The sequence below is a fragment of the Neorhizobium tunisiense genome (genome assembly GCF_039631515.1).
Lineage (GTDB): Bacteria > Pseudomonadota > Alphaproteobacteria > Rhizobiales > Rhizobiaceae > Neorhizobium.
The window spans coordinates 285,465-343,135 of record NZ_JBDIUU010000003.1 but is presented as its reverse complement, the minus strand read 5'-3'; the positions used below and the strand labels follow the sequence as shown (position 1 = coordinate 343,135).

46 protein-coding genes (2 of these 46 cut by a window edge) are annotated in these 57,671 nt (G+C 62.6%); 10 read left to right on the top strand and 36 right to left on the bottom strand.

The genetic code is table 11. From position 1 onward, the window contains the following. Positions 1 to 480 carry the 5' end (the start) of an FAD-dependent oxidoreductase gene (locus ABCW43_RS15730; RefSeq protein WP_345926047.1) on the bottom strand. It extends 750 nt beyond the left edge of the window, so only the first 480 of its 1,230 coding nucleotides appear in the window; it begins with the start codon at positions 478 to 480; the stop codon falls past the left edge of the window. 121 nt (positions 481 to 601) lie between these two features. Between ABCW43_RS15730 and dxr the strand changes: the two genes are divergently transcribed. Continuing rightward, positions 602 to 1,801, top strand: a complete 1,200-nt coding sequence (dxr, locus tag ABCW43_RS15725) for a 1-deoxy-D-xylulose-5-phosphate reductoisomerase (protein WP_345926045.1) — start codon at positions 602 to 604, stop codon at positions 1,799 to 1,801. Positions 1,802 to 1,866: 65 nt separating this feature from the next. Here the strand turns inward: dxr and hemA are convergent, their stop codons facing one another. The 4 genes from hemA to ABCW43_RS15705 all read right to left on the bottom strand — a co-directional run bounded on the left by hemA (position 1,867) and on the right by ABCW43_RS15705 (position 7,076). Further along, positions 1,867 to 3,081: a 5-aminolevulinate synthase gene (gene hemA / locus ABCW43_RS15720; protein ID WP_345926043.1), complete on the bottom strand. Its 1,215-nt coding sequence runs from the start codon at positions 3,079 to 3,081 to the stop codon at positions 1,867 to 1,869. A 224-nt stretch (positions 3,082 to 3,305) separates the two neighbouring features. Then, a complete protein-coding gene (locus tag ABCW43_RS15715) occupies positions 3,306 to 4,103 on the bottom strand; it encodes an FAD binding domain-containing protein (protein WP_345926041.1) in 798 nt (265 codons plus the stop codon). 11 nt (positions 4,104 to 4,114) lie between these two features. After that, positions 4,115 to 6,460 carry a xanthine dehydrogenase family protein molybdopterin-binding subunit gene (locus ABCW43_RS15710; RefSeq protein WP_345926039.1) on the bottom strand — a complete coding sequence of 782 codons (2,346 nt, stop codon included), beginning with the start codon at positions 6,458 to 6,460 and terminating at the stop codon, positions 4,115 to 4,117. A 127-nt stretch (positions 6,461 to 6,587) separates the two neighbouring features. After that, positions 6,588 to 7,076: a (2Fe-2S)-binding protein gene (locus ABCW43_RS15705; protein WP_345926037.1), complete on the bottom strand. Its 489-nt coding sequence runs from the start codon at positions 7,074 to 7,076 to the stop codon at positions 6,588 to 6,590. A gap of 315 nt (positions 7,077 to 7,391) precedes the next feature. Between ABCW43_RS15705 and ABCW43_RS15700 the strand changes: the two genes are divergently transcribed. From ABCW43_RS15700 to ABCW43_RS15675, 6 genes are all read left to right on the top strand, one after another. Beyond that, positions 7,392 to 7,655, top strand: coding sequence for a YMGG-like glycine zipper-containing protein (locus ABCW43_RS15700; RefSeq protein WP_046633911.1), 264 nt, complete (start codon positions 7,392 to 7,394; stop codon positions 7,653 to 7,655). Between the two features lie 168 nt (positions 7,656 to 7,823). After that, on the top strand, positions 7,824 to 9,749 hold the full coding sequence (locus ABCW43_RS15695) for an autotransporter assembly complex protein TamA (protein WP_445738951.1): 1,926 nt from the start codon (positions 7,824 to 7,826) through the stop codon (positions 9,747 to 9,749). A 28-nt stretch (positions 9,750 to 9,777) separates the two neighbouring features. Beyond that, complete coding sequence (locus tag ABCW43_RS15690; protein ID WP_345926032.1) at positions 9,778 to 14,274, top strand: translocation/assembly module TamB domain-containing protein; 4,497 nt, start codon at positions 9,778 to 9,780, stop codon at positions 14,272 to 14,274. Between the two features lie 44 nt (positions 14,275 to 14,318). Then, complete coding sequence (gene rocF / locus ABCW43_RS15685; protein WP_345926030.1) at positions 14,319 to 15,248, top strand: arginase; 930 nt, start codon at positions 14,319 to 14,321, stop codon at positions 15,246 to 15,248. A 302-nt stretch (positions 15,249 to 15,550) separates the two neighbouring features. Next, complete coding sequence (locus ABCW43_RS15680; RefSeq protein WP_345926028.1) at positions 15,551 to 17,338, top strand: methyl-accepting chemotaxis protein; 1,788 nt, start codon at positions 15,551 to 15,553, stop codon at positions 17,336 to 17,338. Next, a complete protein-coding gene (locus ABCW43_RS15675; protein ID WP_038546443.1) occupies positions 17,338 to 17,817 on the top strand; it encodes a chemotaxis protein CheW in 480 nt (159 codons plus the stop codon). The genes ABCW43_RS15680 and ABCW43_RS15675 overlap by 1 nt, the downstream gene beginning before the upstream one ends. A gap of 132 nt (positions 17,818 to 17,949) precedes the next feature. Here ABCW43_RS15675 and ABCW43_RS15670 read toward each other — a convergent pair whose 3' ends face one another. The 17 genes from ABCW43_RS15670 to ABCW43_RS15590 form a co-directional block, all read right to left on the bottom strand. After that, entirely contained in the window at positions 17,950 to 18,999 is a 1,050-nt protein-coding gene (locus ABCW43_RS15670; RefSeq protein ID WP_345926024.1) for an aldo/keto reductase, read from the bottom strand. Between the two features lie 240 nt (positions 19,000 to 19,239). After that, entirely contained in the window at positions 19,240 to 20,898 is a 1,659-nt protein-coding gene (locus ABCW43_RS15665) for an OFA family MFS transporter (protein ID WP_345926022.1), read from the bottom strand. 74 nt (positions 20,899 to 20,972) lie between these two features. After that, the gene (locus ABCW43_RS15660; RefSeq protein WP_345926020.1) at positions 20,973 to 21,332 is read right to left on the bottom strand and encodes a formate dehydrogenase subunit delta; all 360 of its coding nucleotides are present in this window, start codon (positions 21,330 to 21,332) and stop codon (positions 20,973 to 20,975) included. Further along, positions 21,322 to 22,149 carry a formate dehydrogenase accessory sulfurtransferase FdhD gene (gene fdhD / locus ABCW43_RS15655; protein WP_345926018.1) on the bottom strand — a complete coding sequence of 276 codons (828 nt, stop codon included), beginning with the start codon at positions 22,147 to 22,149 and terminating at the stop codon, positions 21,322 to 21,324. Before fdhD ends, ABCW43_RS15660 begins: the two co-directional genes overlap by 11 nt. Before the next feature lie 295 nt (positions 22,150 to 22,444). Continuing rightward, on the bottom strand, positions 22,445 to 25,324 hold the full coding sequence (gene fdhF / locus ABCW43_RS15650) for a formate dehydrogenase subunit alpha (protein ID WP_345926016.1): 2,880 nt from the start codon (positions 25,322 to 25,324) through the stop codon (positions 22,445 to 22,447). A gap of 249 nt (positions 25,325 to 25,573) precedes the next feature. Then, positions 25,574 to 27,130, bottom strand: a complete 1,557-nt coding sequence (locus tag ABCW43_RS15645) for a formate dehydrogenase beta subunit (protein WP_345926014.1) — start codon at positions 27,128 to 27,130, stop codon at positions 25,574 to 25,576. Next, positions 27,127 to 27,606 (bottom strand): formate dehydrogenase subunit gamma, encoded by a 480-nt coding sequence (locus ABCW43_RS15640; RefSeq protein WP_345926012.1) that lies wholly within the window; start codon positions 27,604 to 27,606, stop codon positions 27,127 to 27,129. Before ABCW43_RS15640 ends, ABCW43_RS15645 begins: the two co-directional genes overlap by 4 nt. A 183-nt stretch (positions 27,607 to 27,789) precedes the next feature. After that, the gene (locus tag ABCW43_RS15635) at positions 27,790 to 28,683 is read right to left on the bottom strand and encodes a LysR family transcriptional regulator (protein ID WP_345926010.1); all 894 of its coding nucleotides are present in this window, start codon (positions 28,681 to 28,683) and stop codon (positions 27,790 to 27,792) included. Between the two features lie 168 nt (positions 28,684 to 28,851). Further along, positions 28,852 to 29,259, bottom strand: a complete 408-nt coding sequence (locus tag ABCW43_RS15630; protein WP_345926008.1) for a F0F1 ATP synthase subunit epsilon — start codon at positions 29,257 to 29,259, stop codon at positions 28,852 to 28,854. A 76-nt stretch (positions 29,260 to 29,335) separates the two neighbouring features. After that, the gene (gene atpD, locus ABCW43_RS15625; RefSeq protein ID WP_345926006.1) at positions 29,336 to 30,766 is read right to left on the bottom strand and encodes a F0F1 ATP synthase subunit beta; all 1,431 of its coding nucleotides are present in this window, start codon (positions 30,764 to 30,766) and stop codon (positions 29,336 to 29,338) included. A 23-nt stretch (positions 30,767 to 30,789) separates the two neighbouring features. Next, a complete protein-coding gene (locus ABCW43_RS15620) occupies positions 30,790 to 31,668 on the bottom strand; it encodes a F0F1 ATP synthase subunit gamma (protein WP_345926004.1) in 879 nt (292 codons plus the stop codon). A 30-nt stretch (positions 31,669 to 31,698) separates the two neighbouring features. Continuing rightward, the gene (atpA, locus tag ABCW43_RS15615) at positions 31,699 to 33,228 is read right to left on the bottom strand and encodes a F0F1 ATP synthase subunit alpha (RefSeq protein ID WP_345926002.1); all 1,530 of its coding nucleotides are present in this window, start codon (positions 33,226 to 33,228) and stop codon (positions 31,699 to 31,701) included. Next, a complete protein-coding gene (locus tag ABCW43_RS15610; protein ID WP_080954199.1) occupies positions 33,228 to 33,794 on the bottom strand; it encodes a F0F1 ATP synthase subunit delta in 567 nt (188 codons plus the stop codon). Before ABCW43_RS15610 ends, atpA begins: the two co-directional genes overlap by 1 nt. A 261-nt stretch (positions 33,795 to 34,055) precedes the next feature. Further along, positions 34,056 to 34,439 carry an AGROH133_08824 family phage infection protein gene (locus ABCW43_RS15605; RefSeq protein WP_046640113.1) on the bottom strand — a complete coding sequence of 128 codons (384 nt, stop codon included), beginning with the start codon at positions 34,437 to 34,439 and terminating at the stop codon, positions 34,056 to 34,058. 67 nt (positions 34,440 to 34,506) lie between these two features. Further along, positions 34,507 to 36,729 (bottom strand): primosomal protein N', encoded by a 2,223-nt coding sequence (locus ABCW43_RS15600; RefSeq protein ID WP_345925998.1) that lies wholly within the window; start codon positions 36,727 to 36,729, stop codon positions 34,507 to 34,509. Between the two features lie 49 nt (positions 36,730 to 36,778). Then, on the bottom strand, positions 36,779 to 37,921 hold the full coding sequence (locus ABCW43_RS15595) for an AAA family ATPase (RefSeq protein ID WP_345925996.1): 1,143 nt from the start codon (positions 37,919 to 37,921) through the stop codon (positions 36,779 to 36,781). A gap of 53 nt (positions 37,922 to 37,974) precedes the next feature. Continuing rightward, entirely contained in the window at positions 37,975 to 38,904 is a 930-nt protein-coding gene (locus tag ABCW43_RS15590) for a lysophospholipid acyltransferase family protein (protein ID WP_345925994.1), read from the bottom strand. Between the two features lie 152 nt (positions 38,905 to 39,056). Between ABCW43_RS15590 and ABCW43_RS15585 the strand changes: the two genes are divergently transcribed. Together ABCW43_RS15585 and ABCW43_RS15580 are read left to right on the top strand one after the other, a co-directional pair. Further along, a complete protein-coding gene (locus ABCW43_RS15585; RefSeq protein ID WP_345925992.1) occupies positions 39,057 to 39,992 on the top strand; it encodes a tyrosine recombinase XerC in 936 nt (311 codons plus the stop codon). Positions 39,993 to 40,089: 97 nt separating this feature from the next. Beyond that, the gene (locus ABCW43_RS15580; RefSeq protein WP_345926247.1) at positions 40,090 to 41,169 is read left to right on the top strand and encodes a TraB/GumN family protein; all 1,080 of its coding nucleotides are present in this window, start codon (positions 40,090 to 40,092) and stop codon (positions 41,167 to 41,169) included. 16 nt (positions 41,170 to 41,185) lie between these two features. Here ABCW43_RS15580 and ABCW43_RS15575 read toward each other — a convergent pair whose 3' ends face one another. Then, positions 41,186 to 41,674 carry a cytochrome b gene (locus ABCW43_RS15575; RefSeq protein WP_345925990.1) on the bottom strand — a complete coding sequence of 163 codons (489 nt, stop codon included), beginning with the start codon at positions 41,672 to 41,674 and terminating at the stop codon, positions 41,186 to 41,188. A 235-nt stretch (positions 41,675 to 41,909) separates the two neighbouring features. Here ABCW43_RS15575 and ABCW43_RS15570 point away from each other — a divergent pair, with 235 nt between their 5' ends. Then, positions 41,910 to 42,302, top strand: coding sequence for a GFA family protein (locus ABCW43_RS15570; protein ID WP_345925988.1), 393 nt, complete (start codon positions 41,910 to 41,912; stop codon positions 42,300 to 42,302). Between the two features lie 105 nt (positions 42,303 to 42,407). On the opposite strand, the gene lpdA is transcribed toward ABCW43_RS15570, so the two are convergent. From lpdA to sdhA, 13 genes are all read right to left on the bottom strand, one after another. Continuing rightward, positions 42,408 to 43,814: a dihydrolipoyl dehydrogenase gene (gene lpdA / locus ABCW43_RS15565; protein WP_345925986.1), complete on the bottom strand. Its 1,407-nt coding sequence runs from the start codon at positions 43,812 to 43,814 to the stop codon at positions 42,408 to 42,410. A gap of 81 nt (positions 43,815 to 43,895) precedes the next feature. Continuing rightward, positions 43,896 to 44,648, bottom strand: coding sequence for an SDR family oxidoreductase (locus ABCW43_RS15560; RefSeq protein ID WP_345925984.1), 753 nt, complete (start codon positions 44,646 to 44,648; stop codon positions 43,896 to 43,898). Next, positions 44,645 to 45,145: a hypothetical protein gene (locus ABCW43_RS15555; protein WP_345925982.1), complete on the bottom strand. Its 501-nt coding sequence runs from the start codon at positions 45,143 to 45,145 to the stop codon at positions 44,645 to 44,647. The genes ABCW43_RS15560 and ABCW43_RS15555 overlap by 4 nt, the downstream gene beginning before the upstream one ends. Positions 45,146 to 45,149: 4 nt before the next feature. Beyond that, a complete protein-coding gene (locus ABCW43_RS15550) occupies positions 45,150 to 45,566 on the bottom strand; it encodes an MAPEG family protein (RefSeq protein ID WP_345925980.1) in 417 nt (138 codons plus the stop codon). 15 nt (positions 45,567 to 45,581) lie between these two features. Continuing rightward, a complete protein-coding gene (odhB, locus tag ABCW43_RS15545; RefSeq protein ID WP_345925978.1) occupies positions 45,582 to 46,829 on the bottom strand; it encodes a 2-oxoglutarate dehydrogenase complex dihydrolipoyllysine-residue succinyltransferase in 1,248 nt (415 codons plus the stop codon). Positions 46,830 to 46,886: 57 nt separating this feature from the next. Further along, a complete protein-coding gene (locus tag ABCW43_RS15540) occupies positions 46,887 to 49,883 on the bottom strand; it encodes a 2-oxoglutarate dehydrogenase E1 component (RefSeq protein ID WP_345925976.1) in 2,997 nt (998 codons plus the stop codon). A 238-nt stretch (positions 49,884 to 50,121) separates the two neighbouring features. Next, positions 50,122 to 51,027 carry a succinate--CoA ligase subunit alpha gene (gene sucD / locus ABCW43_RS15535; protein ID WP_046626703.1) on the bottom strand — a complete coding sequence of 302 codons (906 nt, stop codon included), beginning with the start codon at positions 51,025 to 51,027 and terminating at the stop codon, positions 50,122 to 50,124. 19 nt (positions 51,028 to 51,046) lie between these two features. After that, the gene (gene sucC / locus ABCW43_RS15530; protein ID WP_345925972.1) at positions 51,047 to 52,240 is read right to left on the bottom strand and encodes an ADP-forming succinate--CoA ligase subunit beta; all 1,194 of its coding nucleotides are present in this window, start codon (positions 52,238 to 52,240) and stop codon (positions 51,047 to 51,049) included. A gap of 36 nt (positions 52,241 to 52,276) precedes the next feature. After that, positions 52,277 to 53,239 carry a malate dehydrogenase gene (gene mdh, locus ABCW43_RS15525; RefSeq protein WP_007757753.1) on the bottom strand — a complete coding sequence of 321 codons (963 nt, stop codon included), beginning with the start codon at positions 53,237 to 53,239 and terminating at the stop codon, positions 52,277 to 52,279. Between the two features lie 176 nt (positions 53,240 to 53,415). Beyond that, a complete protein-coding gene (zapE, locus tag ABCW43_RS15520; RefSeq protein ID WP_345925969.1) occupies positions 53,416 to 54,579 on the bottom strand; it encodes a cell division protein ZapE in 1,164 nt (387 codons plus the stop codon). 31 nt (positions 54,580 to 54,610) lie between these two features. Then, complete coding sequence (locus tag ABCW43_RS15515) at positions 54,611 to 55,150, bottom strand: protease inhibitor Inh/omp19 family protein (RefSeq protein WP_345926245.1); 540 nt, start codon at positions 55,148 to 55,150, stop codon at positions 54,611 to 54,613. Between the two features lie 187 nt (positions 55,151 to 55,337). Then, entirely contained in the window at positions 55,338 to 56,117 is a 780-nt protein-coding gene (locus tag ABCW43_RS15510; RefSeq protein ID WP_037081594.1) for a succinate dehydrogenase iron-sulfur subunit, read from the bottom strand. A 17-nt stretch (positions 56,118 to 56,134) separates the two neighbouring features. Beyond that, positions 56,135 to 57,671 carry the 3' portion of a succinate dehydrogenase flavoprotein subunit gene (gene sdhA, locus ABCW43_RS15505; protein WP_345925965.1) on the bottom strand. 308 nt of this gene lie beyond the right edge of the window, so 1,537 of the gene's 1,845 nt are visible here — the last part of the coding sequence; the start codon falls outside the window, past its right edge; it ends in the stop codon at positions 56,135 to 56,137.

Genomic DNA, 57,671 nt, shown 5'->3' with positions numbered 1-57,671 from the left:
CGAGCGGATGGTAAGCTCTCCTTCCGGCGTCTCCAGGACGAGGCCCGAGATTGCGCCCTGATCCTCCAGCACGTCCAACACCTTCGCCCGCATGATCAGCCGGAAGTTCGGATAACCCTGCGCCTTTTCAGCGAGAAAGCTCAGAAAATCCCATTGCGGCATGAAGGCTATGAAGCGGTTCCTGACCGGCAACCGCGAAAAATCCGCGATAGTGATCGTCTTGCCGCCCATTTCGGCCGAAAGCTTCGGCGCACGCGTGTGGGGCAGCCGTAAAAGTTCGTCGATCAGGCCGAGCTCGTGCATCACCTCAAGCGTCGAGGGATGGATCGTATCGCCGCGGAAATCGCGCAGAAAATCCGCGTGCTTTTCGACGACCACGACATCGACGCCGGCGCGCGCCAGCAGGAGGCCGAGCATCAGGCCAGCCGGACCGGCGCCGGCGATCACGCAAGTCGTCTGGATTTCAAGGTGTTCGCTCATCATCCCACTTCGCGCCAAGAACATCCGTTGTGCAAGCTGCACTTGGTCGCAGGCGGGCCGAATTCAAGCCCGCTCTTGTGAGCCGTGGCTTTCGCTTGTAGACCGAAGGGAGCTTTAGGAAATGGAAGACAGCATGGCCGACACCGGCAAGCGCCGCATCAGCATCCTCGGTTCCACCGGCTCGATCGGCGTCAATACATTGGATGTGGTGAACCAACTCGGCGGCCGCGAGGCCTTCGAGGTCGTCGCCATCACAGGCAACAGCAATATTGCGCTTCTGGCAGACCAGGCGAAGGCATGCGGTGCAAGACTGGCCGTCACCGCCGACGACCGACAGTATTCAACCCTGAAAGATGCACTCGCTGGAAGCGGTATCGAGGTCGCCGCCGGCCGCGAGGCGCTGATCGAGGCGGGCGCGCGCCCGTCCGACTGGGTAATGGCGGCGATCGTCGGCACCGCCGGCCTGGCGCCGACGCTGGCCGCCGCAGAGCGCGGCGCCGATATCGCGCTCGCCAACAAGGAATGCCTGGTCTCCGCCGGCGAACTCTTCGTCAAGGCGGTCGCGGAAGGCGGCGGGCGACTGATCCCGGTCGACAGCGAACACAGCGCCATCTTCCAGTCGCTCGAGGACGACCAGCACCACGCGGTCGAGCGCATCGTGCTCACCGCCTCCGGCGGCCCCTTCCGCACCTGGACCCGCGAGCAGATGGCAGGCGTCACCGCGGATATCGCCCGCGCTCACCCCAACTGGTCGATGGGCCTGAAAATCTCGATCGGCAGCGCCTCGATGTTCAACAAGGCGCTGGAGATGATCGAGGCGAAACACCTCTTTAATCTGCGGCCAGACCAGATCGAGGTGATCGTCCATCCGCAGTCGGTCATCCATTCCATGGTCGGTTATCGCGACGGATCGGTGCTGGCCCAGCTCGGCTGTCCCGACATGCGCACCGCGATCGGTTATGCGCTCGCCTATCCGAACCGTCCGAAGCTCGATGTCGAGCGGCTGGATTTCGCCAAGCTCGCAAGGCTGGATTTCGAGGCGCCGGACGAGGTTCGTTTCCCGGCGCTCCGGCTGGCCCGCACCGCTCTGGAACGCGGCGGCGTGCAGGGCGCGGTGATGAACGCCGCCGAAGAGATCGCCTTCCACGCCTTCTGCGCCGGCCGCATCGGTTTTCTCAACATGGCGGATGTCGCCGAGCAGGTGATGGACGAGATGGTGGGATTTGCGGCCGCAACGACGATGGACGAGGTATTTGCGGCCGATGCCGAGGCCCGGCGCCGTGCAGGCACGATTATCGCGCAGAAGGAAATGGCTGCTTAGGTGATCCTAAGTTCCTCCCTCATTCCTGTGACGAGCACGGGGATGAGGGTGGAGTTAGCGGCTAATCAAGCCACATGCCGCGCCAGCGCGCAGCGCGACCAGAGCTGGTGCAGCGAACTGACGAGATGCTCGATATCCGCATCGCTATGCAGCGGCGTCGGGGTGATGCGCAGGCGTTCGGTCTTGCGCGGCACGGTCGGATAGTTGATCGGCTGCACATAGACGTTGCAGGTGTCGAGCAGGATATCCGAGATCCACTTGCACTTGGCCGCATCGCCGACCATGACCGGCACGATGTGGCTCGGGTTGTGCATGTGCGGAATGCCTTGGCTGTCGAGCATGGTGCGCAGCTTCTTCACGCGGTCCTGATGACGGACGCGCTCGAACGGGCTTGCCTTCAGATGCCGGATCGAGGCGATCGCCCCGGCTGCCAGCGCCGGCGGCAGCGCCGTGGTGAAGATGAAGCCCGAGGCGAAGGAGCGGATGAAGTCGCAGAGCGCGGTGGAGGCAGCGATATAACCGCCCATCACGCCAAAAGCCTTGCCGAGCGTGCCTTCGATGACCGTCAGGCGGTCCATCAGGCCTTCGCGTTCGGCAATACCGCCGCCGCGCAGGCCGTACATGCCGACCGCATGCACTTCATCGAGATAGGTCATCGCGCCGTATTTGTCGGCGAGGTCGCAGATTTCCTTGATCGGCGAAATGTCGCCGTCCATCGAATAGATGCTTTCGAAGGCGATCAGCTTCGGCGCATTCGGATCGGCGGCCGCGAGCTTGGCTTCGAGATCGTTGAGATCGTTGTGCTTCCAGATCACCCGCTCGCACTTGGCATAACGGATACCCTCGATCATCGACGCGTGGTTCAGCGCATCGGAGAAGATGATCAGCCCGGGGATCTTCTGGCCGAGCGTGCCGAGCGTCGCCCAGTTCGACATGTAGCCGGAATTGAAGATCAGGCCGGCTTCCTTGCCGTGCAGGTCGGCGAGTTCCTGCTCCAGCATGACGTGGTAGTGCGTGGTGCCAGAAATATTCCGGGTGCCTCCCGCACCCGCGCCACAGTGATCGATGGCTTCCTTCATCGCCTCGATCACGGCGGGGTGCTGGCCCATGCCGAGATAGTCGTTCGAACACCAGACAGTCACTTCCTTCGGGCCATCGGGAGTATGGCGCGTGGCGCGGGGAAAATTGCCGCGGTGCCTCTCCAGATCGGCGAACACACGGTAGCGGCCTTCCCCGTGAAGTCCGTCCAGTTCGCTCTTGAAAAATGCCTCGAAGTCCATGCTCACACTCCAGAACCTGCCTCGGTTTTGGTTTCAGCCGCGCTTTTCGTCAACCCCGGACCGCGCGAATAGAACCAACCTGCGGCAAAAGGCCCGCTTTTTTTGAATTATTCCAATAAAAAGTAAGCGATTTCGAAAATGTGAGAATTGATCCACGTCAAGCAACAAGGAGAAGAGCGGTGCACCCGCTCTTCCAGGCCTTTTACCGCTGCTCTCGATTCGCCTCAACCGGCAGACGCCACCGCCCTTTTTGCCATGACCTTGACGAGATTGGCACGGTATTCCGCGTTCGCGTGCATGTCCGACATCAGGTTCGAGGTGTCGACTGCGACATTGCTCAACGCATCCGCCGACCAGTTGGAGGCCAGCGCCTGTTCGAAGCCCGGATGACGGAAGACGCCGGATGAGCCGGCACCGGTCACCGCAACGCGCACGCCGCCGGCGGTTTTCGCCGCGAACACGCCCGTCATCGCAAAACGCGAGGCCGGATTGTTGAACTTCGCGTAACCCGCCTTTTCCGGCGCGTCAAAAGTGACCGACGTCACCATCTCGCCCTCCTCCAGCGCGGTCTCGAAAAGACCGGTGAAGAAATCGTCGGCCGAAATCGAACGTCGGTCGGTGACGATGGTCGCGCCAAGCCCGAGCAAGCCGGCGGGATAATCCGCAGCTGGGTCGTTGTTGGCGATCGAACCGCCGATCGTGCCCATGTGACGCACATGCGGATCGCCGATATGACCGGCAAGCTTGCAGATCGCCGGACAGATGGCGGCAAGCTCGCGCGAAGCGGCCACGTCCGCATGCGGCGTGGCGGCACCGATCGTCACCTTGCGGCCTTCGATCCGGATGCCCCGGATCGCCGGAATGTGGCGAAGATCGATCAGGTCGCTCGGTGCAGCGAGCCGCTGTTTCATGGTCGCGATCAAGGTCATGCCGCCGGAAAGGTATCTCCCTTCCTCGTTGGCCGACTTGAGCTTGACAGCATCTTCCACCGAGGATGCACGATGGTAGCTGGTAGCATACATGTCTGTTCTCCTCAGTGAGCCGCGTGCAATGCCTGCCAGACCTTCATCGGGGTCGCCGGCATGGTGAGCTTGTTATGGCCGATCGCGTCGGTGATGGCGTTGATGAGTGCCGGCGGCGAGCCGATCGCACCCGCCTCGCCGCAGCCCTTGATGCCGAGCGGATTGCCCGGGCAAGGCGTGTTCTGGTGCGACAGCGTGAACGACGGCAGGTCGTCGGCGCGCGGCATGGCATAATCCATGTAGCTTGCCGTCAGAAGCTGGCCGTTGGCGTCATACTGGACGTTTTCGAGCAGCGCCTGGCCGATGCCCTGGGCAATGCCGCCATGCACCTGGCCCTCGACGATCATCGGGTTGATGATATTGCCGAAATCGTCGGCCGCGACGAACTGGACGATATCCGTCTCGCCGGTATCCGGATCGATCTCCACCTCGGCAATGTAGCAGCCGGCCGGGAAGGTGAAGTTGGAAGGGTCGTAAAAGGCGGTTTCCTTCAAGCCCGGTTCCATGCCCGAAGGCAGGTTATGGGCGGTATAGGAGGCGAGCGCCACCTGGAACCACGGCACCGACTTGTCAGTGCCTGCGACCTTCAGCTCGCCGTTCTCGATGACGATATCCTCCTCGGACGCCTCCATCAGATGTGCGGCGATCTTCTTCGCCTTGGCTTCGACCTTGTCGAGCGCCTTGACGATTGCGGACATGCCGACCGCGCCGGAGCGAGAGCCATAGGTGCCCATGCCCATCTGCACCTTGTCGGTATCGCCATGCACGATGTTGATGCTCTCGATCGGCACGCCAAGACGGCCGGCGACAAGCTGCGCGAAGGTCGTCTCGTGGCCCTGGCCATGGCTGTGGGACCCGGTCAGCACCTCGATCGTGCCGACCGCATTGACCCGCACTTCGGCGGATTCCCACAGGCCAACACCCGCGCCGAGCGAACCGACCGCCGCCGACGGCGCGATGCCGCAGGCCTCGATATAGCAGCTCATGCCGATGCCGCGCTTCTTGCCTTTGGCTTCGGATTGTGTGCGGCGGGCGGCAAAACCTGCCCAGTCGGCTGCCTGCATCGCGGCATTCAGCGAAGCTTCGTAGTCGCCCGCGTCGTAGTTCATGATGACGGGCGTCTGGTATGGGAAGGAGCGGATGAAGTTGATCTTGCGCAGCTCCGCCGGCGAGATGCCGAGTTCGCGGGCCGCTGTCTCCATCGTGCGTTCCAGCAGGTAGGTCGCTTCCGGGCGGCCGGCGCCGCGATAGGCATCAACCGGCACCGTATTGGTATAGACGGTGCGGACATTGGCGTGGATCGCCGGTATCGCATACTGGCCGGACAGCAGCGTCGCATAGAGATAGGTCGGCACGGCCGACGAAAACAGCGACATATAGGCGCCGAGATTGGCGATCGTATCGACCTTCAGCGCCGTGATCCGGTTGTTCGCGTCGAAAGCCATCTTCACTTTCGAGACGTGGTCGCGGCCATGCGCGTCGGTCAGGAAGGCTTCGGTGCGGTCCGAGGTCCATTTCACCGGCACGCCGGTCTTCTTCGAGGCCCAGAGACAGATGATCTCTTCCGGGTAGATATAGATTTTCGAGCCGAAACCGCCGCCGACATCCGGCGCGATGACGCGCAGCTTGTTTTCGGGCGCGACGTTATAGAAGGCGCTCATCACCAGCCGCGCCACATGCGGGTTCTGGCTGGTCGTATAGCAGGTATAGTGATCTTCCGCCGTGTCGTAGATGCCGAGCGTGGCGCGCGGCTCCATCGGGTTCGGCGAAAGGCGATTGTTGAGAATCTCGATTTCGGTGACATGCGCAGCGGCCGCGATCGCCTTGTCCACCGCATCCGGCTCGCCGATCTGCCAGTCGAAGATCAGGTTGCCCGGCGCTTCCGGATGGATCTGCGGCGCGCCGGAGGCAAGTGCTGCGACGGCCTCGGTCACGACCGGGAGCTGTTCGTAATCGATGACCACGGCTTCCGCAGCATCGCGCGCCTCGCCCGAGGAGTCGGCGACAACGATGGCGATCGCGTCGCCCACATAACGCACGGTATCGACCGCGAGCGGATGCCAGGCACCCATCTTCATCGGCGACCCGTCCTTGGAATGGATCATCCAGCCGCAGATGAGATTGCCGATGCCGTCTGCCTGCAGCTGCTTGCCATCGAGCACGTCGATGACACCAGGCATGGCTTTCGCCGCGGTGGCATCGATGTTTTTGATCTTCGCATGTCCATAGGGGCTACGGACGAAACAGGCATACTTCATGCCCGGAACGGTCATGTCGTCCGTGTAGCGGCCCTTGCCGGTCAAGAAGCGTTTGTCTTCCTTGCGGGTAACGCGTGCACCGATTCCTTCAACACCCATGTTCATCTCCTCCCGAGATGGTGATTAGTGGTGGAAAGCGAGTAGGAATTAGTCGGTAGTTAAGTAGATCAGCGGCCGAAATGCAGCCGCTCGAACCATTGCTTACTAACGACTGCTCACTACTCACCTATTCAGCGGCCTGACGACCGCCGGCCATTTCGGCATCGGCGGCAAGGATCGCCTTGACGATGTTGTGATAGCCGGTGCACCGACAGATATTGCCTTCGAGCCCGGCGCGGACCGTCTCTTCGGTCAACGTTCCGCCTTCGCGGTTGATCAGGTCGACTGCCGTCATCACCATACCGGGCGTGCAGAAGCCGCATTGCAGGCCGTGATGTTCCTTGAAGGCCGCCTGGACCGGATGCAATTCGCCCTGGCCGGCAAGGCCTTCGATCGTCGTGATCGTCGAACCGGAAGCCTGCGCGGCGAGAATCGAACAGCTCTTCACCGAATGGCCGTCCATATGGATGACGCAGGCGCCGCACTGGGTCGTATCGCAGCCCACATGCGTTCCGGTCAGACCAAGTTTTTCGCGGATAAAATGCACGAGCAGGGTGCGATCTTCGCACTCGCCGCTCATCGTGCGGCCGTTCACGGTCAGCGTCACTTTCGTCATATTGTCCTCCTCGCGTCCCTCCCGGACACATGCCCATCATTTGCTTTTTTACTTAGGGGATCAACCGCTACTTTCTATGGAAACGGCAATATTTTGGTCCCCCGTCAGACAACCGATCGCTTCTGGATTCCGCCGGATGCCGGGTAACTGTCGGCAAAGCAAAACAAAAAATCCCGGCTTAAAATATTGAGCTCATATGGACTCTTGAACATAGCGACCTATTGTTCCCCTGGATGGTTGCTGCAGAACTGGCCGGCGGAGACGTCTGGCGCCTGCAAGACAGCCGGGTAAACGAAGAACAAACAGGAGGATCTCATGAAGAAGGCCTTGGTGCTTTTGATCGTCGGCGCTTCGCTCGCGAGCTGCACGGCAACTGAACAGGGCGCCGGCATCGGCGCAGCATCCGGCGCCGTGATCGGCGGCCTGGCCACCGGCAACGTCCGCGGCGCAGCCGTTGGCGCTGCGATCGGGGGCGTTTCCGGTGCCTTGATCGGCTCTGTCGCCGAACAGCCGGGTCAATGCTACTACCGCGACCGGTATGGTCGCCGCTATATCGACAGCTGCCCGCGCCGTTATTGATAAACGCGCGGATTGCAGGAAAGACTGTGGCCCCGGAGCACGCTCCGGGGCTTTTTCTTTCATGAAATCATCACGAAGGGGTACCCCGCTTTGTCTTTTGCGGTTAGATAGTCCGCTTCGTCGGATGCTATGAAGGCTTCCAGCCGGGGGATCCACAGCAGTTTGCGTATGCGGAACGAAAACACTGGGCGGACAGAAAAACGGAAGCTGAGGGGAGCAGGCACCGCCGCAATGCTCGCCGCGCTGCTTCTCGTTTTCCCGCCGCTTTCCGGCAAAGCCTATGCTTTCAAACTCTTCGGCATCACGCTGTTCGGCGACGATGAGGACAAGGTCGAGGTGATCGATCCCGTTCGTTACGACGCGACGCTTGAAGCCGGCAATGCGGACAAGGACCTCAAGAAGCGCCTCGAATCCGCCGCCTCCCTGATCACCGACGAAAAGCAGCCCGTCTCCGGCGATCTCGGCGTCATCATCAAGGCGCGCGAGGACCGCGACCGGCTGATCGCCGTGCTCTACGAAGAGGCCCGTTACGGCGGCACCGTGCATATCTCCGTCGCCGGGACCGATATCGATCGCCTGCCGCCCAACCCCACATTCGACCACGCGGCACCCGTGCCGGTCACCGTGCGTATCGATCCCGGCCCGGTCTTCAAGCTCGGCTCGGTCCGTTTCGAGGGAGACGCCGTCGGCCGCGATCCCGAAAAATACGACCTCGTTGCCGGCGGCGCGGCGGGTTCCCGGCTGATCCTGAAGGCCAGCCAACAGCTTCTCGTCGATCTGAAGGACGAGGGCCGGCCGCTCGCAAAGCTGACGGAGCGACAGGTGACGGCCGACCACCGCACCAACACGGTCAACGTGGTGCTCGGCGCGATCGGCGGCCCCGTTGCCCCGTTCGGAACCGTCGCGGTGAAGGGCTCACGCACCGTTGATGCCGCCTTCATCAGCCGGTATTCGCGGCTCGACAAACACGGCCAATACTCGCCCGTGCAGTTGAAGAAAGCCAATGATCGCCTGCGCGAACTCGGCGTCTTTTCCAGCGTCACGATCCACGAGGCGGAGAAGCTGGCGCCGGACGGTTCGCTGCCGCTGACGATCGAGGTGTCGGAGGGCAAGCATCGCTACTTCGGCTTCGGCGCCGAATATTCCTCGATCGACGGCGCCGGCCTCGAAGGCTATTGGGGCCACCGCAACCTCTTCGGGGAGGCCGAATCGCTGCGCATCGAGGGCAAGGTGTCCGGCATCGGCGCGACCACCGACGTCACCACCTTCGATTATTCCGCCGGCATCATCTTTACCAAGCCCGGCGCTTTCGTGCCGGAGGCAACCTTCGAGTCCCGCCTGGAAGCCAAAAGCGAGACGCCTGACGTCTATGAGGCGCAGACCATCATCTACTCGGCCGGCATTTCCTACGAGCTGAACGAGACCGACAAGCTCAAGGGCGGCGGGGAGATCGCCTATATCGACGCCGACGACGCCTTCGGCAACAACCAGTACCTCACGCTCAGCCTGCCGATCAGCTTCGAGCGCGATGCGCGGGACAACAAGCTCGACCCAACCAAGGGATTTTACGCGACCCTCTCCGCCAAGCCGAGCTACGAACTCATGGACGGCACGATCTTCTCGTCGTTCGAAGGCTCGATCTCGGGTTATCTCGGCCTCGGACAGGAGGATAAAATCGTGCTCGCGGCACGGCTTGCGGCCGGAACGCTAGTCGGCGGAAGCGACCTTGAAAGAATTCCCGCGACACGCAGATTCTTCGCCGGCGGCGGCGGATCGGTACGCGGCTACGCCTATCGGGAAATTTCGCCCTATGACAGCGCCGATGAAGCCACGGGCGGGCGCTCTTATACGCTGGGATCTTTCGAGGTGAGAGTAAAAGTGTCAGAAAACATAGGCATTGTACCTTTTGTCGACGTTGGTACGGTATCGACCGGAATCGTGCCCGATTTTTCTGATATACGTGCTGGCGCGGGGATCGGCGTGAGATATGCCACGCCTTTCGGACCGCTCAGATTGGACGTTGCAATTCCGTTGCAGCGCTATGACGGCGGTAGCCAGTACGGTATCTATGCGGGCATAGGACAGGCATTCTGAAAGGCAATAAAAGGGTAACGCTCAGGGCATGATGCTGATGGTTCGCCTGTTGAAATGGATCTTGAAGGCCGCGCTTGGCGTGGTCGCGATCCTGTTCGTCATGGCCTTGGGCGTCGTCCTTTTCGTCGCCCTCACCCCGGTCGGCGGGCGCGTCGCCGCGGACCGGATTTCCGCCATCGTCTCCACGCCTGACCGCAGCATCTCCTTCACGCCCCCGGAAGGCCTGCTGACCGGCGACCTGCGTATCGATGCCCTTACATTGTCCGATGACGCAGGTCCCTATGCCCAGATCGGCGGAATCAAGATCGACTGGTCGCCGACGTCCCTGGTGACGGGGGTCTTCCGTGCCGAGCATATTTCAGCCGACACCGTCAACTTCATCCGTGCGCCGCGGCCGCCGAAGGCTCCGGCAGCCAATCAGGCGACGACCACAAACTCCTCCGGATCGCCCTTGCCCGTCGGCATCCGCGTTGCGCAGATCGACTTGCCGGATATCAATCTCTCCCAGGCCTTTTCGGGACGGGATTTCTCTCTTTCGGTGAAGGGATCGATCGACGCGACCGGGCCTGACATTTCGCTCGATCTGCAGGCAACCCGCAAGGACGAGCCGGATGCCAAAGCATCTGCCGACGTGGTTTACGCGCCGTCCGAAAATCGCCTGACACTCAAGGCTGCCGTATCCGAGCCGCAGGGCGGGCTGCTCGCTCGCCTTCTGCGGCTGCCCGGCACTCCGGCGGTCGAGCTGGCGCTCGATGGCGAAGGACCTCTTTCCGACTGGGCCGGAAAATTGCAGGGCAGCGTCGGCGGCACCCCCGTCATCGCGGTCGACGGCAAACATCTGCTGGTCGAAAACGGCAGGCACAGGGTCGAAGTGACCGGCGGCGGCCAGCTGTCGACGCTTCTGCCGCCCGCCTTTCGTCCGCTGTTCGGCGGCACGACCGATATCAACATCGCTGCGATCTATGCGCCCTCCGGCCGGGTGGATATCGAACGCGGCGATCTCACCTCCGGCGCCGTGAAGATCGCTGCCAAGGGGGCCTGGGACCCGACGGGTGACAACAGCCTCACCGCCAGCCTCAACGGCGTGAAGGGGCCGGTCGACTTCGTCTGGCCGATCAACGGACAGGAGAGCCGCTTCTCCTTCGAAAGCATCAATTTCACGCTGACCGGAGCAGCCGCCTCGGCGCGCTTCAACGCAACGGCTGCACTCAGCGCCGCCGAACTGCCGCAGGGGCGTTTCGGCCAGATCCGCCTTCAGGCGGAAAGCGAAGACCTCAACCTGATCAGCCGCTCAGGCAGCATCCGCAGCCGCTTCACCGTCGCCCGCACGGATTTCACCAACGACGATCTCGACCGAGTGATCCGCGGGCCGGTGACATTGGATGCGCCGCTCAGGCTCGCGCCCCCGGCGATCGGCCTGGATGCGGCAACCTTCGACAGCGGCAACGTGAACGGCACGCTTTCCGGCGCTTACGACATGTCGAAACAGGCGGTCACCGGCAATTTCCGGGTTTTCGCCAATCCCGCCGTTCTACCGCCGGGACTGGTCTCGAAGTTTGAGGGCAAGCTTTCCGCCGAAGGCTACGTCAATATGGTGAACGGCGGTCGCGTCAGCCTCGAGAATTTCGTGATGCGCTCGAACGCCATCGAAGCGCACGGCAACATGCTGCTCGACAATCGGACTGTCACCGGGCGCCTGGCCGGCCGCGTGCCGGATCTGAAGCGCTGGCTGCCGGAGGCCGAGGGGGCTGCCGGTTTCGACATTTCCGCCAAGGGGCCGTTGACAGCAGTGGCCGTCCGGGCCGTGGTCAATTCCGCCGACGCGCGGCTGGTCGGCCGCAAGCTCCAGGACATGAGCTTCATCCTGGAAGGCACCGCCGATCCGAACGCCCCCAAGGGCAAGCTGACCGGCACCGGTTCGCTCGACGGCCAGCCGATCCGCGTCAATGCCGACATTGCCTCCGTCCAGGGCCGCACCAGCGCGCCGGCGATCACTGCCGAGATCGGCCCGAACAAGCTGACCGGCGCCTTGAACTTCTCTCCCGCCTTCCTGCCGGAGGGCCAGCTCGCTTTCGACTTCCCGGATGTCTCCCTGCTCGCAGCCCTTGCAGCCCAGCAGGCCCAGGGCGACCTGAAGGGAACGGTGATGTTCAGCAATACGGGCGGCAAGGCCGGCGCCGTGATCCGGGCTTCCGGCAAGGCACTTCGCCGCGGCACGATCGAGATCGCCCAACCGAATATCGATCTCGCCATTGCCGACATCAAGGCGATTGCGGCCGAGGGTATGGTCCGCGCCACTCGGATCGGTGCCGGCTCGGTCAGCATCAACGACGTCAACCTCGGCGTCAGCCAGGGCCGCAACCGGACCAACTTCAATCTCGCCGCCCAGTATGACAACGCACCACTGACTGCGGTTGGCGATATCCAGACCGGCACCGATATCTCGGTCGGCATCGAGAGCTTCACTGCGGCGCCCCGCAGCATCGCGGTCCGGCTTGCCGCGCCGACCCGTATCGCGGTCGCCAACGGCGGTGCGCGCCTTGCCGATCTGACCATCTCGACCGGAGCCGGCAGCGTTACCGTCAACGGCACGGCCGGCACGGCACTGGACCTCACCGCCAATATCAAGGCGCTGCCCGCCAATCTCATCAACGCGTTTGTCCCCGCGATCAATGCTGCCGGCACGATTTCCGGCACGATCAACGCCAGCGGCGCCGCGTCTGCCCCTGCCATACGTTACGATTTAGAATGGAGTGATGCACAGCTTCGCCAGTCGCGCGACGCTGGCATCAGTCCGTTTCGAGTCCAAGCAAGCGGCAGCTTCGCCAACGGGACAGTCACGCTAGACAAGACCCGCCTGACAGGCTCCGGAGGTCTCGATCTCTCGGCTGCCGGCAAGGTTATCCTGAAGGACGGCATTCCCGAACTCGACATCAACGCCCGCGCCACTGCCGTGCCCGCCAGCCTGGTCAACGCGTTTGCGCCGAGCCTCGGCGCCCGCGGCACGATTTCCGGCACTGTGACGACGACGGGAACGCCGCAGGCCCCCGCCGTCCGTTATGACCTGCGCTGGGCCGATGCCGGCGTCGCGCAGACCACGTCCGCAGGCATCGCAGCCTTCAACATCACCGCCGGCGGCACGTTTCAGAACGGCACTGTCACCCTCGACACCCGCCTTTCGGGCGGCGGCGTCTCCTTGTCGGGCGGCGGCTCCGTCTCGCTCGCCGGCGAAAAACCGCTCAACCTGAAATTCAACGGCCATCTGCCCTTCTCGATCCTCGCCGGGCAGATGGCCGCGCAAGGCTTCGTGCTGGAAGGCACCGGCAATGTCGATCTTGCGGTCAGTGGCACGGCGGCGGCGCCGGCGATCACCGGCACGGCATCCTCGTCCGGCGCAAGGCTGGTGGATGTCCGGCGCAATCTCGCCCTGACGGATCTCGCCGCCAATGTCTCCTTCGATGGCAAAAGCGCCAATATCTCCAGGCTCACGGGAAAGCTCTCGGGCGGCGGCACGGTTTCGGTCCAGGGCTCGGTCGGCATCGCGCCGGGCTCCGGCTTCCCGGCAGACCTCAGGATCACTCTGGCTCAGGCAGCCTATGCCGATGGCGCGCTTTTCGCCGCTACCGCCGACGGCGCCCTGACGATCACCGGTCCGCTGACGTCCGGCCCCGTCCTCGGAGGACGCGTGACGTTGACCAAGGCGGCGATCACCGTGCCCGCCCGCCTGCCGACTTCGCTGTCCGCCATCGATATCCGCCATCGCAACGCGCCGCCCGACGTTCTGCGGCAGATGGAAAAGCTGCGGCCGAAGAGCGCCAGCGGCAGTTCGAACCCGATCGCGCTCAACCTTCAGATCAGCGCGCCGAACGGCATCTTCGTGCGCGGCCGCGGCATCGACGCAGAACTCGGCGGCGACCTGACCGTGACCGGCACGGCGATCGCACCGGTCGTCGCCGGTGGCTTCAAGATGCGCCGCGGCCGTATCGTCATCCTCGCCAAGCGAATGGATTTCACCGATGGCGACATCACCTTCGGCGGCGGCCTGATCCCGGTTCTCAACATGGAAGCGAACACGACCTCCGCCTCGACGACGATCACGGTGAAAGTGACCGGCGTCGCCAACGACCCGACGATCGCCTTCTCCTCCTCGCCGGCCCTGCCGCAGGACGAGGTTCTGGCGCGACTGATCTTCGGCCAGTCGATGTCACGGCTGTCGCCGCTGCAGATCGCCCAGCTGGCCGACGCCGTCGCGCAGCTCGCCGGCGGAGGCTCGACGTCACTGCTCGAAACACTGCGCAACAATCTCGGCGTCGACGATCTCGACATCAACACCGATGCGACCGGCCAGACCACCGTGTCGGTCGGCCGCTACATCAACAATCGCACCTATATCCAGGTCGAGCAGGGTGGCGAGAGCGGCGCGGAAGCGACGATCAACCTCGATGTCGGCCGCGGTGTCAAGCTCAAGGCGGGCGCCGGCACCGAGGGCGGCAAGGCCGGCATCTTTTATGAGCGCGAATACTGATCTCGGATATTTCGTTTCATTCCTGCATGCTCGGGAGAAAAAGCATGACCTCCAAGGATATCACATTGATCGGCGTTCCTCTGGAAGAGGGCTCCGGCCGCGGCGGCTGCGCCATGGGTCCGGCGGCCTTCAGGCTTGCCGGCATCGTCAAGGCGCTGGAGGGCCTCGGTTTCCGGGTAGTCGACAATGGCGACCTTCGCCCGGAACCGGCAGCTGACCTGCCGGAGAGAAACGACGCGAAAAACCTGCCGGTCGTCGCTGCGTTCACGCGCGCACTCGAAACCCGGACCTATGAAATGGCCAAGGCCGGCACCATTCCGGTGATCATGGGCGGCGATCACGCCCTTTCCATGGGCAGCGTGCCGGGCATGGCGCGTTACGCCTCCGAGCTCGGCCGGCCGCTCTTCGTCCTCTGGCTCGATGCCCATACGGATTTCAACACGCCCGAGACATCGCCCTCCGGCAACATCCATGGCATGCCGGTCGCCTTCTTTACCGGCCAGGCGGAATTTGCACCTATCCTCGACAGCGCCCGGCCCACGGTCGATCCCAAAAACGTCTTCCAGATCGGCATCCGCTCCGTCGACGAGATCGAACGGAAACTCATCGCCGATCATGGCGTCAACGTCTTCGACATGCGCGCCATCGACGAACACGGGATTGCCGCGATCATGCGCCAGGTCATCGAGGCGGTGAACGCCGCCAATGGTCTTCTCCATGTCAGCCTCGACGTCGATTTCCTGGATCCGGACATAGCCCCGGGTGTCGGCACCACGGTGCCGGGCGGCGCGACCTTCCGCGAGGCGCATTTGATTATGGAGATGCTCCACGATACGGGGCTCGTCGCATCGCTCGATCTCGTCGAACTCAATCCGTTTCTGGATGACCGCGGCAAGAGCGCTCGAATCATGGTGGAATTGGCGGCAAGTCTTTTCGGCCGACGCGTTCTCGATCGTCCCACCCGCTCGGCGTGATATGCGGCGTAAGCCTATATTTAAATTACTGAATCAGAGCCGCTGAAAGTGGAAAAACCGAAGAGACATCCCGACCAGGCAATATAAATTCAGAGTCTACTTGTCAGCCTTGGTTTTTGACAAAAGCCAAGCGGATACGTATTTTCCACAGCCGCGCTAAAACTAAATCATTGACCTTCCATTAATTCCTCAATGCTATTTTTAGCAGGACTCAGTGTCCCGGCGGCGAGATGATTATCTCGTGAGTCAGCTGGCGAATTGAGCCAGTTCGGGGACTTACAGACGGGAGGCAAGTAAGCCAGATGTCCATACTTTCACTTCCAGGCGCTGACGCGAAAGCAGTACTTGCTGCGCTCAACAAGTCGCAGGCCATTATCGAGTTTGACTTATCCGGAAAGGTTCTCACGGCCAACGAGAACTTCTGCAAGACGCTCGGCTACACACTTTCCGAAATCGTCGGCAAGCATCACAGCATGTTTTGCGACCCGAATTACGTGAAGTCACAGGCATACAAGGATTTCTGGGCGAACCTCGGCGACGGCAAATTTGATGCCGCTGCCTACAAGCGCATCGGCAAGGGTGGCCGCGAGATCTGGATCCAGGCCTCCTACAATCCGGTGATGTCAGGCCGTAAGCCTTACAAGGTGGTCAAGTTCGCAACGGACATCACTGCCGCCAGGCTCAAATCCGCCGAGGACGAAGGCAAGATCAACGCCATCTCGCGCACCCAGGCCATTATCGAGTTCACGCCCGGCGGCGACATCCTGACCGCCAACGAAAATTTCCTTGCCTGTGTCGGTTATCAGCTTTCGGAAATCACCAGCAGACATCACAGCATGTTCTGCGAGCCGTCGTTCCGTGACAGCGCCGAATACCCCCAATTCTGGAAGAAGCTCGCCGGCGGTGAAGCGATTGCCGCCGAGTTCAAGCGCATCGGCAAGGGCGGCAAGGCTATCTGGATCCAGGCGTCCTACAACCCGATCTTCGACGCCGACGGCCGAGTCTTCAAGGTGGTCAAATTTGCGACCGACATCACCGAACGCGTCCGCGCCGTCGATGACATCGCCGAGGGCCTGACGTCTCTTTCAAACGGCGACCTGACGTTCCGGATCGAAAAACCCTTCATTTCGACGCTCGAACAGATCCGCGTCGATTTCAACGAAGCCATCGGGAAACTGGCCGAGGCCATGCGCACCGTGGGCGAGAATGCCGAAGGGATTGCAGGCGGCTCCAGCGAAATCCGCCAGGCTTCCGACAGCCTTGCCAAGCGCACCGAGCAGCAGGCGGCGGCAGTCGAAGAGACCGCTGCGGCGCTGGAAGAAATCAGCCGTACCGTCATCGACAGCGCCAAGCGCGCGGAAGAAGCCGGCGACCTCGTCTCGCACGCGAAAAAAAGCGCCGAGCATTCCGGTGCCGTGGTCCGCAACGCGGTGAACGCGATGGGCCAGATCGAAACGTCGTCCCGGGAAATCTCCAACATCATCGGCGTGATCGACGAGATCGCCTTCCAGACGAACCTGCTGGCGCTGAATGCGGGTGTCGAGGCGGCACGCGCCGGCGAAGCGGGCAAGGGCTTTGCGGTCGTCGCCCAGGAAGTCCGCGAACTGGCCCAACGTTCCGCCAGCGCGGCCAAGGAAATCAAGACGCTGATCTCGACCTCCTCCGAACAGGTCAAGCGTGGCGTCGCGCTCGTCGGAGAAACCGGCAAGGCGCTCGATGAGATCATGTCCCAGGTGGACGAGATCAACGGCAATGTTTCAGCGATCGTCGAGGCTGCCCGCGAACAGTCCACCGGTATCAAGGAGATCAGCAAGGCCGTGAACTCCATGGACCAGAACACGCAGCAGAATGCTGCCATGGTCGAGGAAACAACCGCCGCCAGCCACAGCCTGGCGCGCGAAGCCGAAACCCTGCGCGATCTTCTGGCGCGATTTAGATTTGCGCAACATTCTTCGCATAAGATTGCAATAGCGCGACCTGATGCACGACCCGTTGCATCGCCGGCACGCAAACTCATGGCAACGGTCGCGCGGACCACAACGGGTGCCGCCGCTGCCGCTCAGGCAACGGATAGTTGGGAAGAATTCTGATGGCTACGACGATCAACTCCACAAGCTACAGCGGCGAAACGCTGGAAATCATCGCCTTCCGTCTCCATGACCAGGAATTCTGCGTCAAGACGACAACGATCCGCGAAATCCGCGGATGGGCGCCTTCGACGCCGATCCCGCACGCCCCCGCCGACGTCATCGGCGTCATGAACCTTCGCGGTTCTGTGATCCCGATCATCGATCTTGCCTACAAGCTCGGCATGAAGAGCACGGTTGCCAACGAGCGCAGCGCCATCGTCGTCGCCGAAGTCCACAACATGGTCATCGGCATGCTCGTCGACCGCGTCTCGGACATCCTGACGATCCCTTCGAGCCAGGTTCAGCCGGTTCCGGAAATCTCCGCCTCCTTCGACAAGTCCTTCTCCGAAGGCATCATCGCCAACGAGAACGGCATGATCTGCTTCCTGAACCTCGCCAAGATGTTCAAGGGCACCGAGGCCGACGACCTGGCTGCCTGATTTGCGATAGCGGAGGCCAGAAAGGCCTCGCACATCCAACCTCAAGGCCAAGGCGGTTGGCTGGAAAGACCTCTAAGCCGCTATTCGATTATGAAGCCCGCAGCGTTGAACCGCCGCGGGCTTTTTTCATGATTATTCCTTCGGCTCGAACGGAGCCGGACGGCGCCCGGCACCCTGGCGGGCCAGCATCCAGCCCGGATATTCCGGAGCAAGCGCGCTGACCTCGTCGAGTTTTGCCATGTCCTCCGCGTCGAGCTTCAGCTTCACGGCCTTCAAATTTTCCTCGAGCTGCTCCAGCCGCTTCGCGCCGATGATGACGCTCGTCACGAAGGGTTTGGCCAGGATATAGGCCAGCGCCACTTCCGCGACGCTCGCACCATGCCTGGCGCCGACCTCACGCATGGCCGCGACGCAGGCCCAGGCGCGATCCTTGTCGACCGGCGGGAAATCGAAGTTGGCACGGCGGCCTTCCCCGTTGCCTGGAGCACCCGGACCGTATTTGCCGGAAAGCAGCCCGCCGGCGAGCGGCGACCAGACCATCAGCCCGAGCTTCTCTTCCTGCATCAGCGGCACGATATCCCGCTCCAGGTCGCGCCCGGCGATCGAATAATAGGCCTGCACCGTCTCGAAACGGGCATAACCCCTGCGTTCCGAAATGCCGAGCGCCTTCGCCATCCGCCAGGCCGCCCAGTTGGAGAGCCCGATGTAACGCACGAGGCCGCGCGATACGAGATCGTCGAGCGCCCGCAGCGTCTCGTCGATCGGCGTCACCGTATCGGTGCCATGGATCTGGTAGAGATCGATATGGTCCATCTGCAGCCTTTCGAGGCTCTGCTCGACCGAATCCATGATGTGGCCGCGGGAGGCGCCGCGGTCGTTCGGCTTGTCGCCCATCTGGCCATAGAATTTCGTGGCGATGACCACGTCCTTGCGCGGCACGCCGAGGTTCTTGATCGCCTGGCCGAGGATGTGCTCGGATCTACCCTCGGAATAGACATTGGCGGTATCTATGAAATTGATACCCGCAGCGAGTGAACGCCCGACGATCTCGTCGGCGGCGTCCTGATCGAGACCGGCTACGGCACTCCAGACGGCCCCCGTCTGGTTCTCGCCGAAGGTCATCGTGCCGAGGCAGAGTTCGGAGACGAAAAGACCGGTATTGCCCAATTGATTGTAGCGCATGGAGAGCTCCCGTGTGCACTGAAGATATGAAGCGATTTGAGCAGTCGTTCGGAGCCGGATCGGGCACGCGGGCGCGTGCGTCCCGCAGAGAAAGCGGCTTCGGGCTCCGCAACACACTCTAGTCCGGAATCCCACGACGTCAATCGGAGCCCCCTCCGTTTTTATCCTCACATTTCCGTGCGGGACAAAAAAGAGAGGGCGGCACAGGCCGCCCCTCCCCCTCGTCATTGTCAATGAATGTCAGCCGAACAGAACCAGGCTGCTCTTCAGCGTCACCCAGACGCCCCAGAGGAGCGGGATGCCGACCACGGCCCAGGCAAGCGCTGCCTTGGCATCCAGACCACCGGTGCCGATGCCGAAGGAACCCGTCGGGCCAACATTCGCCGCAGCCGTCTTTGCCTGCAGCGAGGCGACTTCGTGGTCCGACATGAACCATTTGTCGGAAAGCGGACGGACCAGCGCGTTGGCGATCAGACCCAGCACCAGCATGCCGGCAAGGATGTACATCGTTCCGGTATAGAGCGCCGGCCCGGCGGGTACGCCTGCGGTCAGCTGCGCTTCGCGGATGTAGTTGACGACGACGGGACCGAGAATGCCGGCCGTCGCCCAGGCCGTCAGAAGACGGCCGTGGATGGCGCCGACGAACTGGGTGCCGAAGATATCCGCGAGATAGGCGGGGATGGTCGCAAAACCACCGCCATACATGGAGAGGATGATGCCGAAGGCGAGCACGAAGAGCGCCTTGTTGCCCATATCGGCAAGCGTCGGAGCGAGCGCATAAAGCACGATGCCGAGCACGAAGAACGTATAGTATGTGTTCTTGCGCCCGATCCTGTCTGAGAGCGACGCCCAGAAGAAGCGGCCGCCGATATTGAAGAGCGACAGCAGCCCGGCAAAACCGGCGGCGATCGTGGCGATCTGCGCCTTCTGGCTCGCATCGAGCTGGGAGAAGGTCAGGTTCGGCAGGCCGATCAGCGATCCGGCGAAGATTTCCTGCAGCATCGGCGACGCCATGCCGATAACCCCGATGCCGGCCGAAACGTTCAGGCAAAGCACCGCCCAGATCAGCCAGAACTGCTTGGTCTTGTGCGCATCGCGCAGGTGGACGTGCTTGGTGGTGATCATCGTCGTCTTGGAGACCGGAGGGGTCCAGCCTTCCGGACGCCAGCCGACCGGCGGGATGCGATAACCGAAGGCGCCGCCCATCATGAAGCAGAAATAGATCACCGCCATGCAGATGAAGGTCTGCCAGACGCCGACCGAAGCATCGGTCTTGAAATAGTTCATCAGGAGGTTGGCGAGCGGAGCACCGATCATCGCGCCGCCGCCGAAGCCCATGATGGCCATGCCGGTCGCCATGCCGCGGCGGTCGGGGAACCACTTGATCAGCGTCGAGACCGGCGAAATATAGCCGAGGCCCAGGCCGACACCGCCGATGACGCCGGCGCCGATCCACATCAGCCACAGCTGATGGGTCATGACGCCGATCGCCGCGACGATAATGCCGCCACACCAGCAGCAGGCCGAGACGAAACCGGCCTTGCGCGGGCCGACCCGCTCCAGCCAGCCGCCCCAGATCGCCGCCGAGCAACCGAGCAGCACGAAGAACAGCGTATAGATCCAGCCCAGATCCGCGACACGCCAGTTGCAGCTTGTCGTGAACAGGGCCGAGACGAGGTTGAGGCTGGTGCAGGAGGGGTCCTGCGTGGTACCCAAGGCGCGGGACAGCGGCAGCCAGAAGACGCTGAAGCCGTAAGCCATGCCGATGCAAAGATGAATGGCCAAAGCTGCCGGCGGCACGAGCCAGCGATTGAAACCCGGTTTTGCGATAATACGTTCCCTATCGAGGAGCCCGACATTGCCTGTCAGGTCCTCGTTCGTCGTTCCTGCAAATGCCATTTAAAATATCCTCCCTCGGATGATGGCTAGGCTCTATCCCCCCTTCCGGCCCCTCACCTGCCGGATGGATGAATTCATGCGGCGCTTTCCGGAATGCTCGGTTCGGACAGCGATTCTCCTTCGGCGGGACCTTTGCCGTCCGGCGCCCCTTCCGTCGCATCCTGCCCGGCGCCGACGCCCGATCCCACCTTGGCCTCCGGCCGGCGGATCAGCACCGAGGCTTCGACGACGAGGGGCAAAAGCCCCGCCCCGCCCTTGTCGAGATGCTCGAAAAGGTGCCGGCGCATGCGCGGCTCCCAGAACTTGTTGATATGCGTCGCGACGCCTTCGGCGCGCACTTTTTCCGGCTGCGACAGGAAGAAGGTGGCGATCTGGTTCGCCATCCGGACCAGTTTGTCGAGCACCAGTTGCTCGGGGCTTTGGTCATGCGACATCGGCGACAACTCCAGTGGTTATGCGATCGGTACGCGTAAAAATCTCGAAATCCTCGCCGCGCGTCAGCGCGATGAGGGTCATGCCAGCTTCTTCCGCCGTGCGGATGGCAAGCGCCGTCGGCGCGGAAATCGCGATCAGCACTGAACTTCCGAGGATCGCCGTCTTCTGCACCATCTCGACGGAGATGCGGCTGGTGACGACCACGACGCCCTTAGAACCCTTGAGGCCCTCGCGAGTGACCGCTCCGGCAAGCTTGTCGAGTGCATTGTGGCGGCCGACATCCTCGCGGACTGCAACCAACCCTCTGCCTGGTACGACGAAGCCGGCGCCGTGAACCGCATGGGTTTCCCGATGCAGCGGCTGGGCACTATTGAGTGCCGCGACCGCCTCGCTCACCTCTTTCGGGCTGAGCGCCATCGCCACCGCGGAAACATCCGGCACCGGACGCATGGCCTGCTCGATCGATTCGATACCGCAGAGCCCACAGCCGACCGGCCCCGCCATATGCCGCCGGCGGGCGCGCAGCGCGTCTTCCTTATCCTCGGCAAGCGTCACCTGAACATCGAGACCGGCACCTTCCTCGACGACGGAAATGCTCTCGATCTCCGCCATCGACGTTATGATGCCTTCCGTGAGGCTGAAGCCAACCGCGAAATCCTCAAGATCGGCCGGAGAGCCCATCATCACCGCATGGGTCGATCCACCATAGGAAAAGGCGATCGGCACCTCCTCCGGCACCACCCGCGAGCCGGCGCGGGTCACGCCGCTACGGCGGGTGATCTCGGGGGCGGTGGCGGTGGTTTTGAAGGAGGTCATCGGACGTCGGGGCAGGAATACCCCCCTCTGCCCTGCCGGGCATCTCCCCCACAAGGGGGGAGATTGGATGTAGCGATGCCTCGCCCGCCATTGACGGGGACGAATGCGCAAACTTGTGCCCAATGCTGAAGAATGCCGACGGCTCGTCTTGCCGATCTCCCCCCTTGTGGGGGAGATGCCGGCAGGCAGAGGGAGGTATGGCGCGCGCCGACAGCCTGCCCTTCGCTATGGCTCCGGGCGCTCGTCGCTCGAAAAGCCAAATCGTTGGCTTTTCGTCTGCTTTGCAGAACGCTCCTCACTCAGCCGCCTCCAATTTCCCCGCAATCCGCCGAGACCGCCGCGACAACTCGTCGTAATCGCTCTGCCACTCGGTCGGGCCGTTCGAAGGCGACACCTGCACCGCGGTCACCTTGTACTCCGGGCAATTGGTCGCCCAGTCGGAGAAGTCGGTGGTGATGACGTTCGCCTGCGTGTTCGGATGGTGGAAGGTCGTGTAGACCACGCCCGGCGCCACACGATCGGTGATCAGCGCGCGCAGCGTCGTATCGCCCGAGCGGCTGGCGAGCTTGATCCAGTCGCCTTCCTTGATGCCACGCTGTTCCGCATCGTGCGGATGGATCTCCAGCCGGTCTTCCGCATGCCAGGTGACATTCTCGGTGCGCCGGGTCTGGGCGCCGACATTGTACTGGGAGAGGATGCGGCCGGTGGTAAGCAGCAGCGGGAAGCGCGGACCGGTGCGTTCGTCGGTCGCCACATATTCGGTGCGGATGAACTTGCCCTTGCCGCGCACGAAGCCGTCGGTGTGCATGATCGGCGAACCGGCCGGATGCGCCTCGTTGCACGGCCACTGAACCGAGCCCATCTTGTCGAGATAATCGTAGGAAACCAGCGCGAAGCTCGGCGTCGACGCGGCGATCTCGTCCATGATCTCAGACGGATGCGCGTAATTCCAGGCAAGCCCCATGGCCTGCGCCAGCTTCTGGGTGACTTCCCAATCGGCATAACCATTCTTCGGGCTCATCACCTTGCGGACGCGGTTGATGCGGCGCTCGGCATTGGTGAACGTGCCGTCCTTTTCGAGGAAGGTCGAACCCGGAAGGAAGACATGCGCGTAATTGGCGGTCTCGTTTAAGAAGAGGTCGTGGACGACGACGCATTCCATCGCGGCCAGACCGGCCGAGACGTGCTTGGTGTCCGGGTCGGACTGCAGGATGTCCTCGCCCTGGATATAGATGCCCTTGAACGTGCCTTCGACCGCCGCATCCAGCATGTTCGGGATGCGCAGGCCCGGTTCGCTGTTGAGCGTCACGCCCCAGAGCTTTTCGAAAATGTCGCGGGTCGCATCGTCCGAGATATGGCGGTAGCCCGGCAGCTCGTGCGGGAACGAGCCCATGTCGCAGGAGCCCTGCACATTGTTCTGGCCGCGCAGCGGGTTCACACCGACGCCCGGACGGCCGATATTGCCGGTCGCCATGGCAAGGTTGGCGATCGCCATGACGGTCGTCGAACCCTGGCTGTGCTCGGTGACGCCGAGGCCGTAATAGATCGACCCGTTGCCGCCCTTGGCAAAAAGCCGCGCCGCACCGCGCACCAGCTCCGGAGAAACGCCGGTGAACTTTTCGGTCGCTTCCGGGCTGTGCACCTCTTCGGCGACGAAGGCTGCCCAGTCCTCGAATTCCGACCAGTCGCAACGTTCGCGGATGAACTTTTCGTCGAACAGGCCTTCGGTGACGATGACATGCGCCAGCGCCGTCAGCACGGCCACGTTGGTGCCCGGCTGCAGCGGCAGGTGATAATCGGCCTCCACATGCGGCGTGCGCACCAGATCGATACGGCGCGGATCGATGACGATCAGTTTTGCACCCTGGCGCAGCCGCTTCTTGAGGCGCGAGGCGAACACCGGATGGCCGTCGGTGGGGTTGGCGCCGATGACGATCACCACATCCGTTTGCTCGACCGAGTCGAAATTCTGCGTGCCGGCCGACGTGCCGAACGCCTGGCCGAGACCATAACCGGTCGGCGAATGGCAGACGCGGGCGCAGGTATCGACATTGTTATTGCCGAAACCGGCGCGGATCAGCTTCTGCACGAGGAAGGTTTCTTCATTGGTGCAACGCGACGAGGTGATGCCGCCGATCGAATCCCGACCATACTGGTACTGTAAGCGCCGGAACTCGGAAGCCACATGCGAAAAGGCCTCATCCCAGGTCACTTCTCGCCACGGATCGGAGATCTTCTCGCGGATCATCGGGTTGAGGATGCGGTCCTTGTGGGTCGCATATCCGTAAGCGAAGCGGCCCTTGACGCAGGAATGGCCACGGTTCGCCTGGCCATCCTTCCACGGCACCATGCGCACCAGCTCTTCGCCGCGCATTTCCGCCTTGAACGAGCAGCCGACGCCGCAATAGGCGCAGGTAGTGACTTCCGAATGTTCCGGCTGGCCGATCGCGATCACCGACTTTTCGGTCAGCGTTGCCGTCGGACAGGCCTGCACGCAGGCGCCACAGGAAACACATTCGGAATCAAGGAAATGTTCATGGGCACCGGGCGAAACACGGCTTTCGAACCCGCGGCCCTCGATCGTCAGCGCGAACGTGCCCTGCACTTCCTCGCAGGCGCGCACGCAACGGGAGCAGACGATGCATTTCGAAGGATCATAGGTGAAATAAGGGTTCGACTCGTCCTTCGGCATCCACTTGGCGTTGATCGCGCCGTCGTTGCGGGCCCTGACGTGATTGTCGCCCTCATAACCGTAACGCACGTCGCGAAGGCCTACCGCGCCGGCCATGTCCTGCAATTCACAGTCGCCGTTGGCGGCGCAGGTGAGACAGTCGAGCGGGTGGTCGGAGATATAGAGCTCCATGACGCCGCGGCGGATATCCTTCAGCCGGCCGGTCTGGGTGTGCACGACCATGCCCGGCATGACCGGCGTGGTGCACGAGGACGGCGTTCCGTTGCGCCCTTCGATCTCCACGAGACAGAGGCGGCAGGAGCCGAAGGCATCGACCATATCGGTGGCGCAGAGTTTCGGCACCTTTATGCCTGCTTCCATCGAAGCGCGCATGATCGACGTGCCTTCCGGCACGGTGATGGCGCGGCCGTCGATGGTGAGCGTCACCTGGGCTTCGGAGCGCGAGGCCGGCGTGCCGTAGTCGATTTCATGAACGAGGGACATTGTGTGTCTCCTTGCTGGGAAAAATAAACGCGGGAGCAAGATCGCCCCCCTCTGGCCTGCCGGCCATCTCCCCCACAGGTGGGGAGATTACAAGCGGCATGGCCGCCGCTTCAAAAGAACCGAAGCGGAGGATGAAACGTGGAATGGAAAGCGATGAGCGCGCACCCAGCCGATCTCCCCACCCGTGGGGGAGATGGCCGGCAGGCCAGAGGGGGGCGGCGTGCGCCGAAGCAAAGATAGGGGCGTCCATCATTCCGCCGCCTCCACGATCGGAGCCGGAGAAAAGTCCTCCGGAAAATGGTTCATCGCGCTCATCACCGGATAGGGCGTAAACCCGCCGAGCGCGCAGAGCGACCCGAACTTCATCGTGTTGCAGAGATCCGCCAGCAGCGCCTTGTTCTTCTCCGGCTCGATGCCTTGCCGGATCTTGTCAGCCGTCTCCACGCCGCGCGTCGAACCGATGCGGCAGGGCGTGCACTTGCCGCAGCTCTCGATGGCACAGAATTCCATCGCGAACCGCGCCTGTTTCAGCATGTCGGCCGAATCGTCGAACACGGTGATGCCCGCATGGCCGATCAGACCATCCTTAGCCGCGAAAGCTTCGTAATCGAACGGCGTGTCGAACAGCGCCCGCGGGAAATAGGCCCCGAGCGGTCCACCCACCTGCACCGCCTTCACCGGCCGGCCGGTCGCCGTGCCGCCGCCGATATGATCGACAATCTCGCCGAGCGACAGGCCGAAGGCCGTCTCGTAGAGGCCGCCGTATTTCACATTGCCAGCGATCTGGATCGGGATCGTGCCGCGGGACCGGCCCATGCCGAAGTTTTTGTAGAACTCGGCGCCGCGGTCCATGATGACCGGCACGGAGGCAAGCGAAATGACGTTGTTGACCACGGTCGGACGGCCCAGAAATCCCTGCAGCGCCGGCAATGGCGGCTTGGCGCGCACGATGCCGCGCTTGCCTTCGAGCGAATTCAGCAGCGAGGTTTCCTCGCCACAGACATAGGCGCCGGCGCCGGAACGGATCTCCATGTCGAAGGCATAAGCCGAGCCCATCACCGAGGGGCCGAGAATGCCGGCGGACCGGGCGATCTTGACGGCTTCCGTCATCGTTGCGATGGCATGCGGATATTCCGAGCGGGTGTAAACATAACCCTTGGTGGCGCCGGTCGCGATGCCGGCGATGATCATGCCTTCGATCAGGACGAAGGGATCGCCTTCCATGATCATCCGGTCGGCGAAGGTGGCGCTGTCGCCCTCGTCCGCATTGCAGACGATGTATTTTTGGCTGGCCGCCGCATCCATCACCGTCTTCCATTTGATGCCGGTTGGAAAGCCTGCGCCGCCGCGGCCGCGAAGACCGCTATCGGTGACCTGGGCGACGATCTCCGCCGACGTCATGGCGAGGGCTTTTTCGAGACCCTTCAGACCCTGGTAATGGCGATAGTCATCAAGCGACAACGGATCGGTGACACCGCAACGGGAGAAAGTCAGCCGCATCTGCTGGCGCAGGAAGGGGATGTCCTTGGTCGGGCCGAGGTGCAAAGCATGCTGTCCACCTTCCAGGAAGCCGGCGTCGAACAGCCCCTTCACGTCGCCGGCCTTCACCGGACCATAGGCGATGCGCTCGTGTTCGGTACGCACTTCCACCAGCGGCTCCAGCCAGAACATGCCGCGCGAACCGTTGCGCACAATCTTGGCATCGAGCCCGCGGGTCGCAATCTCCTGGGCAATCGCCTTCGCCACCTTCTCGGCGCCGAGCGCCAGCGCGGCTGCATCGCGCGGAACGAAAATCGTCACCGTCATCGACGTGCCTCCGCAACGATTTCGGAAAGACAGTGCTCATCGACGCGGCCAAAAACTTCGCCGTCGAGCATCGCGGCCGGTGCGCAAGCGCAGAGCCCGAGACAGTAGACCGCTTCGAGCGTCACCGCGCCGTCGAGCGTCGTCTGGTGAAAGTCGATCCCGAGAAGCTGCCGGGCGCGATCCGCGATGCGGTCGCTGCCCATCGACTGGCAGGCCTCGGCGCGACAGAGTTTGAGCACATGCCGGCCGGCCGGGTGGTCGCGGAATTCGTGATAGAAGGTGACGACGCCATGCACTTCGGCGCGCGAGAGGTTGAGCTCGCTGGCGATGACCGGCTTCACCTCGTCCGGCACATAACCGAACTCGGCCTGGATCGCATGCAGGATCGGCAGCATCGGACCTTCCAGGTGCTTCAGATCCCTGATGATCTGAAGCGACCGCTCGGTGAATTCACCAGCGGAAATTCGCATATTCATAGTCTGTAGCCTCCCAGCTGATCCGCTTCCGGCGTCGTAGCGTCGGCGCAACCACGCTTCTGTGCAGATCAGAAAGCTGGCGAAGTTGTCCGACAATCGTACTTCGCCTACTGGGAATGGAATGTCGCAACCGATACCTCAACCGTCAATAAAGGAGATCGGTTACGCGATAGAAAAAAGCTATCAAGCCATGGCGGCAGGAGTGAGGCTCCGAGCCTCGTGAAGCAGGGCCGAGACCAGCGGCGTAAAGGGCTCGCGATGGGTCGCCACAAGCCCGACGATATGCGTGGCTTCCGGATCGACGATCGGGATAGTCCTGATTTGTTTTGCAAACCCGAATGATCGCGCCACGTTGCGCGGCATGATGCTCGCCCAGCGCCCGGTCCCCACATGCGAGAGAAGAACCACCATCGAGTTCGATTCGAGCATCGGCTTCACGGTCACCCCCGCTTCGGCGAGGTGCTGGTTGATGATCCGGCGGTTCTGCATGTCGGGCGTCAATAGGCAAAGCCTAAGATCGGCCATCTCCTTCCAGGTGACGCTTTCCCGATCGGCATAGGGCGCCCCCTCGGCCGTGACCAGATTGTAGCGCTCCGCGTAGAGCGGCACGCTCGTCACCCGGCCGAGCGGCTCGTTGTCGAGATAGGTAATGCCCGCGTCGATCTCGAAATTGTCGAGCTGGGAAAGCACCTGCAGCGAATTGCGCGAAACGACGGAGAAGGTTACCTCCGGGTGTTTGGCCTGGAACGGTTCCGTCAACCTGGGGATCATCGCCAGCGCCGTCGGGATCGACGCCAGCCTTATATGACCGACAAGACCCTTGCGGGCGGCACGCATTTCCTCGCGCATCGTACGCGCATCGCCGACGATGCGTTTCGCCCATTCGAGTACCCGCTGGCCTTCCGGCGTCAGGCCCTGGTAGCGCGAGCCCCGCACCACCAGTTGCACGCCGAGCTGTTCCTCAAGCTGGCGGATCGCGGCCGAAAGCGAGGGCTGCGAGATGCCGCATTCCTCCGCGGCGCGGCCGAAATGGCCTTCGCGCGCCAGGGCAATGAAGAATTCCAACTTGTCGATCATCGCGTTCCTCCAGCCTGAAGGGCTAACAAGATGGCAGCGGACATACAAGTCGGCATCCAGCCGCCTCAGCCGGTCTCCGTTGAGACGGCCAACCATCTCCCCAGACTCGTACGCAAAGAAAAAGGCGGCCTCGCGGACCGCCTTCCATGATCAGTATTTCGCCGGTGGTCAGACCGGCATAACGATACCGTTAAGGTGGGTCAATTCCGCGAGGAACTGCTCGAGCTTCGTTTTGTGCTCGTCGCTCTGCGCATGGTTGATTTCGCCCTGCGTCGTCTCGATCCGCTTCTGCAGCGTCGCGTGAGTCAGCTCGCTGGCCGGAACCGCGGATTCGGCCAGCAGCGTGCAGCCGGTCGGCAGGATGTCGGCGAAACCGCCGAAAACGACGTATTTGTTGACCTGGCCGGAGGCGAGCTTCACCGAAACCACACCCGGCTTGATCGTCGTCATCGTCGGCGCGTGATTGGCAAGCACCGTCATTTCGCCAAGCGTCGCCGGGATCACCACTTCGGTGACCTTTTCCGAGACGAGCAGGCGCTCGGGCGAAACCAGTTCAAAGTTGAAAGCCTCGGCCATGAAGGTCCACTTCCTCAGCGTGTTTTATGCGGGAAAGGCGCGCCGGAGATAGTCCCGCGCGCCATCTCGTTCAAGATCAAGCGGCTTCGGCCAGCTTCTTGGCCTTTTCCACGGCTTCTTCGATCGAGCCGACCATGTAGAAGGCGGCTTCCGGAAGATGGTCGTAATCGCCGTTGACGAGGCCCTTGAAGCCCTTGATCGTGTCTTCGAGCGCGACGAGCTTGCCCGGCGAACCGGTGAAGACTTCGGCGACGAAGAACGGCTGGGACAGGAAGCGCTCGATCTTGCGGGCGCGGGCAACCGTCATCTTGTCCTCTTCGGACAGTTCGTCCATGCCGAGGATGGCGATGATGTCCTGCAGCGACTTGTAGCGCTGCAGCGTCGTCTGAACCTTACGGGCAATTTCGTAATGCTCTTCGCCGACGACCAGCGGGTCGAGCATGCGCGAGGTGGAGTCGAGCGGGTCGACGGCCGGGTAGATGCCCTTTTCGGCGATCGAACGCGACAGAACCGTCGTTGCGTCCAAGTGGGCGAACGAGGTTGCCGGCGCGGGGTCGGTCAAGTCGTCGGCGGGAACGTAGATGGCCTGAACCGAGGTGATCGAGCCCTTGGTCGTGGTGGTGATGCGTTCCTGCATCTGGCCCATGTCGGTGGCGAGCGTCGGCTGATAACCCACGGCCGAAGGAATACGGCCGAGCAGAGCGGACACTTCCGAACCTGCCTGGGTGAAGCGGAAGATGTTGTCGACGAAGAACAGAACGTCCTGGCCCTTGTCGCGGAAGTCTTCAGCGATGGTGAGACCGGTCAGAGCGACGCGGGCGCGGGCGCCCGGCGGTTCGTTCATCTGGCCGTAAACGAGGGCGGCCTTCGAGCCTTCGCCGCCGCCATGCTTGTTGACGCCCGATTCGATCATTTCGTGGTAAAGGTCGTTGCCCTCGCGGGTACGCTCACCGACGCCTGCGAACACGGAATAACCGCCATGTGCCTTCGCGACGTTGTTGATGAGTTCCATGATCAGAACCGTCTTGCCGACGCCTGCACCGCCGAAGAGGCCGATCTTGCCGCCCTTAGCGTAAGGCGCGAGAAGATCGACGACCTTGATACCGGTGACCAGGATCTGGCCTTCGGTCGACTGATCGACATAGGCCGGTGCGTCCTGGTGGATGGCGCGCTTGCCGGACGTGACGAGCGGACCGGCTTCGTCGACCGGCTCGCCGATGACGTTCATGATGCGGCCGAGCGTTTCCGGACCGACGGGAACGGTGATCGGAGCGCCGGTATCCGTGACGTGCTGACCACGAACCAGACCTTCGGTCGAGTCCATTGCGATCGTGCGGACGGCGCTTTCGCCGAGGTGCTGCGCGACTTCGAGAACGAGGCGGTTGCCGTTGTTGTCGGTTTCAAGCGCGTTCAAAATCGCCGGCAGTTCGCCGTCGAAAGCGACGTCGACGACAGCGCCGATAACCTGGGTCACCTTGCCGAGGGACGTGCCCGTTGCGGTAGCCATGATTCTTACCCTCTTTCTTTACCTCAGAGCGCTTCCGCGCCCGAAATGATTTCGATGAGTTCCTTGGTGATCTGTGCCTGGCGCTGACGGTTGTAGGAGAGCGTCAGCTTGTTGATCATGTCACCGGCATTGCGCGTCGCGTTGTCCATTGCAGACATCTGCGCGCCATAGAAGGAAGCGTTGTTTTCGAGCAGGGCCCGGAAAATCTGCACCGCGATATTCTTCGGCAGCAGGTCTTCGAGGATTTCCTCCTCGCTCGACTCGTATTCATAGATCGCCGAGGAGGCAGTCGTCGGCTCGGTGGTCTCGAACTTGGCCGGGATGATCTGCGAGGCGGTCGCCACCTGCGAGATCACCGACTGGAAGCGTGCGAAAAACAGCGTCGCGATGTCGAATTCGCCGGCATTGTAGAGCGCCAGCACCTTATGCGCCACCTCGTCGGCCTGGGCGAAACCGAGCTGCTTGACTTCGCGGAACGTCACGTAGTCGACGATGTTGTCCTTGAACGTGCGGCGCAGGATGTCGTTGCCCTTGCGGCCGACGGTGATGATCTTCACCGTCTTGCCTTGAGCAAGCAGCTTCAGAGCGTGATCGCGGGCGAGACGAATGATCGAGGAGTTGAAGCCCCCGGCCAGACCGCGTTCGCCGGTCGCGACGATCAGCAGATGAACCTGATCCTTGCCCGTGCCCGAAAGCAGAAGCGGCGCTTCGGCGTTCCCGGCATTGGCGGCCGAAAGGCCGGCCAGCACCTTGGTCATACGTTCCGCGTAAGGACGGGCAGCCTCGGCCGCCTCCTGGGCACGGCGCAGCTTCGCCGCGGCGACCATTTTCATCGCCTTGGTGATCTTCTGCGTCGCCTTGACGGAGGCGATCCGGTTTTTCAGATCCTTAAGTGAAGGCATCCGTTATCGGTCCTCGAGATTGATCCGTTCTCAGGCGAAAGACTTGGCGTAGCTGTCGAGAGCGGCCTTGAGCTTCGCGCGGGTGTCGTCGGAAAGCTGCTTCTCGGTACGGATCGTATCGAGGAGAGCCTTGCCTTCGGAGCGGAGGTAGGACAGGAAGCCCTGCTCGAACTTGCCGACCTGGGCAACTGCGATCTTGTCGAGGTAGCCGTTGACGCCGGCGAAGATCACCGCGACCTGCTCTTCCGTCTTCAGCGGCGAGAACTGCGGCTGCTTCAGGAGTTCGGTCAGGCGTGCGCCGCGGTTCAAGAGGCGCTGCGTCGAGGCGTCGAGGTCGGAACCAAACTGGGCGAAGGCGGCCATTTCACGATACTGGGCGAGTTCGCCCTTGATCGAGCCGGCAACCTGCTTCATCGCCTTGACCTGCGCGGCCGAGCCGACGCGGGAAACCGACAGACCGACGTTCACGGCCGGGCGGATACCCTGGTAGAACAGGTCGGTTTCAAGGAAGATCTGGCCGTCGGTGATCGAGATCACGTTGGTCGGAATGAAGGCCGAAACGTCGTTACCCTGGGTTTCGATGACCGGCAGAGCCGTCAGCGAACCATTGCCGCGCTCGTCGGAGAGCTTTGCAGCGCGCTCCAGAAGGCGGGAATGCAGGTAGAAGACGTCGCCCGGATAAGCTTCGCGGCCCGGCGGGCGGCGCAGCAACAGCGACATCTGACGATAGGCGACAGCCTGCTTGGAAAGGTCGTCGTAACCGATCAGGGCGTGCTGGCCGTTGTCACGGAAATATTCGCCCATCGCGCAGCCGGCGAACGGCGCCAGATACTGCATCGGAGCCGGATCCGAAGCGGTCGCAGCAACGATGATCGAGTACTGCAGGGCGCCACGCTCTTCGAGAACCTTCACGAACTGGGCAACCGTCGAGCGCTTCTGGCCGATAGCGACGTAGACGCAGAACAGCTTTTCCGAGTCCGGGCCGTTATCGTGAATGGCCTTCTGGTTGAGGATCGTGTCGAGGATGATCGCGGTCTTGCCGGTCTGGCGGTCGCCGATGACCAGCTCGCGCTGGCCGCGGCCGACCGGGATGAGGGCGTCGATGGCCTTGAGGCCGGTCGACATCGGCTCATGAACCGACTTGCGCGGAATGATGCCCGGAGCCTTGACGTCGACGCGCGAACGGCGGGTCGCGTTGATCGGGCCCTTGCCGTCGATCGGGTTGCCGAGCGCGTCGACGACGCGGCCGAGCAGTTCCGGACCGACCGGAACGTCAACGATGGCGCCGGTCCGCTTGACGGTGTCGCCTTCCTTGATGGCACGGTCGGAACCGAAGATGACGACGCCGACATTGTCGGCTTCGAGGTTCAGCGCCATACCACGGATGCCGCCCGGGAATTCGACCATTTCGCCGGCCTGGACGTTGTCCAGACCGTAGACGCGGGCAATGCCGTCGCCGACGGACAGAACCTGTCCGACTTCGGAAACCTCAGCCTCCTGGCCGAAGTTCTTGATCTGGTCTTTCAGAATTGCGGAAATTTCCGCGGCGCGGATATCCATCAGCCAACCTCTTTCAGTGCAAGCTTAAGGGTGGAAAGTTTGGTGCGAAGGGAAGTGTCGATCTGACGAGAACCGACCTTGACGATCAGGCCGCCGAGGATCGACGGGTCGATAGTCACGGCGATTGTCACGTCCTTGCCGGTTACGCCCTTCAGCGCCGACTTGAGTTCGTTTTCCTGCGCCTGGGAAAGCGCATGCGCCGAGGTGACCTCGGCAGTGATTTCACCGCGATGCTCTGCGGCGATCTGGCGGAAGGCGCGGATCATGCCGGGTATCGCAAAAAGACGACGATTGCCGGCGACAACCTTCAGGAAATTGGCAACGAGACCGGAAATGCCAGCCTTCTGGGCAACGGCGATCACCGCGTTCTGCTGATCTTCGGCGGAAAATACCGGGCTTGCGACCAGGCGTCGCAGGTCTTCACTCTCATCCAGCAGCGCCTGAAAACGATCAAGATCGGCACCGACCTTGTCGATCGAACCAGCCTCGAGGGACAGTTCGAAAAGCGAGGAAGCATAACGCTCCGCTACACCGGAAATAAGCTGGGACGTGTCAGCCACGGGCACAGTTTCCCTGTATTGCCATCCAAGCGCCAGACCCTACGGGAGAGGTGAAGCAAGAGCTTGAAATCGTTTGATTTTTCCTCAGAACCTGCAGAGCTTGCGCCCTACCCTTTCCGACTTTCGCGGTCCGTCTAGCATAGGCTGTAAGGACTCGCAACACGCCTGATAACGGAAAAAGCCGGACACGCAAGGGCTGAGAGTGATTTTATCCCGGAAGCGGAAGGATTTTCGGCAGGCTGCGGCCTGCAATCTCCCGATCAAGCGTCAGATATAGCCGAAGACATAGGCGAGCGGCCCGCCAGCGAGCACAACCTGAAGTAGGGAAAATGCTATATTTCTGGGGGTGAAGCCGCGATCAAGCACGCAGGACATCAACCGTCCGAGAGCGGCAAATCCAAGCGCGATGCCGAGCGTCATATAGATCCAGTCCTGGGCGAGCATGATCGCCGCAAGACCGAAGCCGAGATGATGCGCGCCGGTCGATCGGACGGCCGCATAACCTTCCGGCCGCACCTCGCCGATCTGGAACGCGGTCAGGCGCAGAACGACGGCGGGAAACAGGAAGACGAGAAACCCGAGCGCAGCCGTTGCCGCCGCACAGATGAAAGCCACCTGCTCGCCGAGTTCAGTGGGAAAATAGAGTTCCATGTCGCCTCGCATCGTTCGAATCGCAAGATTCTAACGCAAGCGGTAAACAAGTCGCAAAGAACGGCGATCAAAGAAAACTCTGCGGGTCGATATCGAGCTGGATCTGCACCGAGCCACGCTGTTTCGGGCCGTTCTCCAGCATCGCCCGCAGAAACGCCTGCATGTCGGAATTGCGCCGTCCATGCACCAGCAGCCGGAAGCGATGCCGGCCACGCACCAGCGCCAGAGGCGCTTCCGCCGGCCCCAGCACCGAAATGCCGGTGACCTTTGGCGCAGCCGCCCGCAAACCTCTCGCATGGGTTTCCGCATCCGCGCGGGTCTCGGCGGAGACGATCAGCGAGGCCAGCCGTCCGAAGGGTGGCAGGATCGCCTTTTCCCGCTCGGCGATCTCCCGCTCGTAAAAGGCCCCGGCATCGCCCGAGACGATCGCCTGCATCACCGGATGCTGCGGCTGGAAGGTCTGCAGCAGGCCATGGCTCTTGAGGCCGGTTCGCCCGGCCCGGCCCGTCACCTGGCTCAGAAGCTGGAAGGTGCGCTCCGCCGCGCGCGGATCGCCGTTGGAGAGGCCGAGATCGGCATCGACGATACCGACCAGCGTCATCAGCGGGAAATTGTGGCCCTTGGCGACGAGCTGCGTGCCGATGACGATATCCGCCTCGCCCTTGGCGATCGCCTCCAGCTCGATGCGCATGCGCTTGACGCCGCCGAGCAGGTCGGACGACATGACGATCGTCCGCGCCTCCGGAAAATGCTTTTCGACTTCCTCGGCAATGCGCTCGACGCCCGGCCCGCAGGCGACCAGATGGTCGAGCGTGCCGCATTCGGGACACGCTTCCGGGGTTCGCTCGGAATAGCCGCATTGATGGCACTGGATCTGGCTCTTGAACCGGTGCTCTACCAGCCAGCTCGAACATTGCGGGCATTGGAACCGGTGGCCGCAGACGCGGCAGAGCGTCAGCGGCGCATAGCCGCGCCGGTTGAGGAACAGCAGCGACTGCTCACCCCGCTCAAGGGTTTTCTTCATGGCGCGCAAAAGCACGGGCGACAGGAAGCCGCCGCGCTCCGGGGGGTGTCGCCGCATGTCGATCAGGTGCAGGTCCGGCATCGCCGCATCGCCGAAACGGGTCGGCAGGTGCACGGTGTTGTAGCGACCGGCCAGACCATTGACCTGGCTTTCCACCGAAGGCGTCGCCGAGACCAGCACGATCGGAAAATCGCCGATCCGGGCGCGCACCACCGCCATGTCGCGCGCGTTGTAGAAGACCCGGTCCTCCTGCTTGTAGGCGGGGTCGTGCTCCTCGTCGACGATGATCAGGCCGAGATCCTCGAAGGGAAGGAACAGCGCCGAGCGCGCGCCGGCCACCACCTTCACCTCCCCGGTCACCACGCCGCGCCAGACCTTTTCGCGCATGCGGGGGGCAAGATCCGAATGCCATTCGCCGGGCTTGGCGCCGAAGCGCGCCTGGAAGCGATCGAGGAAGCTCGAGGTCAGCGCGATTTCCGGCAGCAGGATCAGCACCTGTTTGCCGAGTCTCAATGTTTCGGCAATCGCCTCGAAATAGACTTCCGTCTTGCCCGAGCCGGTCACGCCGTCAATCAGCGAGGTGGAGAACCCGCCGGCCCGGATCGATTCCAGGATCTCCACGGACGCCTGTTTCTGCGGGCCCTCGATGCGCGGGCTGATATAGTCGGGATCGGGCCTCGCCACGACCGGCGGCGGGGGCAGGAACACCGTCTCGAATATGCCTTGCGCGGTCAGTCCATCGACGACGCTCATCGAGACGCCGGCCGCATGCGCCAGCCCGCTGCGGGTCCACGGGATTTCTTCCTCACCGGCAAGATCGAGCACCCGGGCGCGCGCTGGGGTCAGCCGCTCCGGCTGGCCGCCGAGATAGCGCAGGCCTTCGACCATCGGCTCAGGATCGAGTGCCGCCGGGGCCCGGATCGCCATGCGCGCCACCAAGCCCGGCGGCGACAGCGTGTAGCTCGCCACCCAGTCGACGAAATCGCGCATCTCCTTGGAAAGCGGCGGGCAATCGAAGACCAGCGTGATCGGCCTCAGCTTCTTCGGATCGAGCTTGTCGTCGTTGTCGCCGTCCCAGACGACGCCGATCAACTGCCGCGGGCCGACCGGCACCTGAACCACCGAACCGGGCTCCACATGCACACCTTCCGGCACGGCATAGCTATAGGCGACCGGTACCGGCAGCGGCACCAGCACCGGCACCACCCTCACCAATGACGGCGCTTCAAACAGCGAACCGAAGAGATCGGACGAATCTATGCCCATGGGCGGCGACCATGCCCAAACCCGGAACAAAAGTGAACCCTAAAGACGGCTACTCGTCATCGTCTTCACCGTCGATGACGCCGGTCAGCCGCATGCCGTCGATCCAGGTGGCGCCATCCTTCCGGATCACCCGCCGCGGCCGCGTGCCGCAACGGTCCTGAACGGCGGATGCGAGCAGTTCCGAATGGGTGACGATCCAGATCTGGCTGTGGCGCGCCGCCTGGGCGATCATGTCGGCCAGCGGCATCAGCATGTCCGGATGCAGGCTGGCCTCCGGCTCGTTGAGCGCGATCAACGGCGGCTGGCGATAGGACATCAGCGCCGCCGCAAGCCCGAGGAAACGGATCTGCCCGTCGGAAAGCTCGCGCGGCTGAAAAATCCGTTTGGGGAAATCCGGGAAGACGAGGCCGAATTCCGCATATTCCCCCGGCTCAGGCACATGCAGTTTCGCGCCGCCAAGAGCCGCGGCAACGGCCTGGTCCAGCTCCACCGTGTCGCCGCGGGTATGCACGAGCGTCGCGAACACCGCCGCCATGTTGCCGCCGTCCTGATCGAGCAGCGGCGAGGTAACCGCAAGGCAGGGCTGCCGCAGGGCGGAATCCCGATCCGTTCGAAAACCATGGAAGAACCGCCAGCCGTCGATCAATCGCCGAAAAGCACCGGCTTCCGGATAGTGGCCGGCATCGCCGAGCAGCGCGATTGCCGTTTCTGAAGTCATCGCCTTTTCGGGATACTCCTCCATCCGGCCGCTTGTCCCGCGCACCATGATCCCCGGCCCGGTGCGTTTCATCATCGTCACCGGTCGCGAACCGGTTTCAACGACAAGCTCCTCCTCCTTCACCTGCGGCTCGAAGGCAAAGCCCGCCGCGTCGATAGGCGGACGAAGCCCCGCCTCGACCCGGTAGCGGAACGTCACCGCCCGCTCGTCATCAAGAACCTCGACTTCGAGCTTGATGCGGAAATTCTTCTCCTGCCGGCGCTGACCGGACCAGAGCGCCGAGGCCATGCCGCCTTCGGCCGCGATCTCATAGGCCAGATTGCCGCGCACCGCCGCCTGCACGAGCTGCAGGGCACGGTAGAGATTGGATTTGCCGACGCCGTTTTCGCCGATGAACAGATTGACGCCGGCCAGATCCATGCGGATCGAGCGCAGCGAACGGTAATTGGCGGCGAACATCGAGCGAAGCAGCATGCTCCATTCCTAGCCGAAGAGCGGGATGGGAAAAATACCGCTGGGCCCCGGCTTCACGCCGCCGACGCAGTCTGCGGTTTCTCGGCAGCCTTGAACACCGCATCGCCATCCGCGGCAAGCTCGAACACCGTGTGTTGTTCCAGCGCCCTGGTGACCTCCGTCATATCGCCATCCAGCGCACTCGGCGGGATCATCTGGCCGACGGTGAAATCGAAATGGTCGCTCTTCTTGTTGAGGAGTTCGTAAAACACCGTCATGTCGCGCAGTTCCGTCGACCATTTGGCGAACCAGTAGAACAGGCCGGAATTGCGCGCTCGCATGTGGATCGGCAGGATCGGCAGGTTGTATTTGCGGGCGAGACTGACGGCTGATGTCTTCCACGGCCGCTCGTTGAGCTTGCCGTCCGCCCAATAGGCGATGCGGCCGGAAGGAAACAGCACCATGACCTTGCCGTCCTCGATGGTCTTGTTGGTCAGCACCAGCGTCTCGCGGGCTTTGAGCTTGGTCTTGTGCTCCTCCCGCCACTCGACCGGGATGATCATCTCGGAAAACCGGGGATTGACGCGCACCGCATCCCGGTTGGCGAACACCATCATGTCCGGGCGACGCGACTTCAGGAGGTCGAAGACGGCAACGCCGTCGGCAATCCCGGTCGGATGGTTGCTGACCAGGATGAACCCGCCCTTTTCGGGAATGCGCTCGGCATTCGCCACCGTCACATCCAGCTTCAAAAGGTTGCTCATGTATTCGAAGCACTGGAAGCCGCTGAGCGTCGAGATGTCGTTGGCGAATTTGATCGCCCGTCCATAACGCAGCAGCGTGTAGAGAAATGGCCGCATCACCGGCCAGAGCGGATTCTGGACGATCCGTTGGCCCCGCTCGGCAATCAATGTGTCGACGATGTGACCGGGTCTGCCTTGTGAAACGAGGGCGATTGTTTCCGCGAACTGTCCAAAAGTGGTCGTAGAATCACGGCGCGCCATAGAAACTCCCGCAGGCAGGACCTGCTTGGTATGGCAGCCCCTTATGATCGAACGATGACATCGTTACCCAGGACTAAGGCAGTCTTAGGGATTTTGTAACGCCGTCCAGAGCAATCTGGGGCGCAACCACTCCAAATTCAACGGGCTAGATCTTGCACGAACTGCTGATTATCGCCGCACCCGATCTCACGGAAAAACGCCGCGAATGGCTGGAGAGCCTGGCGAGCGAGCGCCGGCTTTCGGGCAATACGCTCGATGCCTACGAGCGCGATACACGGCAGTTTTTGACGTTCCTGACCACACATCTGGCAGGTCCCGCCAAGATTGCCGATATTCACACGCTGCGCCCGGCCGACTTGCGTGCCTTCCTGGCGGCCCGCCGCCGCGAGGGTTCCGGGGCTCGGTCGCTCGGCCGGCATCTCGCGGGGCTCCGTTCATTTCTTCGTTATCTCGAACGCAAGGGCCTGGTGAACGCCGCCGCCGCCGGCGCCATCCGCGCGCCAAAACAGCCGAAATCCCTGCCGAAACCGCTGACCGACCGCCAGGCGCTCAACCTCGTCACCACAGGTGCCCAGTTGCAGGAAGAGCCTTGGGTCGCTGCCCGCGACGCCGCCGTGCTGACCCTGCTCTACGGCTGCGGCCTGCGCATCTCCGAAGCGCTCGGCCTGCGTCCCGACGACCTGACGCCGGGCGCGACAACCCTGCGGATCACCGGCAAGGGCGGCAAGACCCGTCTCGTACCGCTGCTCCAGGTCGTGTTCGACGCGGTCGAGACCTACAAGAAACTCTGCCCCTACCATCTGGAAGCCGACAAGCCGCTGTTCCGGGGCGCCCGCGGCGGCCCGCTGCAGCCGGCGATCATCCAGCGGGAAATGCAGAAACTCCGAAGCGCATTCGGCCTGCCGGAGACGGCAACACCGCACGCGCTGCGGCACTCCTTCGCCACCCACCTGCTCGCCGGCGGGGGCGACCTGCGCACCATCCAGGAACTGCTCGGCCACGCCAGCCTTTCGACGACACAGGTCTATACCGGCGTCGATTCATCGAGACTGCTGGAGGTCTACGACCGCGCCCACCCCCGTGCTTAGCCGCCACATCTGCCTGAACGAAGTTTTAACCAACTGCGTTAAGCGCTTGTGCAGCCGCCATCGCTAACATGTCGGCAACTTTCAGACGGATGACATGATGACTCCCGCCTTCGCCTCTTTCACCGGCGCTTTCATGAAGCGCGCCCAAGGTTTCGTGCTTTGGCTGATCGCCGCTGCCCACGTCGTGGCGCTTGCCTCTCTCCTTCTCGTCCTCGGCTCACTGTCCCCTGCACGGGCGGAAGCGCCCACCTGCGACGGCCGGAACCTTCTCGAAGAGATGAAGGCCGAAAAATCGCCGCTCTATGACCAGATCGTTGCCGAGGCCGCCAAAGTGCCGAACGGCAAGGGCATCTTCTGGAAGATCGAGAAGGACGGACTGGCACCCTCCTACCTGCTCGGCACCATGCATGTGTCCGATCCGCGGGTTCTGAAAATGCCGCTCGGCGCCGCCGAAGCCCACTCCAGGGCAAAAGCGATCATCATCGAATCCGACGAGGTCATCGACGAGAAAAAGGCGATGGCCAAGATGCTCGCCAAACCGGAACTGATGATGCTGACGGATGGCAGCACGATCGATTCGCTGCTGCCGAAGGACGATGTCGCCCTTCTCGAAGCCGGCCTGAAGGCACGCGGAGTGCCGCTCTCGGCTGTCTCGCGCATGCGGCCCTGGATGCTGATGGCGCTCGTCTCGGTGCCGGCCTGCGAGCTTGCCCGCAAGGCGCAGAACGTCGCCTTCCTCGACAGGAAGATCGCCGAACAGGCAACGGCCGAGGGCAAGCCCGTCAAGGGCCTGGAAACGCTTGAAGAACAGGCGGCGGCGCTGAACGCCATCCCGATCGAGCTGCACCTCAAGTCGTTGATCGAGACCATCAAGCTCGGCAAGCGCGTCGATGATGTCTTCGAGACGCTGACGGAAGTCTATCTTTCCGGTGAGATCGGTCTCGCAATGCCGATGCTGAAAGCCGTGGCACCCGACGGCACCGAGGACGAAGCCGGTTACGGCGACTTCGAGAACCTCGTCGTCAGCAAGCGCAACCACATCATGGCTGATCGGGCAGCGCCGATCCTTGGCCAAGGCGGCATCTTCATGGCCGTCGGCGCCCTGCACCTGCCGGGCGAGGAAGGCCTTGTCGAACTCGTCCGGAAACAGGGCTTCAAGGTGACCGCGGTCAATTGACGCCGCCCTTTCTTCATCAACCGCTCGTCATCCGCTTCAGCACATCGGTCTTCCAGTAGAACTGGTGCACCAGCGCACCGCCGATATGGGCGACGATCAGCACCCACATCAGCAGTTTCATCGGTCCTGAATGGACAAATGCAGCCGTCGTATTGCCGAAATACCAGGCACCGATACCAGCGAGAGGCATCGCAAAAAAGAGCGCGTAGAACGCCCAGTGGCTGATCCTCGCCACAACCCGGAGGAACGGCGGCTCCTGTATCGGCTCCGGCGGCACGCCTTGCATGAACCGCAGACAGAGCCGGATCAGGGCCAGGACCAACACACCGATGCCGACATAGGCATGGATATTCGCCGCGCTCACCTGCTCCGGCGTCAGCGTCTGGCCGCGGAACATCAGCCGGCCGGCAGTCTCCATGGCATCGCTGAAGATCAGGTTGAAAAGGATGAGCGCTGCCATCAGCCAATGCAGGATACGCTGCGGCACCGTGAAGGAGAGAGCCATTTCTCGACCTTTACAGAAGATTGGAACAATGGGATCCAGTCTATGGCCGTTTGCCGCCGGCTCAAGTGAAAGCGGCAAGCCTGTCCAAGATTTAATCCTGGAATTGACCAATCGTAATTTTTAGGCCGCGTGTTCGAGTGGCAGCGATGAACATTATCGCGCGCTGCTGACAATTGCACCGAAGGCGCTGCTCGGTGTAAAAATCCGGGCCGTTTGACGTTGGAGGAGACGCAGCATGGATCGATTGACCGGCGGCTGCCTATGCGGCAACGTTCGAATTGTGGCGTCGGGACTGCCATACCGGGTCGGCATTTGTCACTGTCTCGACTGCCGCAAGCATCATGGAGCCCTGTTTCACGCATCCGCTATATTCCCCCAGGAGGCGGTAGCGATCGAGGGGGAAACAAGAGACTATGCAGGGCGGTTTTTCTGCCCCCGCTGCGGCTCGTCGGTTTTCGCGCGCACCGCGGACGAAATCGAGGTGAACCTCGGATCCCTGGATGCCCCCGACCAGCTGATGCCGACCTACGAAAGCTGGATCGTCCGCCGAGAGTCCTGGTTACCGCCGTTTCCGCTCACCAGGCGGTACGAGCGCGATCGTGATACCACCGGTCGCTTCGAAGGGTAGATCGCACGAACGGCACGAAACTCCGGTGCCGCCATGCATGACGGAAAAGGGCAGGACGACGTCCCACCCTCCCCGATCATACAGGCATGAAAGCGCCGGACGCGCTCACATATGGATCGGCTTGAAGAAGGTCGCCAGTGCGGCTTCCTTGACCGCTTCCGACATGGTCGGATGCGCGTGGCAGGTGCGGCCGAGATCTTCCGAGGAGCCGCCGAATTCCATCAGCACGGCGATCTCGTGGATCATTTCGCCGGCGCCGAAACCGACGATATGGCCGCCGAGAACCCGGTCGGTATCCTTGTCGGCGAGGATCTTCACGAAACCGTCCGTCGCCAGCATGGCGCGGGCGCGGCCGTTGGCGGTGAACGGGAACTTGCCGACCTTGTAGGCGATGCCCGCCGCCTTCAGTTCTTCCTCGGTCTTGCCGACCGAGGCCACTTCCGGCTGCGTGTAGACGACGCCCGGGATGACGTCGTAATTCACATGGCCATGCTGGCCGGCGATGATTTCGGCCATCGCGACACCTTCGTCTTCCGCCTTGTGGGCGAGCATCGGGCCGCGAACGACATCGCCGATCGCGTAGATGCCTTCGACATTGGTCTTGAAGTGGCCGTCGATCTCGACGCGGCCGCGATTGTCGAGCTTGACGCCCGCTTCTTCCAAACCGAGGCCTGCGGTATACGGCTTGCGGCCGGTGGCGATCAGCACGACATCGGCTTCGAGCGTCTGGGCGTCGCCGCCCTTGACCGGCTCGTAGGTGACCTTGGCGCCATTGGCGGTCTTTTCGACGCCGGTCACCTTGGCATCCGTGCGGATGTCCATGCCCTGCTTGGCCATCATCCGCTGGAACTGCTTGGAGACTTCGCCGTCCATGCCGCCGAGCAGCTTGTCGAGATATTCGATCACGGTGACCTTGGCGCCGAGGCGCGACCAGACCGAGCCGAGCTCCATGCCGATGACGCCGCCGCCGACCACGATCAGGTGCTGCGGCACCTTTTCGAGCGCGATGCCGCCGGTGGACGAGATGATCACCTTTTCGTCGATCTCGACATTGACGCCCGGAATGCCGGCGACGTCGGAGCCGGTGGCGATGACGATGTTCTTGGTTTCGAGTTCCTGGACCTTGCCGTCGTCGCCGGTCACGGAAACCTTGCCGGCCGAAACGATCTTGCCGGTGCCGATGAAGCCGTCGATCTTGTTCTTCTTGAACAGGAAGGAGACCCCGTCGACGTTCGACTTAACCGTCGCGTCCTTGTGGGCCATCATCTTTTCAAGATTGAGTTTTGGCGCAGAAACCTCGACGCCGAGCGCATCCATGCCGTGGGCGGCGTGGGCGAACATTTCGGAGGCGTGCAGCAGCGCCTTGGAAGGGATGCAGCCGATGTTGAGGCAGGTCCCGCCATAGGTGGCGCGCTTTTCCACGACCGCGACCTTGAGGCCGAGCTGGGCAGCCTTCACCGCGCAGACGTAACCGCCAGGGCCGCTTCCGATGACGACGACATCATATGCCATAGTTCTTTTTCCTTCTCTTCATCTCTTCGTTTCGTCGCAATTCCGACCGCAAAACCGCTGCGCATTCTTGCTGGAATTGCTTTAGCGCCCACCGCTCACGTCGAGTATGGCGCCGGTTACATAGGAAGCCGCTGGCGACAGAAAATAGAGGACGGCATCCGCCACCTCTTCCGCCCTGCCCGGCCGTTGCATGGGAACGCTGGGCGCCATGTCGCGCGCCCGGTCCGGCAGGCCGCCGGACGCATGGATATCCGTGTCGATAATGCCCGGGCGGACCGCATTGACGCGCACGCCTTCGGTCGCGACTTCGCGCGCAAGGCCAATGGTCAGCGTGTCGATCGCCGCCTTGGAAGCTGCGTAATCGACATATTGGCCCGGAGAGCCCAGCTTGGCCGCCATCGACGAGATATTGACGATGGCGCCACCCTTGCCGCCATGTTTCGTCGACATGCGGCGCACCGCTTCCCCGGCACACAGGATCGAACCCGTGACGTTGATCCGCATCATCCGCTCGATGCGTTCGGCGCTCATCTCGTCGATGCGCTGCGGCATGTCGACGATCCCGGCATTGTTGACCAGTCCGTCCAGCCGCCCGAAATGCCGATCGACCGCCTCAAACATCGCAACGATCTCGGCCGTATTGCCGACATCCGCCCGGACCGCGATCGCCTCGCCGCCAGCCGCCTCGATGTCCGAAACCACCTTGTCGGCTGCCTCCCGATTGGAGGCGTAGTTCACCGCCACCCGCCAGCCGCGGCTGGCGGCCATCAGCGAGACCGCCGCGCCGATGCCGCGGCTCCCCCCGGTCACCAGAAGAACAGGAGTTTCGCTCATGCCTTGCATTCCTTGAACTCGTACAGGTCCCAGGGGACCTGTTTCAGACCGCTCTTGCCCCACAGCGTCGAATGGCGGATCGCCGGCCCGAAGCCCGGCATCAGGATCGCGTCCGGTGCCGGGGTATCCGCCGCGCCCAATATGTCGATATGGCCGGTCGCCACATCAAGGGCGTAGGGCACCCCGGTCCAGACGGTGCAGGCCCGAAGTTCGGCGCCCGTCGCATCGCCCTGCGGGCAGTTGTTCGTCACCATGCCCCCGGGACGCTTGGACTCGTCGTCATACATGACGTTGCCATCGAGCTTCAGCTTGCCCCCGGTGATCGTGAAGAGATGGCTGACCACCGCGGCGTCCGAACCGACCGGCTTGAACGCAAGTACCGTTCCGGCAGTAGTCTCGACGAACACGGCCTTCTCGATCGCGCATCGCTCGGCAGCCGCAGCCACGCCCGGCACCAGACACAATATCGAAAGCCATATCTTGAAGGATGCAGTCATGGCGTCACCGGAAGAGCGCGATGGTCATGGCGAGAAGCCCGATCAGGCTCACCGTCCAGACGAGGGACCGGATATAGGGCACGCCGCCCATGTAGAGCGGGATATAGACGACCCGGGAGACCAGCCAGATCCAACCGCCGATCAGCCCCCAGCCGGACGCGTCGTCTGCGGCAAAGGCAACGCCCAGCAGCAGGCCGACGAACGCCGGATAGGTCTCCTGGAAATTCCTCGATGCGCGTTCGGCGCGCCCCGCGAACTTGCCTTTCGGCGTCAGTCCCTGGTCGCGCGGGCCTGCATTCCATTCACGACCAAGTTCGCGAGTGGAGAGCGTGCCCTGCAACAGCACATGGAAGACCAGCAGGACAACGCTCAGGGCCAGCAGCGTCATGTATGGCGTTGCGGTGACCCCGAGCGTTTCCATAAATCCGTTCCCGTCTTAGAGATCGAGAACCAGGCGTTCCGGATCTTCGAGGCTTTCCTTGACGCGCACGAGGAAGGTGACCGCTTCCTTGCCGTCCACCATGCGGTGGTCGTAGGAGAGCGCGAGATACATCATCGGACGGATGACGATCTGGCCGCCGATGACGACCGGGCGGTCCTGGATCTTGTGCATGCCGAGAATGCCGGACTGCGGGGCGTTGAGGATCGGCGAGGACATCAGCGAACCGTAGACGCCGCCGTTCGAGATGGTGAACGTGCCGCCCTGCATGTCGGCCATCGAGAGCGCGCCGTCACGGGCGAGCTTGCCAAGGCGGCCGATATCCTTTTCGATTTCGGCGATCGACATCTGGTCGGCATTGCGCACGACCGGAACCACGAGGCCCTTGTCGGTGCCGACGGCGACGCCGACATGGCAGTAGTTCTTGTAGATGATGTCGGTGCCGTCGATTTCGGCGTTGACGGCCGGCAGTTCCTTCAGCGCGTGGGTCACGGCCTTGGTGAAGAAGCCCATGAAGCCGAGCTTGACGCCGTGCTTCTTCTCGAACACGTCCTTGTAGCGGTTGCGCAGGTCCATGACCGCCTTCATGTCCACCTCGTTATAGGTGGTCAGCATGGCGGCGGTGTTCTGCGCGTCCTTGAGGCGGCGGGCGATCGTCTGGCGCAGGCGCGTCATCTTCACGCGCTCTTCGCGGGATGCGTCGTCAGCCGAGGAAACCGGGCGTGGTGCCGCCGGAGCAGCAGGCGTGGCAGCCGGAGCGGAAATGCCCTTGGCAACGGCAGCGATCACATCACCCTTCAGAACCTGGCCGCGCTTGCCCGAACCGTCGATATCGGCGGTCGAGACGTTGTTGTCGGCGGCGATCTTGGCGGCAGCCGGAGCCGGCGGCATCGAGGTTGCGGCAGCAGAAGCAGCGGCGACCGGCGCCGGAGCGGCCGGTTCGGCAGCCTTGGCCGGGGCAGCTTCCGCGGGCTTTGCAGCCGGAGCGGCAGCGGCGGTACCGGCGGCACCCTCCGCGATCTGGCCCAGCAAGGCGCCGAGGCCGACCGTTTCGCCGTTGGCGGCGACGATTTCCGTGAGAACGCCGGCGGCCGGCGCGGGAACTTCCACGGTCACTTTGTCCGTTTCAAGTTCGAGCAGCGGCTCGTCGGCCTTGACCGTATCGCCGACCTTCTTGAACCAGGTGCCGACAGTTGCCTCGCTGACGGACTCGCCGAGAGTGGGGACGCGGATTTCGGTGGCCATGATCTGTTTCCGTGTTTGACAGGTTGTATCTGTGAAAAGTGAAGGAGCGGCTGGGAATCAGCCGCCCAGCGCGTCTTCGAGGAAGGCTTCGAGCTGTGCGAGATGCTTCGACATCTGGCCCGTTGCAGGCGAAGCCGCTGCCGGCCGGCCCGTGTAACGAACGCGCTGATACTTCGCATCGATATGCGCCAGAACCCATTCCAGATACGGGTCGATGAACGACCACGCACCCATGTTCTTCGGCTCTTCCTGGCACCAGACCATTTCCGCATTGCGGAAGCGGGAGAGCTCGTTGATCAGGGCCTTGGCCGGGAACGGATAAAGCTGTTCGATGCGCAGCAGGTAGATGTCGTCGATACCGCGCTTTTCGCGCTCTTCGAGAAGGTCGTAATAGACCTTGCCGGTGCAGAGCACGACGCGACGGATCTTGGCATCCTTCTGCAGCTTGATCGGGCCGTCCTTGATGACCTCCGCATCGTCCCAGAGGAGGCGATGGAAGGAGGATTCGCCGGCCAGTTCGGCAAGCGTCGAGGTAGCCCGCTTGTGGCGCAGCAGGGACTTCGGCGTCATCAGGATGAGCGGCTTGCGGAAGTCGCGCTTGGTCTGACGGCGCAGGATGTGGAAGTAGTTGGCCGGCGTCGTGACGTTGGCGACCTGCATGTTGTCTTCTGCGCACATCTGCAGCCAGCGCTCGAGGCGTGCCGAGGAGTGTTCCGGGCCCTGGCCTTCATAACCATGCGGCAGCAGGCAGACGAGACCGGACATGCGCAGCCACTTGCGTTCGCCAGACGAGATAAACTGGTCGAACACGACCTGTGCGCCGTTGGCGAAGTCGCCGAACTGGGCTTCCCAGAGGGTCAGTGCATTCGGGCGGGCAAGCGAATACCCGTATTCGAAGCCGAGGACCGCCTCTTCCGAAAGCATCGAGTTGATGACTTCGTAACGGGCCTGGGTCGGCGACAGGTTGGCGAGCGGAATGTAGCGCTCTTCGGTGTCCTGATCGTAGAGAACCGAGTGGCGTTGGCTGAACGTGCCGCGTTCGCAATCCTGGCCGGACAGGCGGATCTTCGTGCCTTCGACGGCAAGCGAACCGAATGCCAGGGCTTCCGCCATGGCCCAGTCGATGCCTTCGCCGGTCTCGACCATCTGGGCGCGGTTTTCCATAAACCGCTTGATAGTGCGGTGGGCGTTGAAACCCTCCGGAATGGTCGAAAGCTTGCGGCCGATCTCGCGCAATTCCTTCATCGGCATCGCGGTCTTGCCGCGGCGCTGTTCGTCGGCATTGTCGGCCGAACGCAGGCCAGACCACTGGCCGTCAAGCCAGTCCGCCTTGTTCGGCTTGTAGCTCTGGCCGGCCTCGAATTCGGTTTCCAGATGGGCGCGCCAGTCGGCCTTCATCTTCTCGAATTCGCCGTCGGTGAGAAGACCTTCGGCGATCAGGCGGTCGGCATAGATCTGCGCGACGGTCTTGTGGGCGCGGATGACCTTGTACATCTTCGGCTGCGTGAACGCGGGCTCGTCGCCTTCGTTATGGCCGAAGCGGCGGTAGCAGAACATGTCGACGACGACCGGCTTGTGGAACTTCATCCGGTATTCGGTCGCGACCTTGGCTGCGTAGACGACCGCTTCTGGATCGTCGCCGTTGACGTGGAAGATCGGCGCTTCGATCATCTTGGCGACGTCGGACGGATAGGGCGACGAGCGCGAGAAGGCCGGATTGGTGGTAAAGCCGATCTGGTTGTTGACGATGACGTGCATGGTGCCGGCGACGCGGTGGCCGCGCAGCCCCGAAAGGCCGAGGATTTCGGCAACGACGCCCTGGCCCGCGAACGCGGCATCGCCGTGCAGCAGGAGCGGCAGAACCTTGGAGCGTTCCTTCAGCGGAATGATGTCGCCGTCCCACGCCTTGGCAAGCATGTCCTGCTTGGCGCGAGCCTTGCCCATGACGACCGGGTTGACGATTTCCAGATGCGACGGGTTCGCCGTCAGCGACATGTGGACCTTGTTGCCGTCGAATTCACGGTCCGACGAAGCGCCCAGATGGTACTTGACGTCGCCCGAACCTTCGACTTCGTCCGGCTTGAACGAACCGCCCTTGAATTCGTGGAACACCGCCCGGTGCGGCTTGAGCATCACGTTGGTCAGCACGTTCAGGCGACCGCGATGCGGCATGCCGAGAACGACTTCTTCAAGACCTTCCTGGCCGCCGCGCTTGATGATCTGTTCCAGCGCCGGGATCAGCGATTCGCCGCCATCGAGGCCGAAGCGCTTCGTACCCTTGAAACGGACGTCGAGGAACTGCTCGTAACCTTCGGCTTCCACCAGCTTGGAAAGGATTGCCTTCTTGCCTTCCGGCGTGAACTCGACGCCCTTGCCGGGTCCTTCGATACGCTCCTGGATCCAGGACTTTTCTTCCGGATTGGAAATGTGCATGAACTCGACGCCGAGCGTCGAGCAATAGGTACGCTCGAGGATTTCGATCATCTGGCGGATGGTCGCGTATTCGAGACCGAGCACGTTGTCGATGAAGATCCTGCGGTCGTAATCGGCTTCGGTGAAACCGTAGGCCGTCGGCGAAAGCTCGTTATAGTCCTCGACTGCGCTGGCAATGCCGAGCGGATCGAGCTTGGCATGCAGGTGACCCCGCATGCGGTAGGCGCGGATCATCATGATGGCGCGGACGCTATCGCGCGTCGCCTGCAACACTTCCGCTTCGCTGACCGGCTTGCCGGTCGCGGCAGCGGTCGCTTCCGCCTTCGCCTTCACCTTGGTTTCGATCGCCTTTTCGACGAGCGGCCAGTTCCCGTCGAGCGCCGAGACCAACTCGCCGTTTGCCGTGATCGGCCAGTTCTTGCGCTGCCACGAGGCTCCCTTCGCCGCCGCCTTCACATCGTCGGGATTGTCGGCGAGCGCCTTGAAGAAGGCCTGCCATTCCGGCGCGACGGATGTCGGGTCGTCCTCGTAGCGGGCATGAAGCTGCTCGATATAGGCCGCGTTCTGTCCGTCGAGGAAAGAGGTGATGAGGAACTGCTCGTTGGCTTCTTGCCGTGCCATGGTTATCTGCGGGCGCCGCGCCCGCCTCCTGACGTAATCGGAACCGAAAAATACTTCCGGTCTTCCGCATTTTCTTGGTCTTCGTCTTGGTACCGGACCGCATCTGGCGGTCACGCGCCCCCAAAATTAAGAGACGCAAAACATGGACAGGCGAAGCATGGAGCGCTTCGCCTGTCCGAAGCTTGTCGGATCAATCGCCACCTATCCATCCAGGGTGGCGAGTGTCCCTTATGTGGCGTCAGCCCTTGAGGACTTCAACCAAGGTCTTGCCGAGACGGGCCGGAGACGGCGACACTTTGATGCCTGCCGATTCCATAGCCGCGATCTTCGATTCCGCATCGCCCTTGCCGCCGGAAACCACTGCACCGGCATGGCCCATGGTGCGGCCCTTCGGAGCGGTACGGCCTGCGATGAAGCCGGCCATCGGCTTGCTGCGGCCCTTCTTGGCTTCGTCCTTGAGGAACTGCGCCGCGTCTTCTTCAGCCGAACCGCCGATTTCGCCGATCATGATGATCGAGGTGGTGGCATCGTCGGCGAGGAACATTTCCAGGACGTCGATGAACTCGGTGCCCTTGACCGGGTCGCCGCCGATGCCGACGGCGGTCGTCTGGCCGAGGCCTTCGTTCGAGGTCTGGAACACGGCCTCGTAGGTCAGCGTGCCCGAACGGGACACGATACCGACCGAACCCTTGCGGAAGATCGAGCCCGGCATGATGCCGATCTTGCATTCTTCCGGCGTCAGGATGCCCGGGCAGTTGGGGCCGAGCAGGCGCGACTTGGAGCGATCAAGGCGAGCCTTGACGCGAACCATGTCCATGACCGGGATGCCTTCGGTAATGCAGGTGATGAACGGGACTTCGGCTTCGATCGCCTCGATGATCGCATCCGCTGCACCTGCCGGCGGAACGTAGATCACGGTCGCGTCGGCGCCGGTGCGTTCCTTGGCTTCGGCGACCGAGGTGAAGATCGGCAACGACGTACCGTCGACGCCGGACGACCACGATTCGCCACCCTTCTTGGGATGAACGCCACCCACCATCTTGGTGCCGTAGTAGGCAAGCGCCTGTTCCGTGTGGAAGGTGCCGGTCTTGCCGGTCAGGCCCTGGACGATGACCTTGGTGTCTTTGTTAACGAGAATAGACATTGATTCCGGTCCTTCCAGGTTAGGCTTCGATCGCCGCGACGATCTTCTTCGCCGCGTCGTCAAGATCGTCAGCCGCAGTGATCGCGAGACCGGACTCGTTGAGGATTTTCTTGCCGAGTTCGACATTGGTGCCTTCGAGGCGCACGACGAGCGGAACCTTCAGGCCGACTTCCTGCACCGCCGCGACAACGCCCTCGGCGATGACGTCGCAGCGCATGATGCCGCCGAAGATGTTGACGAGGATGCCCTCGACCTTCGGGTCCGCGGTGATGATCTTGAAGGCCGCAGCCACCTTCTCCTTGCCGGCGCCGCCGCCGACGTCGCAGAAGTTAGCCGGCTCCTTGCCGTAGAGCTTGATGATGTCCATCGTCGCCATGGCGAGACCGGCACCGTTGACCATGCAGCCGATATTGCCGTCGAGCGCGACGTAGGCGAGGTCCCACTTGGAGGCCTCGATCTCCTTGGCGTCTTCTTCGGTCTCGTCACGCAGCGCCCTGACGTCGTCGTGGCGGAAAAGCGCATTGCCGTCGAACGACATCTTGGCGTCGAGGACGCGCAGGTGGCCGTTCTTCATGACGATCAGCGGGTTGATCTCGAGAAGGGCCATGTCCTTCTCGTTGAAGGCCTTGTAGAGCAGCGGGAAGAGCGACTTGGCGTCTTCGGCGGCAGCGCCGTCGAGTTCCAGCGCCTTCGAGATCGCAGCGATATCGGCAGCCGTCACCCCGGCTTCCGGATCGATGGCGATCGTGTGGATCTTCTCAGGCGTGTCGTGGGCGACGGCCTCGATATCCATGCCGCCTTCGGTCGAAACCACGAATGCGACGCGGCCGACCGAGCGGTCGACCAGCAGCGAGCAGTAAAGCTCGCGGGCGATGTCCGCACCGTCTTCGATGTAGAGGCGGTTGACCTGCTTGCCGGCTTCACCCGTCTGCGCGGTCACCAGCGTGTTGCCGAGCATTTCCTTGGCATGCGCCTTGGCTTCCTCGATCGAGAAGGCCAGGCGAACGCCGCCCTTTGCGTCGGGGCCGAGTTCCTTGAACTTGCCCTTGCCGCGGCCGCCCGCATGAATCTGGCTCTTGACGACGTAAAGCGGGCCCGGAAGCGACTTTGCAGCCGCTTCGGCCTCTTCAGCCTTGAGGATCGCGACGCCTTCCGCAACCGGCGCGCCATAGCCCTTCAGCAGAGCCTTGGCCTGATATTCATGAATGTTCATGGGTTTATCCCTGTTTCGATGACTTCAGCGCGTCAATTACTTGAGAGCCGGGGCGATGTTGATGCAGGCTTCGCAGAGGCCGGCAACAGCGCCGACGGACTTCTGGAAGGCGGCTTCTTCGTCCTTGTTGAACTCGACTTCGATGATGCGCTCGACGCCGCCGGCACCGATGATCGTCGGAACGCCGACATACATGTCCTTCACGCCGTACTGGCCGGAGAGATAGGCGGCAGCCGGCAGAACGCGCTTCTTGTCCTTGAGGAAGGATTCGGCCATTTCGATCGCCGAGGCGGCAGGCGCATAATAGGCAGAACCGGTCTTCAGCAGGCCGACGATTTCGGCACCGCCGTCACGGGTGCGCTGGATGATTTCTTCGAGACGCTCCTTGGTGACCCAGCCCATCTTGACGAGGTCGGTAAGCGGAACGCCGCCGACGGTCGAGTAACGGGCGAGCGGCACCATCGTGTCGCCATGGCCGCCGAGAACGAAGGCGGTGACGTCCTGGACGGAAACGTTGAATTCTTCGGAAAGGAAGAGGCGGAAGCGGGCGCTATCGAGCACGCCGGCCATGCCGACGACCATGTTCTTCGGCAGGCCGGAGAACTTCTGGAGAGCCCAGACCATCGCGTCGAGCGGGTTGGTGATGCAGATCACGAAGGCGTTCGGGGCATATTTCTTGATGCCGGCGCCGACCTGTTCCATGACCTTCAGGTTGATGCCGAGCAGATCGTCGCGGCTCATGCCCGGCTTGCGGGCGACACCGGCGGTGACGATGCAGACGTCTGCGCCTTCGATGGCAGCATAGTCGCTGGCGCCGGAAAGCTTGGCGTTGAAGCCCTCGACCGGGCCGGACTGGGCGATATCGAGGCCCTTGCCCTGCGGAATGCCGTCGGCGATGTCGAAGAGGACGATGTCGCCCAGTTCCTTCAGGCTGGCAAGATGTGCCAGCGTGCCACCGATCATGCCAGAACCAATAAGTGCGATCTTCTTGCGCGCCATCGAAAAGCTTCCTTTCGAGATCCGAATCCATGGCAGACTATGGCTCGCCTACCAACGTGCCAGACCGCATACCGCCATCCGCCCAAAATGGCAATCGATTATTTTCGCCTCAACTTTTTCAATCGGTTAGATGTAAAAAATCTTACGTAAACGTAAGAATTTCTGTCACCAAACCGTTAAAGTCGGCGGCGTTTTTCCTGGTGCAGTGCAAGATAGTCGGGGCTGCGCATCTCGAAAAGACGCGAGACAGTGCGATCGAACTCGAAGCCTTCTGTGCCTTTTCGCTCCAACAGGATATGCTCCGGCGCCGTCGCCGCCGATACGTAGAGCCGCACCGTATTGTCGTAGAGCGCGTCGACCAGGTTGATCAGCCGCTTGGTTTCGTTGCGCTTCTCCGGTCCGAGCTGCGGAACGTGTTCCACGAAGATGGCGTCGAAGCGAGCGGCGAGCGCCAGATAGTCCGAGGCTCCGAGCGGCTTGCCGCAGATGTCCTTGAAATCGAAGCGCGCCACCCGCCCGGCGGCCGACGGCACGTGGATACTGCGGCCCTTCATCGGGATCTCGGCGGGGGCCGCCTTCTCGCCGTCGGTCACCTGGTGCCAGGCGGATTCCATCGCGGCGTCGGCGCGCGCGTCGAGCGGCGTCACGTAGACCGGCAGGCTTGCGAGCTTCTGCATGCGGTAATCGTTGGGAGAATCGAGCGTGACGACATCCACGTAGCGGCTCAGCAGTGCGATGAACGGCAGGAACAGCCCGCGGTTCAATCCATCCCTGTAGAGATCATGTGGCGCGACATTGGAGGTCGCGACCAGCACGCAGCCGAGCCCGAACAGCTCCGTGAACAGCCGCGCAAGGATCATCGCATCGGTGATGTCGGTGACCGAAAATTCGTCGAAGCAGAGGAGTTCGGCCTCCGCAAAGAGGGCGGCAGCAACCGGCGGCACCGGATCGGCCTGCTTGGTCTCGCCGCGCTTCAGCTTCTGGCGATGGTCATGGATGCGGTTGTGCACATCCGCCATGAATTCGTGGAAATGCGCCCGGCGCTTCTTCGTCGTCGGCGCCTTTTTGAAGAACATGTCCATCAGCATGGTCTTGCCGCGCCCGACGCTGCCATGCACGTAAAGGCCGCGGATCTCGCGCGGCCGGCCCCCGCCCTTGGCAAAGAGCCAGCCGAGCGCGCTCTTTTTCTTCGCCGGCTTCGTCTCGCGAAGGCAAGTCAGCAGATGATCGAGCTTGGCGGCAACCGCGAGCTGGGCCTTGTCGGCATTCAGCACGCCCGACACGGCCAGAGCCTTCAGCTCCTCGCCGACGCTCGTGGTGTATTCGGGAATGGGTTCCAACCGGACGCCCTCGGAAGCTGCGGGGAGCCGCCTAGCGGCTGAGGCTGACCGGCTGGCCGGAGTTCATCGTGCCGTCGAAGCGGTTCTCGGCGCTCTTGTAGACGCGTCCGATCACGTCGCCGGCGCGGTTCTTGAACTGGACCATCTTGCCCGACACGTCCCAGGAGCCCATCGCCGTCAGTTCGCCGGCGCAGCCGCGGGTACCACCACGCGAGCCACCGCCGAGATTGGTGAGGGTTAGGAACATGTCGCAGGAAGAACCGGCATTGGACACACGCCAGTTGCCGACCATCGCTTCCTTCTTGATGTCGAGGGCAGTCGCAGGCGGTGCGGCATTGGCCGACGCCATGGCAGGATTTGCGCCGGGCGCGCTCGGGAACTGGGAGGAACCCGCAGTGCCGGGAGGCGGCGGCAGCTGGCCGCCCTGAACGGACGGCACGGGCTGGGCCTGAAGCGGCGCCGGCTGGGAAGGCTGGGCGGGCAGATCACTATAAGGGCTATAGGAAGTGCGCTGGCAACCGGCCAGCGCCAAAGCAAGAACAAGTCCCGTCGCCACGTATCTGAACTGCATCATCTAACTCCTGCTTTCAGCTTGACCCGCCACCGATGCCACTGAATTGAGACCGAATTACCGTAAACCACCTTGGTTAATCAAGTCGTACTGAAACAATTCGGCAGGCTCGATCAAGAAGAATGCTGCATGCATCCGGTCCCGCCGATGCGAGGACCGAATAAGGCATCAAATTGTCGAGAACGCCTCAGACGCGACGCTCGACCATCATCTTCTTGATTTCGGCGATCGCCTTGGCCGGGTTCAGCCCCTTGGGGCAGGTCTGGGCGCAGTTCATGATCGTGTGGCAGCGATAGAGCCGGAACGGATCCTCGAGGTTGTCGAGGCGCTCGCCCTTGGCTTCGTCGCGGCTATCGATCAGCCAGCGATAGGCCTGCAGCAGGGTGGCCGGGCCGAGGTAACGGTCGCCGTTCCACCAATAGCTCGGACAGGAGGTCGAGCAGCAGGCGCAGAGGATGCACTCGTAGAGGCCGTCGAGCTTCTGGCGGTCTTCGTGGCTCTGCTTCCATTCCTTTGCCGGCGGCGGCGAGACCGTCTTCAGCCACGGTTCGATCGAGCGGTGCTGGGCGTAGAAGTTGGTGAGGTCAGGAACCAGGTCCTTGACGACCGGCATATGCGGCAGCGGATAGACCTTCACGGTGCCCTTCACGTCGTCCATGCCCTTGGTGCAGGCGAGCGTGTTGGTGCCGTCGATGTTCATGGCGCAGGAGCCGCAGATGCCCTCGCGACAGGAGCGGCGCAGCGTCAGCGTCGGGTCGATATTGTTCTTGATGTAGAGCAGGCCGTCGAGAACCATCGGGCCGCAATCGTCGACATCGATGTAATAGGTATCGATGCGCGGGTTCTGGCCGTCATCCGGGCTCCAGCGGTAGATGCGGAATTCCCGGACGTTCTTGGCGCCGGCCGGCTTCGGCCAGGTCTTGCCTTCGGTCATCTGAGAGTTCTTGGGGAGAGCGAGTTCAACCATGGTCCAGTTCCCTCAGATCAGTACACGCGTGCCTTCGGCTCGATCTTGTGCGGATCGATGCCTTCGGCGATGAGCTCGGTGTGAACCGGGCGGTAGTCGAGCTTGACGTCGCCGCTGTCGCTGACCCAGGCGAGCGTGTGCTTGCGCCAGTTCTCGTCGTCGCGGCCGCCGAACGGGCCGGATGTGTAGTCCTCGCGGGCGTGGGAGCCGCGGCTTTCCTTGCGGGCTTCCGCGCCGACCACCGTGGCAATCGCGTTCGCCATCAGGTTTTCGAGTTCCAGCGTCTCGACGAGGTCGGAATTCCAGATCATCGAACGGTCGGTGACCTTGATGTCCTTCAACTCGCCCCAGATCGCCGACATCCGCTTGCAGCCCGATTCCAGCGATTCCTGTGTGCGGAACACGGCCGCGTCGTCCTGCATGGTGCGCTGCATCTTGTCGCGCAGCACCGCAGTCGGCGTGCCGCCATTGGCGTTCCGCAGGCGGTCGAAGCGGTCCATGATCTTGTCGCAGGCGGCGATGTTGAGCGCCGGGATCGGCTCGGCCTTGTTGATCACCTCGCCGGCGCGGATTGCGGCGGCGCGGCCGAAGACCACGAGGTCGATCAGCGAGTTGGAGCCGAGGCGGTTGGCGCCGTGAACCGAAGCGCAGCCGGCTTCGCCGACGGCCATCAGGCCCGGCAGCAGACGTTCCGGATTGTTGCTGTCGGCGTTCAAGACTTCACCCCAGAAATTGGTCGGGATGCCGCCCATGTTGTAGTGGACGGTCGGCAGGACCGGGATCGGCTCGCGGGTCACATCCACGCCTGCGAAAATCTTGGCGCTCTCGGAAATGCCCGGCAGGCGCTCGTGAAGAACGGCCGGATCGAGATGGTCGAGATGCAGGAAAATGTGGTCCTTGTTCTTGCCGACGCCGCGGCCTTCGCGGATTTCCAGCGTCATGCAGCGCGAAACCACGTCACGCGAGGCAAGGTCCTTGGCCGAAGGTGCGTAGCGCTCCATGAAGCGTTCGCCCTCGGAATTCACGAGGTAACCGCCTTCACCGCGTGCGCCTTCGGTGATCAGACAGCCCGAACCGTAGATGCCGGTCGGGTGGAACTGCACGAATTCCATGTCCTGCAAGGGCAGGCCGGCACGGGCCACCATGCCGCCACCGTCGCCGGTGCAGGTATGGGCCGATGTCGCCGAGAAATAGGCGCGGCCGTAACCGCCGGTCGCCAGCACCACCATCTTGGCGGCGAAGCGGTGGATCGTGCCGTCGTCGAGGTTCCACGCGACGACGCCGGTGCAGCGGCTGCCGTCATCCGACATGATCAGGTCGAGCGCGAAATACTCGATGAAGAATTCCGCGTTGTTCTTCAGAGACTGGCCGTAGAGCGTGTGCAGGATGGCGTGGCCGGTACGGTCTGCCGCAGCGCAGGTGCGCTGCACCGGCGGGCCGGCGCCAAAGTTCTGCATGTGGCCACCGAACGGCCGCTGGTAGATCTTGCCTTCCTCGTTACGGGAGAAAGGCACGCCGTAATGTTCGAGTTCGTAGACGGCCTTCGGCGCTTCC

Bases quoted from the DNA above. Each gene is read 5' to 3' on its own strand.
- ABCW43_RS15605 (WP_046640113.1), bottom strand. From the start codon at position 34,439: ATGGAACTCTATTTTCCCACTGAACTCGGCGAGCAGGTGGCTTTCATC.
- ABCW43_RS15555 (WP_345925982.1), bottom strand. From the start codon at position 45,145: ATGACTGCATCCTTCAAGATATGGCTTTCGATATTGTGTCTGGTGCCG.
- ABCW43_RS15705 (WP_345926037.1), bottom strand. From the start codon at position 7,076: ATGACGAAAGTGACGCTGACCGTGAACGGCCGCACGATGAGCGGCGAG.
- ABCW43_RS15715 (WP_345926041.1), bottom strand. From the start codon at position 4,103: ATGTATGCTACCAGCTACCATCGTGCATCCTCGGTGGAAGATGCTGTC.
- atpA (WP_345926002.1), bottom strand. From the start codon at position 33,228: ATGGATATCCGCGCCGCGGAAATTTCCGCAATTCTGAAAGACCAGATC.
- sucD (WP_046626703.1), bottom strand. From the start codon at position 51,027: ATGTCTATTCTCGTTAACAAAGACACCAAGGTCATCGTCCAGGGCCTG.
- ABCW43_RS15695 (WP_445738951.1), top strand. From the start codon at position 7,824: ATGCGGAACGAAAACACTGGGCGGACAGAAAAACGGAAGCTGAGGGGA.
- rocF (WP_345926030.1), top strand. From the start codon at position 14,319: ATGACCTCCAAGGATATCACATTGATCGGCGTTCCTCTGGAAGAGGGC.
- ABCW43_RS15510 (WP_037081594.1), bottom strand. From the start codon at position 56,117: ATGGTTGAACTCGCTCTCCCCAAGAACTCTCAGATGACCGAAGGCAAG.
- ABCW43_RS15640 (WP_345926012.1), bottom strand. From the start codon at position 27,606: ATGAATATGCGAATTTCCGCTGGTGAATTCACCGAGCGGTCGCTTCAG.
- ABCW43_RS15550 (WP_345925980.1), bottom strand. From the start codon at position 45,566: ATGGAAACGCTCGGGGTCACCGCAACGCCATACATGACGCTGCTGGCC.
- dxr (WP_345926045.1), top strand. From the start codon at position 602: ATGGAAGACAGCATGGCCGACACCGGCAAGCGCCGCATCAGCATCCTC.
- ABCW43_RS15690 (WP_345926032.1), top strand. From the start codon at position 9,778: ATGATGCTGATGGTTCGCCTGTTGAAATGGATCTTGAAGGCCGCGCTT.
- ABCW43_RS15560 (WP_345925984.1), bottom strand. From the start codon at position 44,648: ATGAGCGAAACTCCTGTTCTTCTGGTGACCGGGGGGAGCCGCGGCATC.
- ABCW43_RS15630 (WP_345926008.1), bottom strand. From the start codon at position 29,259: ATGGCCGAGGCTTTCAACTTTGAACTGGTTTCGCCCGAGCGCCTGCTC.
- ABCW43_RS15580 (WP_345926247.1), top strand. From the start codon at position 40,090: ATGACTCCCGCCTTCGCCTCTTTCACCGGCGCTTTCATGAAGCGCGCC.
- ABCW43_RS15700 (WP_046633911.1), top strand. From the start codon at position 7,392: ATGAAGAAGGCCTTGGTGCTTTTGATCGTCGGCGCTTCGCTCGCGAGC.
- mdh (WP_007757753.1), bottom strand. From the start codon at position 53,239: ATGGCGCGCAAGAAGATCGCACTTATTGGTTCTGGCATGATCGGTGGC.
- ABCW43_RS15710 (WP_345926039.1), bottom strand. From the start codon at position 6,460: ATGGGTGTTGAAGGAATCGGTGCACGCGTTACCCGCAAGGAAGACAAA.
- hemA (WP_345926043.1), bottom strand. From the start codon at position 3,081: ATGGACTTCGAGGCATTTTTCAAGAGCGAACTGGACGGACTTCACGGG.
- ABCW43_RS15665 (WP_345926022.1), bottom strand. From the start codon at position 20,898: ATGGCATTTGCAGGAACGACGAACGAGGACCTGACAGGCAATGTCGGG.
- ABCW43_RS15570 (WP_345925988.1), top strand. From the start codon at position 41,910: ATGGATCGATTGACCGGCGGCTGCCTATGCGGCAACGTTCGAATTGTG.
- fdhF (WP_345926016.1), bottom strand. From the start codon at position 25,324: ATGTCCCTCGTTCATGAAATCGACTACGGCACGCCGGCCTCGCGCTCC.
- ABCW43_RS15540 (WP_345925976.1), bottom strand. From the start codon at position 49,883: ATGGCACGGCAAGAAGCCAACGAGCAGTTCCTCATCACCTCTTTCCTC.
- odhB (WP_345925978.1), bottom strand. From the start codon at position 46,829: ATGGCCACCGAAATCCGCGTCCCCACTCTCGGCGAGTCCGTCAGCGAG.
- ABCW43_RS15675 (WP_038546443.1), top strand. From the start codon at position 17,338: ATGGCTACGACGATCAACTCCACAAGCTACAGCGGCGAAACGCTGGAA.
- ABCW43_RS15660 (WP_345926020.1), bottom strand. From the start codon at position 21,332: ATGTCGCATGACCAAAGCCCCGAGCAACTGGTGCTCGACAAACTGGTC.
- ABCW43_RS15645 (WP_345926014.1), bottom strand. From the start codon at position 27,130: ATGACGGTGACGATTTTCGTTCCGCGCGATGCAGCCGCGCTGGCGCTC.
- sucC (WP_345925972.1), bottom strand. From the start codon at position 52,240: ATGAACATTCATGAATATCAGGCCAAGGCTCTGCTGAAGGGCTATGGC.
- fdhD (WP_345926018.1), bottom strand. From the start codon at position 22,149: ATGACCTCCTTCAAAACCACCGCCACCGCCCCCGAGATCACCCGCCGT.
- ABCW43_RS15575 (WP_345925990.1), bottom strand. From the start codon at position 41,674: ATGGCTCTCTCCTTCACGGTGCCGCAGCGTATCCTGCATTGGCTGATG.
- ABCW43_RS15680 (WP_345926028.1), top strand. From the start codon at position 15,551: ATGTCCATACTTTCACTTCCAGGCGCTGACGCGAAAGCAGTACTTGCT.
- ABCW43_RS15670 (WP_345926024.1), bottom strand. From the start codon at position 18,999: ATGCGCTACAATCAATTGGGCAATACCGGTCTTTTCGTCTCCGAACTC.
- atpD (WP_345926006.1), bottom strand. From the start codon at position 30,766: ATGGCTACCGCAACGGGCACGTCCCTCGGCAAGGTGACCCAGGTTATC.
- lpdA (WP_345925986.1), bottom strand. From the start codon at position 43,814: ATGGCATATGATGTCGTCGTCATCGGAAGCGGCCCTGGCGGTTACGTC.
- ABCW43_RS15515 (WP_345926245.1), bottom strand. From the start codon at position 55,150: ATGCAGTTCAGATACGTGGCGACGGGACTTGTTCTTGCTTTGGCGCTG.
- ABCW43_RS15635 (WP_345926010.1), bottom strand. From the start codon at position 28,683: ATGATCGACAAGTTGGAATTCTTCATTGCCCTGGCGCGCGAAGGCCAT.
- ABCW43_RS15600 (WP_345925998.1), bottom strand. From the start codon at position 36,729: ATGGGCATAGATTCGTCCGATCTCTTCGGTTCGCTGTTTGAAGCGCCG.
- ABCW43_RS15620 (WP_345926004.1), bottom strand. From the start codon at position 31,668: ATGCCTTCACTTAAGGATCTGAAAAACCGGATCGCCTCCGTCAAGGCG.
- ABCW43_RS15595 (WP_345925996.1), bottom strand. From the start codon at position 37,921: ATGCTGCTTCGCTCGATGTTCGCCGCCAATTACCGTTCGCTGCGCTCG.
- ABCW43_RS15590 (WP_345925994.1), bottom strand. From the start codon at position 38,904: ATGGCGCGCCGTGATTCTACGACCACTTTTGGACAGTTCGCGGAAACA.